Here is a 56045-nt window from a genome sequence, read left to right on the forward strand (position 1 = left end):
GCGAGCGAAACCGAAGCCCGCCTGTTCCGGCTGGGCCTGCGCATCGCCTCCACCGAAGATCACCAGATGCAGATGATGCGCGCCGCTGCCGCCCCGCCGGGTTCGGTCATCATCGCCTTTTCCCTGACCGGCAATAATTTGCCTTTGGCCAAGGCCATGCGGGTCGCGGGCGATTATGGCATCACCCGCATCGTCGTCACCCGGTCCGGCTCGCCCATAGCGCAGGAGGCCGACATCCTCTTGCCCGTCAATTGGCAGGAGAACACCGACATCCTCCGCCCCACACCGGCGCGCTATGCCTTTCTGGCCACCATCGACGTTCTCGCGCAGACCGTCGCCACGCGCCTGGGTGCCGCCTCCATCGCCAGCATGCGCCGCATCAAGCACCAGCTTGTCGTCAATCGCGACGGCGATGACGGGCAGCCTTTGGGAGATTGAAGACGAGACTGCCACGCCCTCGTGGTTCGAGGGTCGCTGCGCTCCCGCCTCACGATGAGGCTACTGGGAGCGCTGTATCCGGAGTAGCCCTCATGGTGAGGTGCGAGTTCTTCACGAGCCTCGAACCACGAGGGCGTGGCACAAATTCAGAACGAGTGTCCCCATGACCATCGCCTTCTCTCTCGTCACCACCTGGACCCCTGCCGCCGATGGCGAACCGCTCGGCTATGGCCTTGAACTCACCAACGAGGGCGACGAAGCGGTCAGCAATTTCCAACTGAGCTTTTCCGGCCCTGCCCGCATCGACCCCACGGCCACGCTGGAAAACGGCAATCTGCTCAAGCGCCTCTCCAACCACACCGTAATCGCCCCGCCGGATGGATTCGTGTTGGAACCGGGCTCCAAATGGACGGCGGTCGCGCGCGGTCTGTCTTATGGCTTGCGCCACTGGAGCGACGGCGCCAATGCCGCCTATGTCGTGCTGGCCGATGGCACGCTCGTTCACCTCGCTACCACGCCGACCCAGGCCAAAGGCCACAATTCGCCCCTCCTCAAGGGTGCTGCGAAATTCCCGGTGCCGGCCAAGGCGCCAGTGTCGCTTTCGATCATTCCCTGGCCGCGGTCGGTTGCCACCACAGGCGCCCGCACCGCCCCTCCGGGTCTCGACCTCAGGCCCCAAGGCACTGATGCCGGCAAGGCCGCAGCCGCCTTTGCGGGCCTTGTCGATGATTTGTTTCCCGTGGAAGGTCTGGTTCGTCCGGCCTCCGAAGCCGGCATGCCGGTCAGCATCGTATCCACAGAAGGCATGAGCCCTGAGGCATACGAGATCGCCTTCACGTCCGAGAATGCCACAGTGTCCGCCACCACGCGCCAGGGCATGTTCTATGGGCTGGTGACGCTTGGGCAGATCCTGCGCGGTGCAAAACAATATCCGCAGACGTTCCTGTTCCCGACCGGCGGCACGATCACCGACGCGCCCGGCTTCGGCTATCGCGGCTGCCATCTCGACGTCGCTCGCCAATTCTATTCCACAGCAGAAGTCTCGCGCCTCATCAAGCTGGTGGCCTGGAACAAGCTCAACAAATTCCACTGGCATTTGAGCGAGGATGAGGCCTGGCGCCTGGAGATCGACGCCTACCCCGAGCTGACCGAAATCGCTGCCTGGCGCGGGCACGGCAAGGCGCTGCCGCCACTGCTGGGTTCAGGGCCGCATCCAACCGGCGGCTATTACTCCAAGAACGCCGCCCGCCAGATCGTGGCGCTCGCCGATAGCCTTGCCATCACCGTCATCCCCGAAATCGACATGCCCGGCCATTTCTATGCCGCACTTCAGGCTTTGCCGCACCTGCGTGACCCGGCGGAAACCGGGGAATACCAATCGGTGCAGGGCTTCCCCAATAACAGCCTCAACCCGGCCTACGAACCCGTCTACGAGTTCGTGCAGAACATTGTCGACGAAGTGCTCGAGCTCTTTCCCGCCGGCATCTTCCACCTTGGCGCCGATGAGGTGCCGCTTGCCGCATGGTCCGGCTCGCCGCTGGCGCTTGACATGATCGAAAAGCTGGGCGGCCCCGAAATGCGCCGCAAGCACGAGGCGCAGTTCAACCAATTGGGCAACCACCATGGCGCCGACGAAATCGAGGGCTCTCCCACGGCACTGATCCAGGCGGCGTTCATCCGCCGGGTGCACGATTACATCGCGTCCAAGGGCGCCATCACCGGTGGCTGGGAAGAAGCTGCCCATGGCGACGCGGTCGACAAGGACAAGAGCTTCGTCATCGGCTGGCGCAATGTCGAGATCAACGCTGCCCTCGCCGAACGCGGCTTCAACATCGTGGTATCGCCCGGCCAACGCTATTATCTTGACATGGCCAACGGCGTGGCTTGGGCCGAACCTGGCGCCGGCTGGGCTGGGTGGTCCGGCCCGCAGGAGACCTATGAGTTTGAATCGCGCGAAGGCATGTCCGAAAAGGGACTGACCCATCTCCTCGGCATCCAGGCTTGTATCTGGAGCGAATCCATGACCAACCGCGCCATCTTCGACCGCCTGGTTTTCCCCCGCCTGTCAGCCATCGCCGAATCCGGCTGGACCACCCCGGAGCGCAAAAGCTGGGACCGGTTCAAGGCCCTGGTCGGCACCATGCCGATCATGTACGGCCATTGGGCGGAGGATTAGGGGCTAAATCTGCGGCCCCACCTTGGACGGATCAAGCGAACCCGGCCGCCCCGGCAGGCCCAACTGCGCGGTCCGTGGCGCCGTCTCCGAAATAATTTTGCCGCCCTTGATCACCTTGAGCCGCGTTGCCTTCAGCCGGATCGCCTCGATCGCATCGCTGGCCTGCAGCAAAACCATGTCCGCCTTGCAGCCCAGATCGAGCCCATAGCCCTCAAGCTGCAGGATCTTGGCCGGGCCGGTCGTGACCGCAGCAAAGGCCTGCCGCATGGCGTCGCGGCTGGTCATCTGCGCGACATGCAGGCCCATATTGGCCACCTCGAGCATGTCGGCCTGACCCAGCGAATACCAGGGGTCCATCATGCAATCCTGCCCGAAAGCACAGGTGATGCCGTATTGCAGCATTTCAGGGAAGCGGTTCATGCCCCGGCGCTTGGGGTAGGTATCGTGACGGCCCTGGATGACGATGTTGATGTTGGGATTGGCAATTGCCGCAACGCCCGCCTCGGCCATTAGCGGCAGCAGCTTGGACACGTAGTAATTATCCATGGAGTGCATGGAGGTGAGGTGCGAGCCGGTCACGCGGCCACCCAGGCCCAGGCGCTGGGTTTCGTAGGTCAGCGTTTCGATGTGGCGGCTGAGGGGATCATCCGTCTCGTCGCAGTGCACATCGATCAGTAGACCGCGCTCGGCGCCGATCTTGCACAGCGCCGTAACGCTGGCCGCGCCATCCGCCATGCTCCGCTCGAAATGCGGAATGCCGCCGACCACATCGGCACCCATGTCGAGCGCGCGGTTCAGCAGTTCGACCGCACCGGGATAGCGGTAATAGCCATCCTGTGGGAAAGCGACCAGTTGCAGGTCGATATAGGGCGCCACGCGGCGCTTGACCTCAAGCAGCGCTTCCATGCCCAGCAGTCGCTCGTCGCAGATGTCGACATGGGTGCGGATGGCGAGCAGCCCCTGGCTCGCCGCCAGATCGCAATAGGCCATGGCGCGTTCGATCACCGCTTCCTGGGTCAAAAGCGGCTTGAGCTCGCCCCAGATCTTGATGCCATCGAGCAGGAGGCCCGATTCATTGAGCCGCGGCAGGCCGAGCGAAAGCGTTGCGTCCATGTGGAAATGGCAATCGACGAACGGCGGCGACACCAATTGCCCCGCTGCATCGATGGTCCGCCCCGTCTCGCCACCAAGGTTCGCCTCAACCGCCGCAATGCGCCCGTCGAGGACGCCGATGCCCATATTGGTGCGGCCGTCTGGCAGGGTGGCATTGGTGATTTTCAGGTCGAACATATTGGCCTCTATTGTTCAGCAGACCTCATCCTGAGCCTGTCGAAGGACGAGGTGTGGCGGGATTTGTGTGCCAGGACTCCGTGGTTTGACAAGCTCACCACGAGGTCACATGGGATTAATGCCGCTGCCCCTTGAACCAGGGCTGCAGCAGCGCGCGGGGATAGTCGGCACGACGTGCCACAACTACCAGCGCCAGAATGGATAGCAGGTACGGCAGCATCAGGAACACCTGGCCGGGCACGATCTGGCCGATCTCCGCCTGCAGCCGAATCTGGAAGGCGTCGAACGCGCCAAAGAGCAGCGCCCCAAGGAGCGCCTTGCCCGGCTGCCAGGACGCGAACACCACAAGCGCGATGCAGATCCAGCCGCGGCCATTGACCATGCCGAAAAAGAACGCGTCAAACGCCGAAAGCGTCAGGAACGCGCCGCCCACGGCCATCAGGGCGGAGCCGGCGACAACGGCGCCAACGCGCAGGCCCTGCACCGACAGGCCCTGTGCCTCAACTGAGGCCGGGTTGTCCCCCACCGCGCGGATCGCCAACCCCAGCGGCGTGCGATAAAGCACAAACGCCAGCACGGCGACGAGCACCAGCGCCAGCCAGGTCATCGGCGTCTGCGCAAACAGCGCCGGCCCGATGAAAGGCAGATCGCTCAGGCCGGGAATAGAGATGGGCTGGAATGGGGTAATGCGCGGCGGGGAAGTGACGCTGGGCAGCGCCGTGCGATAGGTAAAGTAGCTCAAACTCGTTGCCAGCAGGGTTATGCCGATACCCGACACGTGCTGCGACAGACCCAGGATGACAGTCAGGACCGCGTGGAGCAGGCCGAACATGGCTCCCGCAAGCGCCGCGATCAACACGCCGCCCCAAAGCCCGGCACCCAGATAAACCGCGATCCACCCAGCCATGGCCCCGGCCACGAATATACCCTCAATGCCAAGATTGAGCACCCCTGCCCGCTCGCAGATCAGCGCGCCGAGCACGCCGAAGATCAGCGGCGTGGCAATGCGGACGGCGGCGGCCCAGAAGTTGGCGGAGCCGAAAATATCAATGAGAACGTCCATGTCTCAGCGTCCCTCCGCCAGAGCGGGCCTGCGCTCATAGCGCACCCGGAACCGCAGGAAGAAGCCGCCGACCAGTACGCAGAGCAGCGATAGCGCCACCACCAGATCGGCCAGATAATTGGAAATGCCTGTCGCGCGGCTCATGGAATCGGCGCCCACGAACATGGCTGCGACGAACAGCGCGGCAAAGACCGTGCCGATGGGCGAAAGCCCCGCCAGCATGGCCACGACGATGCCGGAATAGCCAAAGCCCGGCGACAGATCGGCAGATAGATAGCCCTTGACCCCAGCGACTTCGCCGACGCCAGCAAGTCCCGCGAGTCCGCCCGAAATCAATGCCACCTTGAGCATGGTGGCATTGACCGGAATACCGGCAAAGCGCGCGGCAGCGCGGTTCTCGCCGACAGCTTTGATCTCGAAACCCAGCACAGTCTTGCGCACCATCAGCCATAGCAGCAGCGCCGCGGCAAGCCCCACGATCAATCCCCAGTGCATACGCAGGCGCGGCACCAGTTTGTCGAACTTCGCCTCAGCCAGCAACGGCACCGATTGCGGCCAGCCCATGGATAGCGGGTCCTTCAGCGGCCCCTCGATCAGCATCTGGACGAACAGGATCACCACAAAATTGAGCAGCAGCGTGATCACCACCTCGTCGGCGCCAAAGCGCTGCTTGAGCATGGTGGGGATCACCATCATCAGCCCGCCGGCCAGAAATCCGGCGATCATCACCGTGGGAATAAGCAGCATCGGCGGCATGGCGAACAGCCCGCTGCCCACCAGCACGGCCGCCAAGGCACCAATATAGAGCTGACCCTCGGCACCGATGTTCCAGAGCCGGGCCCGGAAGGCGACGGCGGCGGCAAGGCCGGTCAGGATCAGCGGCGTAGCGCGGTTCAGCGTTTCGGAAAACGCGAACATCGAGCCAAACGCGCCCTGGATGATCAAGCCATAGGCGCTGAACGGATTGCCGCCGGCAAACAGCACGGGAATGGCGACCAGCAACAGCGCCACCAGCCCTGCGACAAGCGAAACGGCGAGCTTGAGAGCCAAGGAGGGGTTGGCGCGGGGTTCTAGGCGAAAACTCATGCGGAAGCGGCCGAGGGTGAGGTGATGGACTGGCCGGCCATAAGCAGGCCCACGCTGCCGCGGTCAAGCACGGCGGATGGCCCCGCATCGGTGACCTCGCCGGCATGAACCACCAGGAACCGATCTGCTAAGGCAAAGAGTTCGTCCAGATCTTCGGATATGACCATGACGGCCGCGCCCCGGTCGCGCGCGGCGATGATGCGGCGATGCACTTCGGACTGCGCGCCGACATCGAGGCCACGGGTGGGCTGGTTGGCGAGAATGACGCGCGGCTCCCGCTCCAGCACTCGCGCCAGAATGAGCTTTTGCACATTGCCGCCCGACAGCAGTCGCGCTTCGGCGTCCGGCCCGGGACAACGAATATCGTAAGCCGCAATGGCGGCCGTCGCGCGCTCGCGCATCGCCTTGCGGTCGAGCATGCCCATGCGAGCGAATGGCTTGCCGCGCACTTCCTCGATGGCGATGTTGTCGGCCACGCTCATGGTGCCCACCACGCCATCATGCTGGCGATCCTCGGGCATGCGCGCGACACCCGCGGCCACCAGCGCACGCGGATCGGCGGAGGTAATCGTCACCCCGTTCAGCAGCACCTCGCCAGAGCTTGGCACCGCCAGCCCCGAGAGCAGCGCCGCGATGGCCGCCTGTCCGTTGCCTGACACGCCGGCGACGCCCACGATCTCGCCAGCCCTCAACTCGAAACTGGCATTGCTGAGCGGCGCCCGTGCCACGCCGCGGGCCAGCGATACATTGCGGAATTCCACCAGCGTTTCGCGCGGGGTGGGCGCCGTGCGCTTCACCTCCGCCACCGCCTTGCCAACCATCAGATCGGCGATCGCGCGACGATCAGCTTCAGCCGTCACCAGTTCCCCGGCCTTGCGCCCACCACGCAGCACCGCAATACGATGCGACACCGAGAGGACTTCGCCCAGCTTGTGGGAAATAAAGATGACGCCCAGCCCATTATCCGCCAGCCGCCGCAAAACGGTAAACAGCCCCTCGGATTCCTGCGGCGTCAGCACGGCCGTGGGCTCGTCCAGAATCAGCACCCGAACGTCGCGATAGAGCGCCTTGAGGATTTCCACGCGCTGCTTCTCGCCCACCGTCAGCGCTGCAACCCGACGGTCGAGATCCACCTCGAGCCCGCTCTCCGCGATGATCTGCTCGACCTTGCGGCGCGCCACAGAGCGGCCATTGCCCAGGCGCAGCAGCGGCTCGGTGCCAAGCCGAATATTGTCCAATCCGGATAAGTTTTCAGCCAGGGCAAAATGCTGGTGCACCATGCCCACACCGGCCGCCAGCGCCGCGCCGGGCGATCCGGGCGGCAGCACCTGCCCGCCGACGCGCACAATGCCCTCGTCCTGCACATAGTGGCCGAACAGGATATTCATCAGCGTGGTCTTACCCGCGCCGTTCTCGCCCAGAAGAGCCAGGATTTCGCCGCGATGCAGCGTGAGGTCCAGCCGATCATTGGCCACAAGCGCGCCAAAACGCTTGGTGATGCCTTCGAGCGAAAGGACGATTGGGTTCTCTTGCATGCGGCCCCGGATAGAAAAGGCCGGGCGCTGTTGCGGCGCCCGGCTAACGATTACTGCGTCGAGGTCGGCTCGACGTCGTTGATTTCGACAGTGAAGGCGCCCGACTTGATTTCTTCTTCCTTGGCCTTGGCGGCGGCAACAGCCTCTGCCCCAGCCAGGGCTTCGTCCACCACCAGGCTCGAGCCGCCATGCTGCATGAAGGCATAGATGCCGTAATCCGAAGCGGTGAAGCTACCGGCCTTTACGTCGGCGATGGCTTTGTCGATCATCGGCTCGCCATGCCAGAGCGCGCTGGCGAGGATGGTGCCGGGGTAGTCAGCCGCCGTGTCGATAACATTGCCGATGGCAAGAATGCCCCGTTCCTTGGCGGCGTCGGAAACCCCGAAGCGCTCGGCATAAAGGATGTCGGCGCCGGCATCGACCATGGCGAAGGCGGCTTCCTTGGCCTTGGGCGGATCATACCAGCTATTGATGAAGCTGACCGAGAACTTGACGTCCGGATTGACCGCTAGCGCGCCCGCCATGAAGGCGTTCATCAGGCGATTGACCTCAGGGATGGCGTAGCCGCCGACCATGCCGATCTGGTTGGTCTCGGTCTTTTCGCCCGCAATCATGCCCGAGAGATAGCTCGGCTCATGGATGAAATTGTCGAAAGTGGCAAAGTTCGGCTCCACCGGCGGCAAGGACGAACCCATGAGGAACGCGATCTCCGGATAGTCCGCCGCAACCGCGCGCGCTGGCTGCTCGACACCAAAAGCTTCGCCAACCATGAGCTTGACGCCTTGCTCGGCATATTCGCGCATCACGCGCTCATAATCGGTGTTGGAGATGTTCTCGGAAAACACGTATTCGATCTCGCCGCGCTCCTGGGCTGCGGTGAGTGCGTTGTGCAGGCGCGAGGCCCACTGCTGCTCGACCGGCACGGTCCACACGGCTGCAACCTTGAGCACATCCTGCGCCCAGGCTGCGCCACTCAGCGCCAGCGCGGTGCCCATTGCCAGGCCCGCGACCAATGTGCGTCGGCCAATTGTTGCTCTTTGTGTCATTTACCAACCCCGTTCTGTTCAATAAACGCCCAAGCTTTCCTGCTGCTTATCTAGCGTGCATCGAGGTGGGCTTGGCAAGCTGGAAATGGCTTCGTCAACAGATGGTCCATTTGCCTCGGCAGCGACATCTGAGCCTTTTTTGCCGAGGGACCATTTTTCGCTTCATAAGCGGCGCGAAGCGTAAGATGTATGCGACATGCGGATGCACCGCACGAGATTGGCCGTGGGGTACGGCCGGGAGCACGGAATGAGTATCGTCAAACTTACCATCGCCGCCACCATGGTCGTTGGCGCCTGCGGCTCCACGGCGCTGGCCCAGGACAAGGTAATTTTCGGCACTAACTGGCTGGCCCAGGCCGAGCATGGCGGTTTCTACCAGGCGGTTGCCGATGGCACCTATGCCCGATACGGCCTCGACGTGACGATCCGCCAAGGCGGCCCACAGGCTCCCAACCGGCAATTGCTGATCGCCGGCCAGATCGATTTCTACATCGGTGGCATGACGACCATCGACGCCGCTGCCGAAGGCATTCCGATCGTCTCGGTGGCTGCCATCTTCCAGAAGGACCCCCAAGTTCTGCTGGCGCATCCCGACGCACCCTTCACCGATGTCGCGAGCCTTAACGGCGCCAGCAAGATCATCATGGGCAAGGACACGTTCTTTGCCGGTTATTGGCCCTGGATCAAATCGACTTTCGAAGGGTTCAGCGACGATCTTTATGAGCCCTATACCTTCAATCCCGCGCCGTTCCTTGCAGATCCGATGGCCGTGCAGCAGGGCTATGTAACCTCCGAGCCCTACGAGATCGAAAAGCAGGCAGGCTGGGAACCGAAGGTATTTCTTCTGGCCGATTATGGCTACCAGCCCTATTCCACCACCATCCAGACGAGCCAAAAGCTTGTCGAAGAAAACCCCGACCTAGTACAGCGCTTCGTCGATGCCACGGCGATCGGCTGGTACAATTACCTTTATGGCGACAATGCCGATGCCAATGCGCTGATCAGACAAGACAATCCCGACATGACCGATGGGCAGATCGCGTTCGGGGTCGAAAAGCTCAAGGAATATGGCATCGTGGTTTCCGGCGAAGCCGAAACCCAGGGGATTGGCTGCATGACCGATGCCCGCTGGTCGGAGTTTTATACCGAGATGACCGAGGCCGGCGTCTACCAGCCGGGGATCGAACTGACCAAAGCCTATACGACGCAGTTCACCTGCAAGGGCGTCGGCGTCGAGCTGGCGGCGCAGTAAGCCAGCCATGTCCACACTCCTTGCCATGCGCGATGTCAGCAAGATCTTCGCCAATGGCACGCTGGCGCTCAACGGCATGTCGCTCGAAATTGGGGAGGGCGAGTTCCTGTCGCTGCTCGGGCCCTCTGGTTGCGGCAAATCCACGGCACTACGCATCATGGCGGGGCTGGCCGCACCCAGCTCCGGCACCGTGGAATGGCCCTCTTCCCGAACCAATGAGCGCGGCCTGCCGCAGGGCGATATCGGCTTCGTCTTCCAGGAGCCGACCCTGATGCCTTGGCAGAATGTGTTCGGCAATGTCTACCTGCCGCTCAAGCTGCATGGCCTGAGCAAGGCCCAGGCACGCGAGCGGGTGATGGACAATCTCCAAAACGTCGGCCTTGCCGATTTCGCCAATGCCTACCCGCGCCAACTTTCAGGCGGCATGAAGATGCGCGTTTCCATTGCGCGGGCACTGGTAACCCGGCCCAGGCTCCTGCTGATGGACGAACCCTTTGCCGCACTCGACGAGATTACACGCCACAAGCTCAATGACGATTTGCTGGCGCTCTGGCGCCGGACGGGCATCACGGTGATCTTCGTAACCCATTCGGTGTTTGAATCGGCATACCTCTCCAGCCGGATCGTGGTGATGCGGCCGCGCCCCGGCCAGGTGTTCAGCGATCTTCCCATCGCCCAGCCCGAGATGCGCGGCGAAACCTATCGGGTGTCGGAATTCTACCGGGCCAATTGCCAGAGCGTATCGGAAGCCCTGCAAGGCGCTATTCGCGCAGCGGAGAGCTGAGTTCCATGGCATCCACACCGAGAGTTCCCAGCATTTCCACCCGCCAGAGAGTGTTGCAGGTCCTCGTGCTCCTGCTGGCACTGGCAGGGGGAATCCTGGTCTGGCAGTGGATCGTCACTGCCAATCAGATTCCCAAATATATTCTGCCCAGCCCGGTCGATACGGCCGTGGCGCTGTTTACCGATAGCGACACGTTGTGGCCCGCGCTGCTGGTGACGATGCGTATCACCTTCATGGCGCTGGCTGTGGCCATCATCGGCGGCGTGACCATTGCCATCATAATCGTCCAGAGCAAATGGCTGGAACTGGCGCTGTTTCCGTTCACGGTGATCCTGCAGGTCACGCCCATCATCGCAATCGCGCCGCTAATCCTGATCTATGCGCCCGACACGCAGACTGCCTTGATGATCTGCGCGTTCGCCGTCGCCTTCTTCCCCATTCTTTCCAACATGGTGCAGGGCCTAAAAAGCGTCGATCACCGGCTGCTTGACCTGTTCGAGCTGTATGGCGCCAACAGGTGGCAGACCCTGCTTTTCCTCAGGATTCCTGCCTCCATGCCCTATTTCATGGCGGGGCTACGGATCGCGGGCGGACTGTCGCTGATCGCCGCCGTTGTCGCCGAGTTTGCCGCAGGCTCGGCCGGACAAGGCGCCGGTCTGGCATTCCGGCTGCTGGAAAGCCAGTATCGGCTCAATCTACCGCGCATGTTCGCCGCGCTCATCATGCTGTGCGGCACGGGCATCGCGATCTATGCACTGACCTCGCTGATCGCTTGGCTGACGCTGCATCGCTGGCATGAAAGCGCCATCGAGCGCGAGGACTAAGGCGCATCGTGCCGCTTGCGCGGTGAGGCGGTGGCCGCACCTGCTCCTCCATCCCTCACCAATGCGGGGCCCGTTGGCCGGTTCCTGTGGGCGCGAGGTGGAACGAAATCGCCCCGGATTTATTTGCCTCATCGAGACCAGCGCGCGTCAACCGGACGTGGCGGCACAGGGAATGGGTTGGTTTTTCCGGTTTCCCCTCCCAGCCAACGAATAGGCAGCCGAGCCCTTATCCCGCCCGCGCTGGTTTCATTCTTCAATACCGCCTAGGGACGAGCGACGATCTTGATTTCGCCTTGTGCCGGAGGATTGGCAATGATCGATGGCACCTCCGCGAGCGACACAATGCGGCTCACCAGCGGGTCAAGCGCCAGTGTGCCTGCAGCGATCATCGCCGCTGCGCGGGCATGGGTCAGCGGGTTGAGGTAAGCACCTTCCAGCCGCACTTCGTTGACCAAGAGATCGAACGGGGTCACCTCCACTGCCTGCCCCTGCGGCATGACGCCGAAAATGACCACAGCGCCCCCACGTCGAACCGCCGCGATCGATTGCGCAAAGGTCTGCGGCACCCCGGCGCATTCCAGCGCCACATCGACGCCACCGGCGACAATGTCGCGGATCTGCGCGACGGCATCGCCGGCATTGGGATCGACAGCATGGGTGGCGCCCAGACGCAGCGCCAGATCGCGCCGCGGTTGCTGGCGGGTGGAAAGAATTACCGTGGTGGCGCCCGCGAGGCGGCAGAGTTGCGCCATCAGCAGCCCGATCACCCCGCCGCCGAAAATCGCCACGCTACCGCCCGGGCGGATACGTGCCACATCCAGACCATGCAGGCAGCAGGCGAGCGGCTCGCTAAAGGCGCCGTGCGCGGGATCAAGATCATCGGGTAGCACATGCGCCTGTCCCTCGGGCATCACCAGATATTCGGCAAAGCCCCCGTCCCGCCGCACGCCGATTGCGGTGAGCATGACGCAAAGATTGACACGGCCCTCCCGGCACTGCGCACAGGTACCACAAGCGATATTGGGATCGCCCGTGACGCGCTGACCGACGCGGATGCGCTCGACGCCGGAACCCAGTTCGATCACCGTGCCGGCGAACTCATGCCCCAGCGTCACCGGCGTGCTGGTCGGATACTCCCCCGCATACATATGTCGATCCGACCCGCAAATGCCGCAGGCTTCAACCTTGATGAGCACCTCGCGAGCGCCCGGCGCAGGTGTCGGAACATACTGCAGTTCGAGCCTATTAGCGCCCAGAAGGCGAACGGCCTGCATCGCCCCTACCGGTTACGCCGGCGAAGCTGATCGAAGAAGACGATGATGATAATCAACGCGCCGGTGATGATGCGTTGCCAGAAGGAATTGACGTTGAGCAGGTTCGCGCCGTTGCTGATGGTGGCCAGGATAAAGGCGCCGATCAGCGGTCCGTGTACCGAACCAACGGCGCCAAACAGGGAGGTGCCACCGATCACCGAGGAGGCGATGGCCTGCAGTTCCCACCCCTCGCCCTGCGTCGCGTTGCCAACGCCCAGGCGCGCTGCCAGCATGACCCCGACGATGGCCGCGCACATGGCGGAGAGCCCATAGGCGATATAGATCATCTTGGGAACACTGACGCCCGAAAGGCGCGCTGCTTCGGGGTTTGAGCCCACGGCATAGAGATAGCGGCCCCATTTGCTCAGGTGCAGAAAAACGAATGCCGGCACCGCGACGATGATCACCATCCAGAACAGGTTCGGCACGCCCAGGAAGCTCTCGCGCGAGAACTGGTTGAAGCTCGCATCAGTGATGTTGATGGTCGACCCATTGGTCATCAACAGGCCGATGCCGCGCAGTGAAGTCAGCGTTGCCAGCGTGATGATGAAAGGCGGCAGGCCCATCTTGACGATGCCGAAGGCGTGGAAAAATCCGATCAGCAGGCCCATGATCAGTGTGATGATGATGGCCAGATAGACCGGCATGCCCGACTGGATCAACCCCGCCACTACCACCGTGGAAAAGCCCACGATGGCGCCCACGGAAAGATCGATCCCGGCGGTAATGATGACAAAAGTCTGCCCGATGGCGAGGATCGCAATCATCGAACCCTGCCGCAGCAGGTTGGAAATATTGTTGCCGGTGGCGAAATTAGGGGTGGCGATGCTGAGCGCCACGCAGATCAGGACAAGCAGGCCAACCAGCGTCAGCGCGAACAGAAAACTGAAATTGCGACGGGTCTTGGTGGTGGTCGGGGTAATCTCTGTGGTCATCGTAGTCTCCAGAACGGCAGGCTAAACGCCGATGGCCTCTGCCAGAATGTCTTCGTGCGAACGCTCGCGATCGGTTTGGCTGCCCACCAGATGCCCCTCGCGGAACACGTGCAGCGTGTCGGCCAGCTCGTAGACCTCAGGCAGATAGGACGAGATCAGGATGATCCCGGCGCCATTCTTGAGCAGCTTGGCGAACAGCCGGTAGATTTCCGCCTTGGTGCCGACGTCGACGCCAACGGTGGGTTCGTCGAAGATGAACACCTCGGCCCCATGGTTGAGCCATTTGCCGATGACGATCTTCTGCTGGTTGCCGCCCGACATGGAGGAGGCCAGCGAGCGGCGCGACGGGGTCTTGATGCCCAGATCCTTGATCTGCTGGTCGGCCCGGCGTCTTTCCTCGCCATGGTCGATGATGGGGCCAGCCATCAATTGGTCATAGACCGGCAGATTGATGTTGAAGCCGATTGGCAGGTTGAGATTGAGGCCCTGGTCGCGCCGGCTCTCGGGCGCCAGCGCAATGCCCAGATCGATTGCCTTGCGCTCGTTGCTGATATCGACGGGCTGCTCCTTCCACAGGATATCTCCCGAGGTTTTCGGGTTGCGCCCAAAAACGGACAGCGCGAACTCGCTGCGGCCAGCGCCGATCAGGCCATAGAGGCCGACGATCTCGCCGGCCCGCAGGGTGATGGAAATGTCGGTGAAGCCCTTGCCGCTCAAATTGCAGGTTTCCAGCAGGGTCTTGCCGAACGGGATCTGCTCCTTGTGGTAGATCTGGTCCAGCGTGCGATTGATCATCAGCGACACCAGTTCGGCGTCGTCGGTCTCATCGATATTGCGGGTGCCCACATGGGTGCCGTCCCGCAAGACAGAGACGCGGTCGGCCAGTTCGAACACCTCCTCCATGCGGTGGCTGATATAAACAACGGTGACACCCTCTGCCTTGAGACGGCGGATCAAAGCAAAGAGCTGGGTGGCCTCCTGACGAGTGAGGTAGGCGGTAGGTTCGTCGAAGATGATGAACTTGGTTCCGCGCAACGAAGCGCGGGCGGTCGCCACCAATTGCTGCTGGCCAATGGTCAGGGTGTCCAGAATGACGTCGGCCGGCAGGCTGAAGCCCATGTCATCGAGAATTTTTTGCGCCGCGCGGGTCATGTCGCGCCGCTGCAACAGGCCAAATTTGGTGCTTTCGTCCCCCAGGAAGATGTTGGCGGCGACGGAAAGGTGGCGGCAGAGTACCACTTCCTGGTGCACTGCGTTGATACCCAGAGCGATCGCTTCGTTAGGGGTGGAGAGGTCGACCTCCTGCCCGTTCCAGACGATTGTGCCGCCCGAACGCCGAATGACCCCGGTCAAAAGCTTGATCAGCGTGGATTTTCCCGCGCCGTTTTCGCCCACGATGGCGTGTATTTCACCGCGCCGAAAAGCCAGCGTGCTGCGCTTGAGCGCCTGGATATGGCCATAGCGCTTCTCGAGGTCGCGCAGTTCAAGGATGATATCGTCGCCGCCCACAGTGGCAGCGTTGCCCTGGCTCGCCGGTTGGGCCGAGCCACTGGATAGATCAGTCAAATGCGACACCCCCCGCACGTGGCAGGACCTAGCCCTGTTGCCGGGCCGTGGCACTGCAGTGGAAGGACGCGCGGTGCAGATCCGCTCCGCGCGTCCGGTCTGGTCAGTTCACCTTGGGATTGAGCAGTTCCTGGCTGCGCGGCTCTTCCATGTTGGCCGTGGTGATGAGGTTGGCGCCGGTATCGACGAACTTCTCCACGGTTTCACCCTTGGATACGGCAAGCGCCGTTTTGATGCCGTCAAAACCCATGCGGTAGGGGTCCTGCACCACGAGGGCGTCGATGGTGCCATCCTTGAGGAAGCCGACGAGCTTGTCGTCGCTATCGAAACCGATCAGCGCAACACGTTCAGCCGCGCCGTTTTCCGCAATCGCCTGGCCTGCGCCCTGCGCCTGGATGAGGTTGGACGCGAAGATGCCCACCAGGTTTGGATTGGCGGTGAGCAGGTCGGTGGTGATGTTGAGGCCCGTGGCAGCTTGGCCGTCAGCATATTTGTCAGCCACTAGCGTCAGGCCCGGATATTCGGAGGCCAGTTGTTCCATGAAGCCCTGGCGGCGTTCTTCGAGCGAGCCGGCATTGGGGCTATTGGTGATGATGGCGACTTCACCCTCGATCTTGCCGGTGGCAGCCTCGATGGCGGCGGCGAGGCCGTCGGCAGCGATGCGTCCGCCCTGCACGTTGTCCGTCGTCAAGAACGAGGAGAAGGCTTCCGATTCAGCCGAAGAGTCGATGCCGATAATCGGCACGGATGCCGCAGCTTCGGTGATCGGTGCACCCAGCGCGGAGCGTTCGGTTGGCGCGATCACGATGGCGGCGGGACTGCCGGAGACGGCGTTTTCCAGAATGGAAATCTGGCCGTTGATGTCGGTTTCGGCCTGGGCGCCCAGTTCGGGAACATTGACGCCGAGCTCCTCCCCTGCGGCTCGCGCGCCGGCCAGGACGATCTGCCAATAGAAGGACGTGGTGTCCTTGACGATGATTGGAATGGTCACGTCCTGCGCCATCGACACGGACGAACCGAGCATGCCAGCGGCCAATGCGATGGTCGACAGGCCAAGGACCGCACGGCGGCCCAGCTTCTTGATGATCATTCTTCACTCCCTTTACGTGCCCACTCCGGCTTCTGTTAGTCCGGTAGCGCGCCAACCCATCAAAGCATGGCCCGGGGGAATGTCCAAGCGGGGAATGGTGAAAATTTATCAGGAGCCCGCCCGAGCGAACGACGCTTATGCTCGCGGTTGGTCCACGAACCCTCAGTGCCGCAGGAGACGGTCGCGCGCCTCGTTGATCTTGGAGGCAAGATAGCTGGAGCCACCGTGGTCCGGGTGCACCGCCTTCATCAGTTCGCGATGGGCCGCCCTGATCTCGTCGTCCGTGGCGCCGGGTTTTAGGCCGAGAACCTCATAGGCTTCCGCGCGCGCATCGCGCGGCTCATCCTGCTGCTGGCCTGCGTTCCCCGCGGCATCGGTTTGCGCGAAATATTCGCGCCATCCGGCCCGGTTGGCGTCGAGCCAGCTTTCCAGAAGGCTGATGCTGTCGGGATCGGTTTCTATCTCCATGATCAATTGGCGTGTGTCATGCTCGCCCAAATCCATGAGATCGCGTCCGGCGAACTGCCCGGTCAGCACCCGCCCGGATACGGCGCCAGTGTCATGGTCGAGTTCCATGGCGAAATACTGGCTGCGCACTTTCGAGATATTGCCTGCCTCGGCGGCGCCCCCATCAAGGGAGATTGGCCCCAACCGGCCTGTGCGCCACACCGAGAAAACGGCGGCCCCTACAAAGAGTGCCAGATCGATCCGGCGGGCAATCAGCAGCAGCATGGCAATCAGCGCACCGCCGCCCACCACCAGCCAGCGCAGCCCTCGGAACAGCGTGCCCCTGTCGAGTTTCTTGAGATAGCCGTGTGCGGCCAAGGTCGCGAGCAGGGCGATACCGCCGAGAAAGACGTAGCTCATCGGTTTTCGATCTGCGCCAGCAGTGCCCGCGCCTGACCGCTGTTCTGCAGCTTGAGGTAATCGCGGCCACCGCTGGCATAGGCAGCCACAGCCTTGAGCAGGGCGGCCAATTCCTGAGGGGCCGACGCATCGAAACGTGCATAGGCGCCCTTGGTCAGCCGCGCGAATTCGCGAAATGCCGCTTCGACACGAGCGTCGCGGCCTTCCTGGAAAAAGAACACCGGGCAATTCAGCAGGCCAAGCTGGCCGGCCTTCTCGGCCAGCCCATCGACGCTTTCCTCGATGGCGTCCCCAACGAAAACCACGGCATTGACCTTGCGCTTGGCATGCTCGGCACGCGCGTGAGCGAAAACCTTGCCAATCTGGGTATTGCCACCACGGCAATCGATGCCGCTCATCAGCCGTGCGAGCGCCTGCGCGTCGATCACCCATTTGGAGGCGCGACATTCTCCGAAACCGCGGAAATAGAGCAGTTGCACCTGTAGCGCACTATCCTTGGGCAGCGCCTTGAACATTTCTGCCTGCAATGACTGCGCCAGATCCCAGGTCGGCTGCCGGCTCATCGTGGCGTCGAGCGCAAACAGCAGCCGTCCATCCTGCGCGGCATCGGGCCGAGCGAGAGTGCCCACCTTCTGGACGAAGGCTGCAACATCGTCACTGACCTTGCCTTGCCGTGCAGGCGGAGCGCTGGCGGGTCGCGTCGGCGTTTTGTCTACCATAGAGTGAATATGTGCGCGGCACTGGCGCGAGACAAGTGCCGGGCCTATTGCCGGTCAGGATGACGCGGCTTTGTTTGCCCCACCAGCTTTGCGAGCTCGGAAAATGACAGGTCCTGTCCTTGGGCCGCGTTGTTGTTCGCCAAGTGCAGAAGACGCGGAGCAAAGGCCACGGCGTCGCGCTCGGCGCCGCTTAAATCCTCGGACCGGTAATCGCCCAAGGCGATCTGCTCGGCGCGCCGCAGCGCCATGGCGATTTCCTCGCGGCTCAGCAGGCCCTTTTCCGCCAGAGCATTGTTGATCGCCGCAATGGCAAGATACAGCCCCTCAAGCTGTAGATTGGCAGTGTTCACCGGTATCTCCTTCCCTCCGTCCTTGTGGATGAACATTGCCGGAGCCCGTCTAGTTCCAAGCCTTCAGGCAACCCGGCGAACCGCCAAACCGTTGCCCGCCATGACCTGCAACAAACGAGGACGGACATGAACGATCCTGCCAGCCCGGAACGGCCCCGTCCGGAGACCGACGAAACCCTGGTGGAGCGTGGCCGTGGCTCGGCGGAGCGGGCGGTGCTCGGGCGCAATCCTTATGGGAGCATGGTCCGCGTCATCCTGGCCGTGGTGCTTTTCGTGGTCGTGTTCGGAACGATCTTCTTCCTGGTGCAGGATTAGGAGCCCGCTTTGCCGCAGAATTCCGTTCATCTCTGCGTTGATATGCAACGCATGTTCCTTGAGGGCACCGACTGGCAATTACCCAGTATGCCCGACACATTGCCCGCCATAGAGGCGCTGGTGGACGCCGATCCGGCAAGAACCGTGTTCACCCGCTTCATTCCCCCGCCGGCCGAAGCCACGCACGGCGCCTGGGTGGATTATTATGCCGCTTGGCCGCGCATGGCGCGGGAAGCCATCGCCCCTGAGCTGCTAGGCCTGGCCCCCAGTCTTGCGCACTACACGCCCCCGGCACGAGTGTTCGACAAGCCGGTGTTCTCGCCATGGTGGTCGGGGGAACTGCACCGTCTGCTGCAGCAGGCCGGGATCGACACCGTGATCGTTTCGGGCGGCGAGACAGATGTATGCGTGCTCGCCACGATCATGGGCGCAATCGATCTGGGCTATCGGGTGTGGCTGCCCACCGATGCGGTGTGCAGTTCGGCAGAAAGCTGCCACGAGGCCATGCTGTCGGTGTTCGAGAGCCGCTTCGGAGTCCAGGTCACCACCTGCACAACCGATGACATTCTGGCAAAGAAACTTGGCGCATGAAGATCGGCTTCCACGCATCGCACGAGCAGTTCCGGAGAACGCGACGCGCTCTAGCCGGTTTTCTTGAAATCCTGCAATGCTGCCCGCCGCAGAACATCGGCATGCTGGCGCAATTCCTCGGCCTTGCGGATCGCTGCTGAGGCAAGGGCGTCCCAATGCGATATCGATCTCGAGCAGCACACTGTCGGGGACAGGCGGGGAGGGCTCTGGCGACTGGGCCAGCAATTGCATCAACAGTGAGCCGAGCTGGCTCACCGGCGCCCGATGGTCGACGTCAGCCGCGGCCAGGGCGCCCAGCGGCATGTCGGGGGCCGGTGCATCGGTAGGATTCTGGATCACGGCTATACCGCCGCAGCGCTTGAGATCCGCCATGCCCGCCGCCCCGTCGTTGAGTTTGCCGCTCAGCACGACAGAGATGGCGCCGCTCCCATAACAAGCGCCGACGGAGCGGAACAGGGGATCGATCGCGGGGCGCGCAAGGTTTTCCCGCGGCCCGCGGCCGAGCTTGATGGTGCCGTCGATCACCAGAAGATGGAAATCTTTGGGCGCAACATAGACGACGTCATTGCTGACCGGCTCGTCATGTTCAGCGGTTCTGACGGGCATGTGCCCGGGGGTCGCAAGCGTCTGGGCAAGCAGGTTTTGGCCATCCGAGCCGACATGAAGCGTGATGAAAACCGGTGCGCCCAGATGAGAAGGCAGATCCTGCAACAGAATGCGAGCGGCTCCAAGAGCGCCCGTGGAGCCGCCGATTGCGATGGCTCGCTGGGTGTGGAGCGCCATTTTGGAGGTCCCTTCTACGTAGCAGCGAGTGCCACGATCACCACGAGCGCGATGGCAAGGCACGCCACCAGCGCCAGGTAGACCATGTTGCCCGATGAGGCGCGACCCTGCCTGCTAACGCCATCGGGCGCGGCTGCAGCGTCCAGCTTCCGCTCCTGGGCAGTAGGGGGGATCCCGCCGGCCTCGGCATCCGTTCCCAAGGGCACGGCCGCAGGATCGGGCATGGACACTTTCTCGTCCGTGCGGCCTTTGTCGATATTGTCGCGGAGCTGGTCAGAAGTTGGGACTGGCATGCCTGAATAAGTGCGAAAGTAACCACATTGTTCCCTGTCCGCGCCTGTCAGCCCATCATCTAACGTGCGTTAAATGCGGTGAACGATGCACGTGCCAACGTGTTGATCCAAGCTAAGCAACAGGATGAGGCCATGGCTGACGCAGACGACCCCTGGATCGACAAGGACTTCGAGTCGGCGGTTCGAGATACCGCCTATTTCCTGTGGGAAAATGATGGTCGGCCCCTCGGGCGAGAAAAGGAATACTGGTTTGCGGCGCTGGACAGGTGCTTGCGCCAGCGCGAGGCAGACGCACTGTTGCAACAGGAGCCACGCGGTGACCGCGACCCTGATGATCGCGAAGTCTGACCGGGCGGGGAACGGGATGGTAGGGCGGATGTTATAGGGAAGTAAGCGCCAACGCGCCTGGCTGCATATTGGTGGGGCATTATGGCAATGGAAGAAACCGCGGACCTGAACGGCAAACGCATTGTCGTGGTCGAAGACGACTTCGTGCTCGCGACCGACATCTGCCGTACCCTGCGCGAGCTTGGAGCTACGGTGCTGGGTCCCGCGCCAACGCCATTTTACGCAATGCATTTGATCGGGGGCAAGAAGATCGACGCCGCCGTGCTGGACGTGCGGCTCCACGGTACAACCGTTTTCGAAGTTGCCGATCTATTGCTCGATCGGGGCGTTCCGATCATCTTCGCAACAGCGTCCGACCGCAATTCGATCCCCAGCCGTTTTCATGATGCGCCGCTTCTTGAGAAACCATTCGACCGCAAGAAACTGGTCGCCGAAATCCACGCCATGACCCGACGCCCGTTAGCGAGACCTGCCAAGGTCATGCCGCCGATCTTGCCGAACGGCCCTGTCGAAGCACCCGCCCAGACGTTTGCCCGGGCTCTCGCCCGCAGCATGCGCACCGATTAGTTCGGCCGCAAATACCGCCCATCGAAGGAAGCCACGGCTTCAAGGCCTGCGGCGTCCAGAATGGTCGCGATCCCCTGCCCCATGGCAATCAGCTTGCGCTTCCGCAATTGCTGGATGGTTCTGTTGATGTGAACGGTCGATAGACCCAGAGCCTCACCCATTTCGGCCTGCGTCATTGACAGGTCGAACTCCGCATTAGCGTTTACAAGGCCGACAATGCGAGAGCGATGGTGGAGCTCGCACAAAAAATGGGCGAGCCGTTGCAGTGCGTCGCGCGCACCAAGGCTTATCACCAGCTCACGGGCGCAAGCCTGGTCCACGGAGGCGGCGCGCATCGCGGCCACAAGGATATTGGGCATCTTGTCGGCCACTGCCGAGAGTTGGCGCAAATCGATTCGCCCAACGACGACCTTGCCAAGCGACATGACGCTTTGCCTGGTGACGCTGGAGGACAGGAAGCCGAAATCGCAAAAATCGCCGGGCAACACAAAGCCCGTCATTTGGCGACGCGCGGAATCGAGCACCTTGTAGTGGCAGGCAAGCCCCTCGAGCAGCACCAGCGCTTCCTTGGCTGGCTGTTGTTCATGGAGGATGTCGCGGTGTGCCGCTACGGTGTAGGCCGTTTCCACCAGAGCCTCGAGCGTTTTGCTCTCGTGAGGCTGCAAGGGGTAAAGAGCGCTCAGGCGGCGCACAAATACGCCGTGTTCGATGTGGGGATGGACAGTGTTCGGGGCATAGGCGCTGCCCACGGGATCGACGGAGGTGAAACTGCTCATGCCGACCTTCCTTTGTTGTCCAGCATCCGAGCTACTGCAGCGTAAACCGCGCAGGTGTTGGTTATCATATCATCGCGCATCAGTCTCGATAACGCACAAGCGATCCCAACGATCCAGTTGAGAGCAGAACTGCTAAAATTACTGCCCAGCCAGATCGCCATGATGACCCACCTCTTCGAGATGAGTCATAACAAGGCGCCAGCGCGGCGCGTCTAACATATGTTAGTGGCCTGCTGGAGTGCCTACCTCAGGGCCTGAGGAACAATCGTTGGCAGCAGGAACTAGGCCGGCTCGGGCAAGGTAATCAGCACGGTAAGCCCGGCTGGATCAAACTGGGTCAGCACCGTTCCTCCATGCCGATAACCGATCTCCCCCTGCAGCAGCGACAAACCAAAGCCATGCGACACCGGCTCCGGCGCTGGAGGGCCGCCACGCTCCTGCCACTGCATGTGCAGACTGCAATCGCGCTTCTCCCAACTGATCGTCACCGACCCTTGTGGATTGGCCAGAGCGCCGTATTTGACGGCATTGGTCGCCAGTTCGTGGATCACCACGCCCATGGACAGTGCCTGCTGGGGCTCTAGCAACACTTCGGGGCCATTCAGGTGAAAGCGCTTCTGATCCAGATGCTCGGTTTGATCGCGCAACATCTTTGATAGCGATACCTGCGTCCAGTTCACCTGTGACAGTGCGTTGTAAGCCCGTGCCATGGCGCGTAGCCTTCCGAGGAGCGCGGCATGGGCGGGGTGACTGGGCGCACCGTCAAGGGTGCTGGTCGCGATGCTGATCACCACTGCCAGCATGTTCTTGACGCGGTGGTTCAGCTCGGAGATCAGCAATTGCTGGTGCTCTTCGGCGTCCGCCAGCGTCGTCACGTCGGTAAGCGAGACCACGACGCCCTGGATCGCCTGGGCATCTTCCCGATAAGGCATCAGGCGCACAAGATAGTGCCGCCGGTCCTTGTCGCGTGGTAACTTGTGTTCCATCAGTTCTCCCGATGCAAACACCTGCTCGATATGTGTCTTGAGATCGGGATAATCGAGCCGGTTCGAGAGATCGGTGAGTGGACGGCCGATATCGGTTGGGCGCAGATTGAAGAAGGCTGAAGCCGCGGGCGTGAAGTTGCGGATCACCAGATTGCGGTCGAGAAAGACCGTGGCGATCTGAGCGCTTTCAAACAGGTTCTTGAGGTCATTGTTGGCGCGGTCGAGTTCCTCGACCTTGCCGATCAGTTCGGCATTGATCGTGTTGAGCTCTTCGTTGAGCGACTGCATCTCCTCCTTGGAGGCTTCGAGTTCCTCGTTGGTGGATTGCGCCTCCTCGTTCACCGAGACCAGCTCTTCGTTGGAGGACTTCAGCTCCTCCACCGCGGTCTCGTATTCTTCGATCGTCGCCTGCAAGCGCTCCTTGGTGTCACGCAATTCGCGGTCGAGATCGAGCAGACCTTCAACGCCGGCTCCGGTATATTCGCCTTCGGAGCGAGTACTAACTGGGCTGCCAACAGTGAACAGCACAAGGTAGAGCGGCTCGCCCGTGCCGCGCTCGGCCATGGCTTCGACGATGATGGTAACCAGTTGCAAGCGGCCTTCATCGTCATCGAGCGGCAGATCGGGCTTGATCACCGGGCGGTCGGTGCTCAACGCCTCGCGCAACGCTGCGCGCAGTTCAAGCCGCAGGCCGCGCCGTGCCATGGTCAGCAATTGCCGGCTGGGGGCACCTTGCGATGGCTCGAGGAAACGGCCGGTGCGGGCGGAATAGTAAACCACATCGCCTTCGCTATTGACCACGACATGGGCGGGCGCGAAGCGATCCAGGACCTGGGCTTCGACGGCCTGGCGCAGCGGATAGTTCGATTGTTGCAGCCGGTCCTGCCGTCCCTGGGAGAAAACCGGCGCCCGGCTCTCCCCCACCAGATTGGTCAGGCGCGGGCTCGAGGCGATGTGCTCACGGGCCTGGAAGATGCGCTGCTTCTTGTCGACCATGGAAAACAGGTCGCCATGCTGGCCGATGCCTTCCGACGTCCCCAGAAACAGGAAGCCGCCAGGCCGCAGCGAATAGTGGAACGTAGGGATCACCCGGTTCTGGATATCGGGACCGAAATAAATCAACAGGTTGCGGCAGGACACCAGGTCCATCCGGGAAAACGGCGGATCGCGGATGACGCTGTGGGGCGAAAAGATGCACAATTCGCGCACCTCGTTGCTGAGGACATAGCTCGCCCCATCCCGTTGAAAGTAGCGCTGCCGCCGCTCGGGCGACATCCCTTCGAGCAGACTCTCCGGATAGCGCGCGAGACGGGCGACCGAGAGAGCGCCTTCGTCGATATCGGTGGCGAAGATCTGGACGCGCGGCGGGGCCTGCAGCGTTGCCATGAATTCCCGCATCAGAATACCGATGGAAAACACTTCCTCGCCGGTGGCGCAGCCCGGCACCCACACGCGCACGGTGTCGCTGGCGCCCTTGCCCTCGAACAACCGCGGAATCACCAATTCCTCGAGGAGGTCGAAAGCGTCGGCATCGCGGAAGAAATTGGTGACGCTGATCAGCAGGTCGCGAAACAGATTCATCACCTCGCCTGCGTCGCGCCGCAGCAGTTCGACATAGGCATCGATGCCGCGCAATTGCATGACCTGCATCCGTCGGCGCACCCGGCGCAGGAACGTCTTGGACTTGTAGCCAGAGAAGTCATGGCCCGAGTGGCTGCGCAAAACGGCATAGATCTCCGTCTTGGCCCGCTCGATCGTGTCTTCCTCCCGCTCGCCCTCATGCTGGCTGATGCTGGCCAGAACATCGAAGCTGGCGGCATAATCGACCAGCTTGGCGCCCATCTCCTCAGCCTTGGCTTCGATATCGATAAGCCCGCTCTTGATGGCACTGCGCGGCATGTCGGGCGTGTTAGGGCCAAATTGATCGAGTGCCTGCGCCAGGGTCAGCCCGCCGCGCTCCTTGATGACCTTGACCCCCAGCGTGCCATCGCCATCGCCGCCCGACAGCACGACACCCACTGCGTATTCGCCAAAAGCCTCGGCCAGGGACGCAAAGAATATGTCGATCGGCTTGCGCTCGCGATGCGCCGGATCGAGCGAACTCAACTTCAGCAATCGGTTCTCGATCGTCAGAATCTGGCCTGGCGGCATGACATAGACATTGCCCGGCAGGATCTCCGAGGCGTCCTGCACCGTTTGCACCGGCATGGAAGTCAAATGGGCGACCACCTCAGGCAGCGAGCTATCCCGGTCGGGGCTGAGGTGCGTCACGATCACGAAGGCCATGCCGTTATCGTCCGGCAGGCCCTTGAACAATCCTTCCATGGCCGGAATGCCACCTGCGGACGCGCCGACCCCCACGACCGGAAATTGCTTGGCATCACTCATGGGGTTATTCCTGGCTCAGTGCGACAGCGCGCCACCGGCGCGGATGTTTGTAGCCACATTACACGGACCACCGCGCCGCCGCAAAGGCACTGCTGCGAAGTCGCGGGCGTTTAACCGGCGTTACACGAGCGAACTTTCTTCTACCCGCCCCCATTCGAAAAGGGGCGGAGTTCGAGACATGACCAATCCCACCAATTTCACCGACGAAGACTGGGCCTCCTGGTACGAGCGCGCGCGGACCCATACCCGCGTCGCTCCGGGATTGACCGATGATCTGCGCTCCAGCACAGGCCCGGCCACGGCCGCCCTGGTCGCCACCGCATCGGCAACACTGGCCGAACTGGACGAGGATATCATCGCCGGGGAATTCCTGGCCCATTACATGCAATCGTCGGGCGCCAGCCTGGCCGTCACCGCCATTGCCCAGGAGTTATCCTCGATTGCCCAGAAACTGCTACAGGCCATCGTGGAAGCCAAGAATGGCGATGGCCCGTGGAATAGGCCCGACTACCATTGAAAATGGCCGCCGCTACAGGGAGCGACGGCCAAATCACGTTGCTTCAAGACTTAATGGCGGCGCTCTGCAGCAACTTCGCCGGTCGACATGGCACGGAAGAATGGCACCAGCTGGTAGATGGCTGACAACCCGACCAGGACGTAGACGATGCGGGCGAGCGCGGCATCCTGACCGCCGAAAATGGCCGCCACAAGATCAAACTGGAATGCACCGACCAGGAGCCAGTTGATGCCACCGATGATAATCAATAAAAGTGTAACGAGATTGAGCGCCTTCATGGAAAACTCCTTGCGTGTGGCAGGGAAAGTAAGTCTGGCGGCCGCTGGTTCATGATCTATCATAAGTTAATCCAAGACTTCTTAGCGCGCGGTGCTGTCCATAGCGCGCCAGTAGCTTATCGATGCGGTCGCCCTCGGCCTGATTGTTGCGCCCCAGGGCCATGGTCCACAGGCCGATCTGAAAGCCCAGATAGCAAAGCACCATTGCGGCAACGAAATCGCTCTCGATCTGCCGCCCGAGCCGTTTGCCCAGGGCCTCGGTAAGCGCGTTTCGCTGGGTTTCGCTCATGTTCATTTCCACCGATGCGCCGGCCAGATCCCAGGTGATGTCTTGGCAACCCACCAGATCATGGGCGGTTTGGTGGTCGGTGGCGTCGAGCTTGAGCCAGGTTTGGTCGGTCTTTAGCCATTCCCAGCTGTGCATGCGGTTGTCGGTGCAGCAGGGGATGGGGTGGAGGCGCTGGGGGTCGCCGAGGGCGGTTTGGACAGCGTTAGATGCGTCGCCGAGGCGCTGGCCGATGTTGAAAATTGCCATTTCGAACAGCTGCTTAGGGCTGGCTCCCGGGCCGGTTGGGGGCAGGCTGGCGCGGAAGGCGAGATAGTCTAGCAGGCGTTCAGGGGGCACGGTTTCCCCCGGCTTTTGCTCGGCTTCGACCCATGGATAGAGGAGGAATCCGTGACATAATCCGACGGGGCGGGGGGCGAAGCATGCTTCGCCGATGACGCGTGCAAGCTCGAGTTTTTCTTCGCCTTTGCCGCCGATTCCGGCGAATTTGCCCAGCCATTTCTCGCTCTTTGTGGTGACCAGGAACTTGCGCCGCTCCATCGCCGGGTCCGCCGGAAGGTCAGCGCCCAGCTCTTGCCGCCATGCCCCGCCCGAAATGTCCCGCAGGGGTCCCTTGAGAGGACCCACGATATCGCTGATCCAGCGCTCCAAGCCATGAGCAGGTTCGTCCGGGTGCAGCAGGAGTTGTTCGAAGCTGATGAAGTGCCTGCGGGCCGCTTGCCAGCGCTGCCGGTGATCGGCTCGCGCGGCATTGCCCAGATCGCCGGCATGGCTGGGAAAGAAGTGGATCCGCTGTTCGGATATGCCCTGGGCCACGAGCCAGTCGGCCACGCAGTTGAACGAGCTGCCGGAAAGGCCCGGCCCTTCATCGACGATGGCAAAATCGGCCTGATGGCTTGCGAGGTGTTGCGCCAGACTTGTCCCCAGTGCGAGTTGCCGGTTGAACGGGTGTCCGACGGGCCGGACAGTCATGGCCGCTTGTGCCCCAAGCCCCGCCGCGACGAGGGCGCCAAGTCCCGCGCCGATGCTGCGGATGCCGATCACGAGCGTATCGGGACCAAGGCCCGATCGTCGCGCGGCGGCGATATAGCTTTCCGGGTAGAGCGCGTAAAAGGCGTAGCCCTCCGCTTGCCGCGAATTGATGGTCCCGGCTTCGCTCAAGAGCGCGAGATGGGAGCTGAATTGTTCTGGCGAATAGGACAGCGCCGCAAAGCCGCTGTCCCACGACGCTGCAACGGACCTTGCCAGCGCCAGCAGCAGTGCGTTGCCGGCGTCGACGCGCCCGCTCGCATCATCGAAGCCGACTTGATGGAATTGGGCGTCGGCGGCGCCCTGCACCAGTTCGGAAGCGCGGATGAACGCTGCAATCAGCGCCTGATGCCGCTGTAGACCGGCGGGAATTTGCCGGCATCTGGCGAGCCGGTCTTCCACTTCGCGGGCAATTTCCCCCGCGTTCTCCGCCCGTTCCATATCACCATAAACCAGCATCCCTGCCTGCGCTCCACTATCTGCCAACAGGAACAAAGCTTGGCGGGTGTCGTTGGCCTCACAGAATACATCTGTTGGAGCACGGCAATGACGGAACGCAAGGTTCGGGTAGGCATCGTAGGGGTCGGAAACTGTGCGTCTTCACTGGTGCAGGGCCTGACTTACTACAAGGATGCCGACGGAAACGAACCTGTGCCCGGATTGATGCATGTTAATCTTGGCGGCTACCATGTCTCCGACATCGAAATTGCTGCAGCGTTCGACGTTTCGACTGCCAAGGTGGGGCGCGACATTGCCGAGGCGATCTATGCGGCGCCCAACAATACGCATCGTTTCGCCGATGTGGAGCCGCTCGGCGTCACCGTCATGCGTGGCAATACGCTCGATGGCATCGGCAAATATCTGGAAGATGAAATCGAGGAGGCCGATGTTCCGGTCGCCGATGTTGCCGAGGAATTGCGCCGCAGCGGCGTAGATGTGCTGGTGTCCTATCTGCCTGTCGGCTCGGAATTGGCGACGCAATGGTATGCCGAACAGGCGCTGAAGGCCGGCTGCGGGTTCGTCAATTGCATCCCCGCATTCATCGCGTCCAAGCCGGAATGGGAGCAGCGCTTCGCCGCCGCCGGTCTGCCCATCGTAGGCGATGACATCAAGAGCCAGGTCGGCGCCACCATCATCCACCGCATGCTGGCAAACCTGTTCCGCGAACGCGGCGTGAAGCTCGACCGCACCTATCAGCTCAATTTCGGCGGCAATACCGATTTCCTCAACATGCTGGAGCGCGAGCGGCTGCAATCCAAGAAAATCAGCAAGACGCAGGCGGTCACCAGCCAGATCGATATCCCCCTGCCGGCGGGCGACATCCATGTGGGGCCCAGCGATCATGTGCCGTGGCTGACTGATCGCAAGATGGCTTATATCCGGCTGGAAGGGACCACCTTTGGGGGCGTTCCGCTCAATGCCGAACTCAAGCTAGAAGTCTGGGATTCGCCAAATTCGGCCGGCGTGGTGATCGATGCGGTGCGCTGTGCCAAGCTGGCGCTGGATCGCGGCATCGGCGGTGCCCTGGTCGGGCCATCCAGCTATTTCATGAAGTCGCCACCGCGCCAATTCACCGATGCCGAGGCGCGCCAGCGCACCGAGGAATTCATTGCCGGGGCCGACGAGCCCATGCTCGGGGCGGCCGAGTGACGGCTGTCTTCTACCTGGTGCGCCACGCCGCGCACGACAATGTCGGCGGGTTCCTCGCCGGACGGTCGCCCTCCATCCATCTGGGTCCCGATGGCCTTGCGCAGGCGAGGCGCCTCGGCCAGCGGATGACGCAGGAGCGATTCCAGAGCATTTTCGCCAGCCCGCGCGAGCGCACGCAGGAGACCGCCGAAGCCATCGCGGCGGCATGTGGCGACTTGCCGGTCACCATCGCGGACGAGTTGGACGAAGTCGATTTCGGCTCATGGTCGGGATCGAGCTTTGACGAGCTTAACAAGCTTGGGGAATGGCAACGCTGGAACAGCATGCGCAGCATGGCCGAAACGCCGAGCGGGGAAACCATGCTCGACGTGCAGCAGCGCTCCGTGGGGCTGATCCGGCGACTGGCTGCGCAGAATGCCGATGCGCGGATCGTGCTCGTCAGTCATGCGGACATCATAAAATCGGTGGTCAGCCATGTGCTTGGCCTGCCGATCGATGCCTGGCCGCGTTTTGAAATTTCACCTGCCTCGATCACGACCATCGTTGTCGGCGAGTGGGGCGGCAAGCTCCACACGCTCAACGAAACCACAGGCTGACACCTCACAAGGAGATACGCGCATGACCCTGCCCATTGCTGAAATCCGCGAGAAAGTTCAGGCGCTCGGCCCCTGGTTTCACAATCTGGATCTGGGTGGGGTGCGCACCGCGCCTGAGCATTTCCTGGGCGATTACCCCAACATCAAATGGCAGAAGATCGCCGGTGCCATTCCGGCCGATCTTACGGGCAAGACCGTGCTCGATATCGGCTGCAATGCAGGGTTCTACTCCATCGAGATGAAAAAGCGTGGCGCCAGCCGAGTGCTGGGCATCGACTTCGACGATGTCTACCTCAACCAGGCCCGCTTCGCGGCCGAAGTCGCCGAAGCGGATATCGAGTTCCAGAAAATGTCGGTCTACGACGTGGGGGCCCTTGGGGAAAAGTTCGACGTCGTGATCTTCATGGGCGTGCTTTATCACCTGCGCCATCCCTTGCTGGCGCTGGATTTGATCCGCGAGCATGTCAGCAAGGATGTGATGATCTTCCAATCGATGCAGCGCGGCAGCCGCGATGTGCCCGAGATCGCCGAGAACTATCCCTTCTCCGATTATGCGCTGTTCGATGACCCCGCTTTTCCCAAGCTGCATTTCATCGAACATCGCTATGCCGATGACCCGACCAATTGGTGGGTGCCGAACTCGGCCTGCGCCGAGGCGATGCTGCGCAGTTCAGGCTTCGAGATCACGGCGCACCCGGAAGCCGAAGTTTATATCTGTCGCGTGGCAAGCCAGTCTCCGCACGCGTTTCCGATTTATCCGAACAAGGGAGCACAAGCATGATCGAAGCGGCCATGATCTGGAACGAGCCGAACAACAAATCGCACTGGGACCCCGAGATCGATCCGGAATGGGTACAGTTCGGCACCATGGCCAATCTGGCTGCCGATGCGATTGCGGCCGCCAACCCGCAGGTGACCCGCGTGCTCGGCGGCATTTCGCCGATCGATCCGGGCTTCATGACGCGCATGAAGAACTACGGCGTGCTCGACAGGATGAATGCGGTTGCGGTGCATGGCTTTCCGCTGGACTGGAACTTGTGGCAGATTCACGAGTGGCCCAGCAAACTCGATGAAATTCGCGCGGTCACGGATTTGCCGATCTGGGTCAGCGAAGTCGGGATATCCACCTTTGGCGCCGAGGAAGTCCAGGTCTGGGGCCTTGAGCGCACCGCCGAACTGCTCAAGGGCAATGCGGCGCGCATCCAGTGGTATAGCCTTTATGACCTGCCGCGCGAGTGGGAAGCGACGACCCGCCATCGCGAAGCCGAGGGCTCGTCCTATTACCGGCACTTCTATATGGGCCTTTTGCGCGAAGACGGCTCGCCCAAGCCGGCGCTGGAAGAGTTCGCCAAGCACACGCCCGAAATGGGCCTTGTGCAATGGTTTCACTACCAAGACCACCGGCTCGACGATGCCGTCGCGTGGATGAAGCGGCTGGGCGTGACGCATATGCGCACCGGGCTCTCCTGGGCGGACAGCTTCCGCCCCGATGCGCTGGACTGGTTCGACCGTCAGATGCAGGCACTGGAGGATTTCGACGTGACGGTGACTTTTTGCTTTACGCCCGAACATCGCGGCATTGCTCCGCACCATACCAGCGCGCCGCAAGTGCCGGAGGAGTTTGCGGAGTTTTGCGCGCAGATGATCGAGCGGTATGCGCCGGGTTCGTCGGTGCGGGCGGAGGGGCGTGTGGGGGCGTCGGCGTTGTTGGTTTAGGGGGGTGGCGTTGGGAGTGTTCACATCGAACGTTTGCCGGTGGCGCGGTGTAAAGAAAAACGCTGTGTTGCCCTCGGGCTTGACCCGAGGGCCGTTTCGGGAGCCCTTGCCGGAGCGGTGTGTTTGCGGAAGGTGGCCCTCGGGTCGAGCCCGAGGGCAACGTGGTGGGTGGGGTAGAGCAGGGCGGTGAGCTTCCAGCATATGGGTTTACCAGCACCCCCACCCTTGATCCCTCCCCGCAAGGGGGAGGGTGTCGACTGCGATTTTGGTGCGAGGTTAGCGCGGGCTATTGCCATCTACGGTGTCATCCCGGCCTTGAGCCGGGGGCCATTGAGGTGTCACAGCGGCAAGGTGCGGAAGTGGCCAACGCAATCGCTCACCCCTCGCCACGCGTGAGCTTCAATCGCCTGGCGATTTCCCCTACCCTGCCCCGGCCATAGGCCAGGCCGTGGTACAGGCGCAGCGCGCCATGGGCCCAGGCGATATAAATGCCCGGCCGGTGCAGCCACCGCGCCAGCCAGAACATGCGGTGGCTCCAGGCGCTGATGCCGTAGCGCAGGCGGTAGATAATCTTGCGCTGGAACCGCAGATCGTTGCTCGGCGCGACCCGCTTGCGCGGCTTGAGGCCACCCCGTTTCCAGGTCAGGCGATAGGCGAGCCCCTCGCGCCGCTGGCGCAGGCCGGCCGCCTGGGTATTGGCAATATAATCGGCATCTACCGGCGTGAATTCGAGCCTTTGGCCGGCAATTCCCTCCTCGACGATCTCCCGCAGCTCCGGCGTGCGCACGACAACCACATTGGTCCCCCGCCAATCGGATGAGTAGGGTTCGACCCAGGCGTCGCCGAACGAGATATCGGCGGTTTCCGCCAGCACGTCGTCGCAGAAATTGCAGGCCGAGTTCTGGAAAAACCCGGCGCCCCAATCGCCGTCGCCCAGATACCACCAGTCCTTTTGCCGGACGCTGCCGTCGCGCAGCGTCAGTTGCGCGGTGTACCAGTTGGACGGGCGCTCCGGGCCCTTGAGGCGGTATTCCGGCCGGACGACCGCTTCGATGGTGGTATCCATCTGCCAAGCGAAACTCTCGACCAGGCGCGCGCTTTTCATGTGTCCGCAGAACAGGCCAAGCGTATAGGCGATCCGTTCGGCGAGGACCGGGTCCTGCGCCCGCGCCAGATGCACGGCCTTGATGAAGCATGGGATGCCCACAATGGCATAGCGCCCCGGCACGCGGCGGATTTCATCGAAAACGCCGGATAGCTGCACCGGATAGTACCGCGACCTGGCGCCTGCGAGCAGCTCATCCAGATCCCGCGAAATGCCATAGGCGAAGAAATTTTCGCCCGTCGTCGGCCGCACATGGGCCACGCCATCGACCAGCCCGCGCCGGAGCAGTTCTGCCGCCACCCAGCTGACCATGCCGCCCGAACTGCCCTGTTGCCGGAAGGGGTTTTCCGTCACGGCGCCTACATAGGCGGCCTCGTAACGGCCTAGCCTGGGGTCTGTGTGCGGCGCCTGCGGGAACCTTGGGGCGGCCAGTTCATCCTCATTGGCGGCAGCGGGGGAGAATGGGCAGATCTGCGCCAGTTGTTCGCTCTTTGCGCGCTCGGAGGACCCGGTCGGCTTGAACTGCCCGTAGGCGTCCAGCGCCATTTGTAGATCGGGCTGCACGTGCATCCCCGCGCAGGTGCCGCAGCCAATGCAGAGGCCGGACCTCTTTAGTTGCCGCAGGCTGATCGCGGGGTCAGCCGAGAGCGTGGTCAAGATAGCTGTCCGACTGAACCCTCATGGTCGCGATGGCGTGAGCGATCCGGGGGTCCAGAATGTCGTTCATAATGGCTTCGATTTCCGTCGCTTCGGAGACCATGTGGCGCTCGGCGCCCAAGGCGGCAACAAGGTCGCGAACCTTGTTGAAGCGGTAGGCCGACGGCGCCGTGACGAAGGGTTTTCCGTTCACCAGCGCAAAGACGCAGCCGTGGAAGAAGTTGGTGACGACGCCCCGGGAGCCGGCCATCATCGCCGCGAACTCCATTGGCCCGGCATCGATGCGCTGCTCATCGGCCCAGGGATTGTCATAGCCGATGCTGACCAGCCGGACGCCCTCGCCCCTCGCCCAATGGACGATGTGGCTCGTGAGCCAGTCGGGAAACCCATGACCATAAACAACAGCATAAGGCTTTCCGTCCGTCCATAACGGCGTCTTGGGAATGAGGTGTCCGAACTGCAGGCAGGGGTCGAGAACCATGGCGGGCAAGCGCCCGGTGGCCTCTGCGACGAGCGATTGCGAATTGCTGTCGCGCACCGAAATTGCATCAAAGCGCTCGAGGCGTTCGGACCAATAGCTATCCAGCCCCTCCGAGGCCGATTGATTGCCAAAGCTCGCCGCATAGGAGGCCAGGCGCCCGGCATTGAGGCCGTCGCCATAGAAAACGCCCTTGCCGCCATACCAGGGATGGCGCAGGTTCCAGACCTCGTCGCTGCCTACCAGAACTACGTCGAACGGCTCGCTCTCCTCAGGCGCCAGCAGGGGAAACGGGCGCGATAGCGGCAGGCCTTCGAAGGCTGCAAAGAACTGCCGGGCCTTTTCGCCATAGGCGGAGCGGTGTGCTTTGGGCGGCGCTTCGGGGATGGGCCGCAGGGCGCAACGCCATTCGGCGATATTGATGCGGCTCGAATGGTGATCGAGCAGCACCGCATCGTGCCCACGGGCGCGCAGACCTTCAGCGAGGCACCGGGCCTGCCAGTAAGAGCCGTAATTTATGCAGCGGTGAAAGGTCAGGATGCCGATGCGTTTGGAAGCGGTCATTGGTTTTCTTAACGGGCGTAGATGCGGTCGAGGACGTCGGCAACCACGTCAAATTCGTGCGCACTCTCATCGAACCGGCCGCCCTGGGCGAGGCTCGCCGCCCAGTTGACGATGGCCCGGCCCGACCAGGCATCGGGTGGCTCTGCCAGGGAAACGCTCTGGGTTCGGGTATGGTGCCGGGCGGCGAAGTCGAAGAAGGAGCCGCCCACATTGGAGAAGCTGGCGCCGCCTTGGGTGCCGTAAAAATCGGCGCCGATAACGGCGTCGCGGCCCGCGTGCAGGTGCCACGAGCAGGTGATGCGGATTACGGCGCCGGTGGCGAGGGTGATCGTTGCGGTAGCGAAATCCTCCACCGTGTCGCTGTCCCGGGCGATCGGCGCGCCGCCGCTGAACAGATGGCCGGTGACGGTTTCGACCTCAGGGAAATCCAGCGTCCAGAGTGCGAGGTCGACAAGGTGCACGCCCAGATCCATGACGCATCCGCCACCGGACAGGGCCTTGTCGAAGAACCAGGGTTTGTCGGGACCATAGGCGTTGTGGAATGCCAGGTCGGCGGCGAAAACCTGCCCCAGGGCGCCGGATTGAACCAGCGAGCGGATCTGCTGCATCCCCGCTGTGTAGCGATAGGAGAGATCGAGGCCCAATAAACGATCTGCGGCTCGCGCAGCATCGATCACGGCGGTGACTTCTGCCTTGGTGCGGCCCAGCGGCTTCTGGCAGAATACGGCAAGGCCGCGCTCCAATGCGCGAATGGATTGCTCCGCATGGAGGGCACTGGGCGTGGCGATGACAATGCCATCCAGGTCAAGCTCGAGCATCTCGTCAAGCGAGGCAGCCAGGGCCGCTTGCGGGGCAAGCTGGTGCGCGGCCTCGGCCATCTCGGGGGATGGGTCGGAGATGACGACAGGCTGGACCAGAGCTTCATCGAGCAGGCTGTGCATCCGGATCTGGCCGATCCGGCCGGTGCCGAGAAAGCCGATACGGGGGAGAGCGCTCTGGGCCTTGGAGGTAACAGAACTCATGGATAGATCACCAGGGCCTTCATGAACCCGTCCGGCCGGTCGCGCGTGGCGTTGAGGGCGGTATCCAGCTCAGAGAGGGGATAGGTGTGGGTATAGAGCGGGGTTGGATCGAGCCGCCCTTCCGCCACTGCCCTGATGGCGTCGCGGATGCCTTCCACATACATGTTGGGGTCGCGCTCGTGGGCGTTGATGACGTCAAAACCGCGCCAGTTCCACATCTGCATATTGACCTGCCGCGGCCCGTCCTGGTGATAACCGGCAACGATCAGGCGCCCGCGCTCGCGGGTGAGTTCGGCGGCGAGGTCGAGCGGCCATTGCTTTCCGACGGCTTCGATGACCCGGTCGCAGAATTGACCATCGGTCAACTCCTTGACGCGCTCGATGATCTGCCAGTGATCGTGCATGGGAATGGTTTCGGCGGCACCCAGCTTTGCTGCCAGATCGAGAGCGAATTGCCGGCGGCCGATGGCGATGACACGGGCACCGGCGCCCACCGCCAACTGCGTCAGCAAGGCGCCGAGAAAGCCAATTCCGACAATGGCAACGGTATGTCCGGCCGAGATTTCCGAGCGCTTGAAGATGTTCATGGCGCAACCAAGCGGTTCGCCGGGAAACGGAACACCGTCCAGCTCGGGTGGAAGCTTGACCACGGAACCCACCTCGGCCACGTCATGAGTTGCGTAGCTGTGGTAGGACAGCGCCGCCACCCGATCACCGATCGCGAACTCCGTTACGCCCTCGCCCAAGGCATCGATGACACCCCAGCCTTCATGGCCCAACCCACCCGGCTCAGTTGGAAATTTCATCCATTCCGGCCCGGACCAGGGACCAAGGTTCGAGGCGCACACTCCGCAGCCCTCGAGCCGCACACGAAGCTGACCCGGCCCGGGGTTCGGCACCGCAAGGCGCTCGATTTCCACCATTCCGGGTCCGGTCACGACGGCCGCCTGCATCTGATCGAGGGAGGATAGCGCAAGGTTCATAGGTTCGGCCTCAATCGCGATTGACGAATTTGTTGAAGCGGCTCTTCCCGCCATCGGCGGTCTCGTCCTGGTAGAGAAAGGCCAGCTTGTTCTCGTCAAAGATCTTGAAGAACTCGTCCCAGGAGATCTCCTTGAGATTGTCTTCGGGTTCACCGAAATCGATGCGCAGGATACCGCCCTTGCCCTTGGTATCGACCATGGCCGGGTGACCGTCCCGCGCTTCGGCCCATTTGCGGATTTCATCGTGCTTGGTCGTGGTGTTGGAACTGCTCATGATTGTCTCCTTGCGCTGGGTGCAATGAAATCAGGCGGGCGAGGCCGCTACGCGCGGCATGGCAGCAATGCCCTGCCCCCGCCTCGTCGCCTCGAAGGCCAGCGGTGCGCGGCCAAGGCCCTGGTAGTTAAGCCCCATAGCGGCCGCGCGTTCCGCATCGATGATGTTGCGATAATCGAGCAGGTCGCGGCCGCGCATCACCTGCGCGAGATCGGCAAGGTCCAGGGTGCGATATTCATCCCATTCGGTCAGAATGACCACGACATCAGCATCGCTTGCGGCTGAGAGAGCTGTGTCGTGCCAGACTGCGTCCTGGAGCAGACGCTTGGCACCATCGGGCTGCGGATCGTGCAGATGGACGCTGAGCCCTGCCTGCTGGAGCAGGGGAACGATGGTCAGCGCCGCCGCTTCGCGCACATCATCGGTGTTGGCCTTGAAGCTGGTGCCCAGAATAGCCACCCGGCCTTTGCGTGGCGCGGTATCGATGATGCGGGTTGCCAGGCCGAGTTTACGGGCTTCGTTCTGTTCGATCAGCGTCTCGATAAGGGGCTGAGGCGCGCCATGGCGGCGGCCGGTGCTGGCAAAGGCTCGGGTATCCTTGGGGAAGCAGGAGCCGCCAAAGCCAGGGCCGGCGGCAAGAAACGACAGTCCGATCCGCTTGTCGCGCCCGATGCCATCGGCAACGGCAGTCACGTCTCCGCCCACGCGTTCGCAAAGGTCGGCCACATCGTTGATGAAGCCGATCTTGAGGGCCAACAGAGCGTTGGCGGCGTATTTTATGAGCTCTGCATTGACGGTTTGCGTCGCCACGACCGGGATGCCGCGAGCCTCCAGCGGCGCATAGATTTCGCGCAGCACTGCTTCGGACCGCGCATCGTCGGCGCCGATGACAATGCGGTCTGCCTGCATGAAATCGCTGATGGCAGAGCCTTCGCGCAGGAATTCCGGGTTAGAAGCCACTGCGACGTCCCTGCGGCCGCGGCTGGTATCAACGATCCCCTTCACCCGCCGCGCCGTTCCCGTGACCACGGTGGATTTGAGGACGATAACGGCGTCGCGCTTGAGATGAGGCGCGATAGCCCTGGCTGCGGCATCGACAAAGGAGAGGTCGATATCGCCCTCTTCGTCTGATGGAGTGCCGACGGCCAGGAAAACCGCGTCGGCTGTGCTTGCCGCCTTCGTCGTATGCGTGGTGAATTGCAGTCGGCCCACTTCGATCTGGGCGGCGACGAGTTCGGGAAGACCCGGCTCATAGATCGGAACGACGCCGCCTTGGAGCGCCGCGATGCGTTGTCCGTCAATATCGCAGCACGTGACTTCATGGCCGAGTTCGGCAAGGCACGCGCTGGTCGTCAAACCCACATAGCCAGCGCCCACGACAACGATCTTCATTACTCTCGCCCTTTCGATCAGCCCTGCGGGGCTACGCTTGGGTCTGCAACCGGCGAATTCGCAGCTTTGTTCCTCAGACCAGTTGGGGTGGTGAGCCGCCTGAATGCTGGGGAAGTCATCAGCGCACCCTCTCCTGCGGCTCCACAGCGGAGTCTCGCGATCAAATCATCGATTCCTCTGCAACTTGGCAGATGCGACCTGGTTAACTCAGGATAACAGCCGCGTTCCTGGGCCGCGCGGGATACAACCCCGGCAAATTGGTTCCTCATGTGCGAGAGCAGCCGGAATCATTAAGCTTTGTTCCTTGTCTCGACCTTCGAGGGCCACGGCGAACAAGGCGCGCAATTCCGAACGCCGGACGCCCTATCGGAACCTGTCCGCCCAGCGATGCTTCCTAAAGCAGGTACTTACCCCCTGCAGATGGGCGCACATGAAACAGATACTCGTCACCGGCGGATGCGGCTTTATCGGACGTTATGTAACCGAGGAGCTGCTCCAAGAAGGCTACAGCGTACGCATCCTCGACAGCTTCATCGACCAGGTTCACGGCGATAGCGCAGCCGCCGTTCCGGCGGGTGTCGACCTGATCCGCGCTGATGTTCGCGACAAGGGCGCAGTGAAGGAAGCCCTCAATGACATCGACGGCGTCATCCACCTTGCAGCCGAGGTTGGCGTTGGCCAATCCATGTACGAGATCGCCCGCTATGTCGGGGGCAATGATCTCGGCACGGCCGTGCTGCTCGAAGCCATGATCGACACGCCGATCAAGCGCATCGTGGTCGCATCCTCGATGAGCGTCTATGGCGAGGGCCTGTATCAGTCCCAGGACGGCACCAATTCCGCTTCGAGCCGCCGGCGCAGTGCCGATATCAAGGCGGGACGCTGGGATCTCACCGCGCCGGACGGCACGCGGCTCACCCCGGTAGAAACCGACGAGCAGAAACCGGTCGACCTGGCTTCCATCTACGCGCTGACCAAATACGCGCAGGAGCGTGCGGTACTCATATTCGGGGAGGCCTATGGCGTAGATGCCGTGGCGCTTCGCCTGTTCAACGTTTTTGGCCCGGGCCAGGCGCTGTCCAATCCCTATACGGGTGTTCTGGCCAATTTTGCCTCGCGCTTGATCAACGGGCAGCCCCCGATGATCTTCGAGGATGGGCAGCAGAAGCGCGATTTCGTGCATGTTCGCGACGTTGCGCGGGCCTTCCGACTGGCGCTGGAACAGCGGTCGGCGGCGGGCCATGTCATCAACGTTGGCAGCGGCAATGCCTATGCCATCGCGGATGTCGCGACCATGCTGGCCAACGCAATGGGCGTGCCGCACCTTTCCCCCGACATCATGAACAAGGCGCGCTCGGGCGACATCCGCAACTGCTTTGCCGATATTTCCAAGGCACGCGAACTGCTGGGCTTCGAACCAAGATTCCGGCTGGAAGATTCCCTCGACGAACTCGCCGACTGGGTTCGCCAGGCACAGGCGGTCGATCGGGGTGCGGAGATGAAGCGGCAGCTCGAAGAGCGAGGTCTGGTTTCATGAAGAAAGCACCGCCAATAAGTTCAACGGAGAACCCCATCGTCATCACGGGCGGCGCCGGCTTCATTGGCTCCAACCTCGCCGATGCGCTGCTGAGCGATGGCGAGACGGTGGCGGTGCTCGATAATCTGAGCCGGGGCGGGGTGAAGCAGAACCTGCTATGGCTGCAGGAGCGTCATGGCGAGCGGTTGCAAGTCGTCACTGCGGACGTGCGGGACAGCGAAGCGGTCGACACCGCTCTCCCCAATGCCGCCGCTGTGTTCCACTTCGCGGCGCAGACTGCGGTGACGACGAGCCTTGCCGACCCGATCGAGGATTTCGAGGTCAATGCGCGCGGCACCGTCAATGTGCTTGAGGCCGTGCGCAGGGCGGGCCACCGTGCGCCTGTTATTTTTTCGAGCACCAACAAGGTTTATGGCGGCCTAGGCGACCTCCGCCTGGTCGAACTGGATGAACGGCACGTTCCGGCCGACGAATTGATCCGCACGCGCGGCATCAACGAAGATCGCAAGCTCGATTTCTGCACACCCTATGGCTGCTCCAAGGGCGTGGCCGACCAGTATGTGCTCGATTATGGCCGCTCCTATGATCTGCCGACGGCCGTTCTGCGCATGAGTTGCATCTATGGACCGCGCCAGTTCGGCACCGAGGATCAGGGATGGGTTGCCCACTTCCTTATCCGCGCGCTCAAGGGCGAGCCGATTACCATCTATGGCGACGGCAAGCAGGTGCGCGATGTGCTGCATGTAAGCGATGCCGTGGCAGCGTATCGCGCCGTGCTCGCCGACATCGACAAGGTTCGGGGCCGCGCCTTCAACTTGGGTGGCGGGCCGCGCAATGCCGTCAGCCTCAACATGGTGCTGCGCGAAATCGAGAAGATCGTCGGCACGACGCTCAGCGTGAGCCGGGACGATTGGCGAGAAGGCGACCAGCTTTATTTCGTGGCGGAAACCAGCCGCCTCGAGGCAGAGCTTGCCTGGCATGCCAAAACCGGGTGGCGCGACGGCCTGCGCGACCTGGCTGACTGGCTGGCCGGGCAGGACAATGATGCGCGAACATTGCGGCGGGTGAGCGCATGACGGCGTTTGCTGAATTCAACGTGGCTAAAAGCAAGGGACCTCGGTCGCCGCGCATCCTCGTCACCATTGATGCCGTGGGCGGGGTCTGGCGCTATGCCATGGATCTGGCTGCGGGGTTGGCTCAATATGGCTATGCTTTCACCTTTGCGGGGTTTGGACCTGCACCGAGCGAGGCGCAACGCGCCGAGGCCGAACGGCTGGGCGAGTTGGTGTGGTTCGATGCGCCGCTGGATTGGACGGCCGGCCACGAGGCGGAGCTCGACTGTATTCCGGAATTGCTTGAGGCCCTGATCGCCGAGCGGCAGGTCGATCTGGTCCACCTCAACCTGCCGTCGCAAGCCTGCGGTCTGAGCGTCGATGTTCCGCTGCTGGTGGTGTCGCATTCCTGCGTCGTCACCTGGTTCGCCGCCGTGCGGCAGACTGGCGTGCCGCCGGATTGGCAATGGCAGTACCGCCGCAACCGGGCCGGGTTTGACGTGGCCGACGCCGTGGTGGCGCCGAGCCATGCCCATGCCAGCATGTTGCGCACCAGCTATGGCCAGATCAACGGCCTGGGTGTGGTCTATAATGGCACCCGGCCTGCGGGGGAGATCGCTGAGAAGGAAGCCCAAATATTTGCTGCCGGCCGCTGGTGGGACGACGGCAAGAATGGCGGCCTGCTTGATGAGGCTGCGGGTCGGTCAGCCTGGCCGGTTACCATGGCGGGATCGGTATCTGGTCCCAACGGGCAATATCGCGCCTTGCGCCACGCGCGCCACATCGGCGAGTTGCCACACGCCGAGATTTTGCAGCACATGGCGAGGTCGGCCATTGTCGCCTCGCCATCCTGCTACGAGCCATTTGGTCTGGCGCCGCTGGAGGCTGCCCAGGCGGGCGCGGCGCTGGTGCTGGCGGATATCCCGACTTATCGCGAGCTTTGGGACGAAGCCGCTCTGTTCGCCCCGACCGATGACGCTGAAGCTTTTGCCGATGCGTTGAACCGGCTCGCCAGCGATGATGCGCTACGCCACGAATATGGTGTTCGGGCCAGGGAGCGTTCGGCGCGCTACACGCTTGAGGCGCAGGCGGCAGCGATGCAGTCGATCTATGATCATCTGCTGCATCCGGCGGCGGCGAGGGAGGCGTAGCGGATGGAATTTGTGTTCTACACGCATTCCCTGGTGTCGGACTGGAACCACGGCAATGCTCACTTCCTGCGCGGTGTGATGCGGGATCTGGTGAGCCGCGGGCATAGGGCGCGCGCGCTGGAGCCTAGTGGGGCCTGGAGCCGGCACAATCTGGTGCAAAGCCAGGGTGAAGCGGCGGCAGAACGTTTTCATGCTGACTTTCCGGAGTTGCAGTCTCAGGTCTACGGCGCCGAGTTTGACCATGCGGCTGCATTGGAAAGCGCAGATGTCGTCATCGTTCATGAGTGGACTGATCCGGCCTTGGTCGAGCGCCTGGGCAAGCTTCGGCGAGAGGGCGCGCCGTTTACGCTGCTGTTCCACGATACACACCATCGCGCCGTGTCGGCGCGCGAGGACATCGCGGGGCTGCGCTTGCAGGACTATGACGGTATCCTGGCATTTGGTGAAACGCTGCGGCAGCGTTATCTGCGGGCGGGGTGGGGCCGGGAGGTGTTCACCTGGCATGAGGCGGCGGATGATCGGCTGTTCCATCCCATGCCCGAGATTGCGCGGGAAAGCGATCTGATCTGGATCGGCAATTGGGGCGATAACGAGCGCACTGCCGAGATCAATGAGTTTCTCATTGAGCCGGCGGCCGCGCTTGGGCTCAGTGGCACGGTTCGGGGCGTACGGTACCCCGAAGAGGCGATTGCCGCCGTCAACAAGGCGGGGCTTCGATATGGTGGGTGGATTGCCAATGCCGACGCGCCGGCGGCGTTTGCGCGTCATCGCGTGACCATGCACATCCCGCGCCGCCCATACGTGCAGTCGCTGCCGGGCATTCCAACCATCCGGGTATTCGAGGCGCTGGCGGCGGGGATTCCGCTATTGTCGGCGCCATGGGACGATGCCGAGGGGCTGTTCCGGCCGGGCGAGGACTTCCTGTTTGTCCGGGATGGAGAGGAGATGCAGCAGCGGCTGAGGGACGTCACCTCGGACACGAGCCTGGCGCAAAGCCTTGTGAACAGGGGGCTTGAGACCATTCGCGCCCGGCACACCTGCCGACATCGCGTCGATGAATTGCTGGCCATCCTGACCCAGGTGGGTAGCTCCCGCGTCACCGATCAACTCGATAATCTTGAGGCGGCACAATGAGAATTGCGTTTTATGGCTCCAGCCTGTTGTCGGCCTACTGGAACGGCGCCGCGACCTATTACCGGGGCATTTTGAGGGCGCTAAGCGAGAAGGGATATGAGATCACCTTCTATGAGCCGGACGTTTATGACCGGCAGAAGAACCGCGACATCGAGCCGCCGGAGTGGTGCCAAGTCGTTGTTTATGAAGGCACAATAGAAGCGCTCAAGAAGGTGGCAGGCGAGGCGCGGCGCGCCGATATCGTCGTCAAGGCCAGCGGCGTCGGGTTTGAGGATGATTTGTTGCTCGATGAGGTGTTGAGGGCGGCGCGGCCGGGGGCGCTCAAGATATTCTGGGATGTGGATGCGCCGGCAACGCTTGCGGAACTGCGGGCGGCGCCGGACCATCCATTGCGGCGGGCGCTGCAAGCCATTGATATTGTTCTGACTTATGGTGGCGGTGAGCCGGTGGTGAATGCCTATCGGGAGATGGGTGCGCATGATTGCGTGCCGATCTACAACGCGCTTGATCCGCACACCCATCATCCTGTTTCGGCGCAAGCACGCTTCGAGGGTGACCTGGGATTTCTCGGTAATCGCTTGCCGGATCGCGAAGCACGCGTCGAAGCTTTCTTCCTGGAACCTGCAGCACGCACCCCATCTCAGCGGTTCCTGCTCGGTGGTTCGGGTTGGGGCGACAAGCCCATGTCATACAACATCACCTATCTCGGTCATGTCGGCACGGCCGATCACAACGCCTTCAATGTTTCGCCCAAGGCGGTGCTGAACATTTCCCGATCGAGCATGGCGGAGATTGGCTTTTCGCCCGCGACACGGGTTTTCGAAGCGGCCGGTGCCGGGGCGTGCCTCATCACCGATTATTGGGAGGGCATTTCGCTGTTCCTCCAGCCCGACGCGGAAATCCTGGTGGCCCGCGACGGGCAGGACGTTGCGGCGATCATGGCTGATCTCACGCCGGAGCGGGCGAGCCGGATCGGCAAGGCGGCGCTGGAGCGGGTGCTGCGTGAGCATACCTATGCTCATCGCGCCATCGACGCTGATCGCGTGTTCAGATCTTCGGCGCGGCGCCAGATCGAGGCGGCGGAATGAGTGCGCCCTACGACATCGTCGTGCTGGGACTGTCGCTTTCCTCATCCTGGGGCAATGGACATGCGACGACCTACCGGGCGCTGGTCCGCGGTCTGCAAAGCCATGGGCGGCGGGTGCTGTTCCTGGAGCGCGACGTGCCCTGGTACGCCAGCAATCGCGATCTGCCTGATCCCGATTTCTGCGATCTGCAATACTACCACAGTGTCGAGGATCTGCTGGAGCGTTTCACGACCGAACTCAAGGCTGCCGGGTCGGTGATTGTTGGGTCGTACGTGCCCGATGGGGTGGCGGTGATCGATGCGCTGGATCGGCTGGATCTGCAACAGCTGTGCTTTTACGACATCGACACGCCAGTGACGCTAGCCAAGCTGCATCGGGACGATGAGGAATATCTGGCGCGCCGCCAGATACCGCTGTTCGATATCTATTTCTCGTTCTCCGGTGGCCCTGTGCTGGACCGATTGGAAGAGGAGTTCGGTGCGCCATCGGCCATGCCGCTTTATTGCTCGGTCGATGCGGAGCGCTACGGCCCGACGGATGGCACGCCCCAATGGGATCTGGGGTATCTGGGCACCTATAGTCCCGACCGCCAGCCGACGCTCGAGAAGCTGTTGATCGAACCGGCGCGCCGGCTGCCGCATATGCGGTTTGTTGTTGCTGGGCCCCAATTCCCCGACAGCATCGACTGGCCCGCCAATGTCGAGCGGATCGAGCACTTGCCGCCGGCTGAACATCGCGCCTTCTATAACCGGCAGCGGTTCACCCTGAACGTAACCCGTGCCGACATGATCGCCGCGGGATGGTCACCAAGCGTGCGGCTGTTCGAGGCGTCGGCTTGCGGAACGCCCGTGATCAGTGACATGTGGGACGGACTGGAGCAACTCCTGCCGCCTGGAGAAGCCATCTTGCTGGCGCGGGAAACGGACGACGTCATCAAATATCTGGAGAACACCAGCGATGCGGAGCGGGCGGCTTTGTCGGCCTCGGCGCGCCGCTACGTGCTGGCCGAACATACCGGGACGGCGCGCTCGGGAGAGCTGATCGCGATGCTCGATACGAACCGGAACGCCGCCCGCCGAATTGCTCAACAAGGATAAGGCAATGACCGCTTCAACCAAGAAAAAGACGATCCTTGTGGCGGGTGGCGCCGGATTTGTCGGCTCGCATCTTTGCGATGTGCTGCTGGCCGATGGCCACCGGGTAATCTGCGTCGACAATTTCCAGACCGGTTCGATGGACAATGTGCGGGCACTCAGGAACCATCCGGATTTCAAGCTGATCCACGGCGATATCTGCGAGCCGATCATTGTCAGGGAGCAGTTGGACCAGATCTATAATTTGGCCTGCCCGGCATCGCCGCCGCAGTACCAGGCCGACCCGATCCACACCATGTTGACCAGCGTGGTCGGCACGGCCAATCTGCTCAAGCTCGCAGAGAAAAACGGCGCGTCGTTCCTCCAGGCATCGACCAGCGAAGTTTATGGCGACCCCGAACAGCACCCGCAGCACGAGGATTATTGGGGCCATGTGAACTGTACGGGCCCCCGCGCCTGCTACGACGAGGGCAAGCGCGCGGCGGAAACACTTTGCTTTGACATGCTGCGTACCGGTCGGGTGGATGCCCGGGTGGTCCGCATCTTCAATACCTATGGGCCGCGCATGAGCCCCAATGACGGGCGGATCGTTTCCAACCTGATCGTGCAGGCGCTGCGTGGTGAGCCCCTGACCATTTATGGCTCGGGGGAGCAGACGCGTTCGTTCTGCTTTGTCAGCGATCTGGTTGCGGGCATCGTAGGCCTGATGAATGTCAGCGCAAATCCCGGCGTGCCGGTCAATATCGGTAATCCCGGCGAGTTCACCATCAGCGAGTTGGCAGACCTGGTCCTGGAAATGACGGGCAGCGCCTCGCCAATCAAGCATTTGCCGCTGCCGGTCGACGACCCACAGCGCCGGCGCCCTGATATCGGGCGCGCCAAGAAATTGCTGGACTGGGAACCCAGGCTGCCCCTGTCCGAAGGCCTGGCGCTGACGATCCCCTGGTTTGCCGAGACGCTGGACCTGAAGCTTCCCAAACAACGGTCAACCACCATCAGGCCACGCAGCGAGCGGGCACTGGCTGCGGCGGTACACTCCTAGGATATTGCAATGAGCGAGCCTGGAGAACGGCAAGCGGGTGAGGATATTCCGCAGTCGGTCGCTCGCAACATTGCCGCGATACGGGAGTGGAAAGCTTCGCGGCGAGCAAAAGCGCGTCCGGGGGACAAGATTGCGGCAGCTATCAGCAGTTTCGCTGGGAGCATGCCGTTCGTCTATATTCACCTGGTGCTTTTCGGCGGCTGGATCGGCATCAATCTGGGTTGGGTGCCGGGCTTGCCGCGCTGGGACCCATCGCTGGTGATCCTGGCTATGGCAGCCTCGGTGGAAGCGATCTTCCTGTCGACCTTCGTCTTGATCAACCAAAACCAGATGGCCGTCGAAGTCGACGAGAAGGCGGAGCTCGACCTTCAGGTCAACCTGCTCAACGAACGGGAAACCACCAGGCTCATCACGATGATACAGGCAGTAGCTGACCATCTTGGCGTTCAGACGGGAATAGAGGGTGATCTGGGCGAATTGCGCCGGGACACCGAGCCGGACGTCATCCTGGATGCCGTGCGCACCGGGCGTGAAAAGGCCGACGATTAGCTGGAATTTCGGCTGGCCCGTCAGCCAGCTCCGCGAAGGTCGTTGTGGCGTGTCACGGGCTTGAGTTGATCCTCGTCGGCGTCAGCCACGAACTCGTGTTCGGATGGTTTTGGCGTGGGCACATCGGCCAGGGGATCGACATCGTGCTGGCGCTGGAACTCGCAATCAACGAGGTCCTCGGCCAACTCGCTTTTGCCGGCAACGAGGCGCGCCGCCTTAAACGGCGGTATGCCGAACTCTTCGGTCAGGAACTGCACGTCGCGGCTGCCGGGTGGGGTGGATGATCTGGTCATGATGTCTGTCTCCGTCAGACAGGCAAACGCCTAGCGGAAGCACAGAGCGCGGCAGTTATCACGGGTTAAGGCAACCGGCCGCCGTTGGATCAGCCTCTCCAAATGCAAAATGCAACATGGGTTAGTTGCGCAGCGTGGTGAGGGCCCGTGCCGTTGAACCCGCTCTGGGGTCGAAGCCTCAACCACCCCCTCCATGCTTCATCAAAGGAAAGACTGATGACCGACACAGACGACATCTTCGTCACCGGCCTGCGCAATGCTCATGCCATGGAGAACCAAGCCCTCTCGATCATGAAGCCTCAGGTCTCGCGGATCGAGAACTATCCGGAAGTCGCCCACCGCCTGCAGCAGCACATCACCGAGACCGAAGGGCAAATCCAGCGGCTGGAGCAGATCCTGGAAGGGCTGGGCGAGAGCCGCTCCATGCTCAAGGATGCGGTTCTTTCCGTGGGCGGCGCCATGGCGACCATCGGGCATACCGTGGCTCCCGATGAAATCATCAAAAACAGCATCGCCAATTTCGCCTTCGAGAACTACGAAATCGCCGCCTACAAGAGCCTGCTGGCGCTTGCCAACCAGGCGAGCAACAGTTCCGCTACGTCCCTGTTGCAGCAGAACCTGCAGGAAGAGCTCTCGATGGCCGAGTGGCTGGACCAGAATATCGAAACAGTGACCCTGAAATACGCGGCCCTGCGCGAAAGCGGCCAGAGCGCCAAGAAATAACGAGGAGGCACACATGAAAGCGCTTTGCTGGCACGGCAAGCATGACGTGCGCTACGACACGGTACCGGACCCGACGATCAAGGACGGGCAGGACGTCATCATCAAAGTGACCTCCTGCGCCATCTGCGGCTCGGATCTGCACCTTTACGACGGCTTCATGCCCACAATGGAATCCGGCGACGTGCTGGGGCACGAAAACATGGGCGAGGTGGTGGAGGTTGGACCCGAGCACACCAAGTTCAAGGTCGGCGACCGGGTCGTGGTGCCGTTCAATATCGCCTGCGGGCAATGCTTCTTCTGCCAGAAGGGGCTTTGGTCGCTATGCGACCGGACCAACCCCAACCACAAGATGGCGGAGGCGGCCATGGGCCACTCGCCCTCGGGCCTGTTCGGGTATTCGCACATGCTGGGCGGCTATGCTGGTGGGCAGGCAGAATATCTGCGCGTGCCGCATGCGGATGTGGGTCCGATCAAGGTGCCGGACGAATTGAGCGACGAGCAGGTGCTGTTCCTCTCCGACATTTTTCCGACCGGCTACATGGCCGCGGAAAACGCGGAGATCGAACCGGGCGACACCGTCGCAATCTGGGGCTGCGGCCCCGTCGGCCAGTTCGCGATCCAGAGCGCCTGGATGCTCGGTGCCGGGCGGGTCATCGCCATCGACAATGTACCGGAGCGGCTTGCCATGGCTCAGACGCACGGCAAGGCCGAGACCATCAATTTCGACGAGCAATCGGTGTTCGAGACGCTCAACGAAATGACGAACGGCCGTGGACCCGATCGCTGTATCGATGCTGTCGGCACCGAAGCTCATGGCGGCGGTTCGGTCGATGCCGTGGTCGACAATGTCAAGAAATCGCTACGGATCGGGACCGACCGGCCGCATGTGTTGCGCGAGGCAATCATGTCGTGCCGCAAGGGCGGCACGATCTCGATGCCCGGGGTCTATGTCGGGTTCCTCGACAAGGTGCCGATGGGTGCGTTCATGAACAAGGGCCTGACGCTCAAGACCGGGCAGACCCACACGCATCGCTATCTGGCGCCGTTGCTGGAAAAGGTGGTGGACGGCACGATCGACCCCAGCTTCGTGATTACCCATCGCGCGGGGCTCGATGCAGGGCCGGAACTCTACAGCACGTTCCGTGACAAGAAGGACAGCTGTATTAAGGTGGTGCTGAAACCGTGATGAGAGCAGCTCCCCGGGGTAGGCGGGGAGCTGCTTTGGTTATGCGGTTGGCCGAAGTGGGATTCCCGCTTTCGCGGGAATGACGCCGTGGGGACTTGGCAAGACGGGTTTGGGCCGCCGCTTCGAGAAAGCTGCGTCTCAGCTGTCGTCGCGATGTTCCTCCCGGTATTCCTGCTTTGTTGCGACTTCGGTTTGCAGGCGCTCCTGCGCCGTACGCTTCTTGTTGCGGCTTGACGCATAAGCCATCACCAGGCCGAGCGCCGCCACGCCAACCGTCAAGAGAATAAGCCAGAAAGCTGGGCCCGATTCCATTTTTAGTACTCCTTTTCCCGTTTCCGAAGGGCGGACCGCTAGCGCGGCTCCTTGATGAGATGCAGATAGCGTTCATCGAACTCGCCCATTTCCCTGGCCGCCTGGAGATTGGGCAAAACAAGTTGACCCGCCTGCCAGATCAGGAGGCCCTGCTTTCGCAGGCTCTGCACGACCCGGTTCGCATGCACGGATGACAGGCCCAGTGCGTCGGCCAGATCCTGCTGCGTCAGCGGCAGGTGATAATTGTCGGGCTGGCCCAAGCCGACGGCCGCGAGCCTTGCGCCCAACTCGCAGAACAAATGCAGCGCCCGCGCTTCAGCGGACAGCCGGCCCATGCAGACGATCCACTCCCGTTGCAGGGCGCTATCGAGCAGGGTCAGCAGCCACAGCAGCCGGGTGAGGTGGGGAAGCCGCTCCGTCATGCCCTTGATGGCCTCGTGCGGATACATCGCCAGGGTGCAGGGGGTCAGTGCCAGAACGGAGTGGTCCATCTCCTTGAGGGGGAAACTGTGCAGGTCGACGAAATCGCCGGCCACGTGGATGGTCGCGAACTGGCGCTCGCCATTGGCCACGGTGCGATAGCGCGCGGCAAATCCGCTGACGAGCAGGGTGGAACGCGCCGGCCGGTCGCCTTCGCGCACAAGGTCGGCGCCGGCAGTGGCTTCCTCGATGGCGCTGACACCATCGACAAGCGCCTGGCGCTCGGCGGGGCCCAGTGTGTCGCGCCGCTCGATACGCCCGAAGAATGGATCTAGCCGCTCTGTCGTCCGGTTGTGCATCCAATTTGCCTCCCGTTACCACGACCGCATCCTTTTTGAAGGGCTTTGTGTGCTGATCGGTTCCCCAGTTTGTTGCCGGGGCGCATAACGTGGATCAATTGACGGCGCCGAATTCAATTTCCATGTTTGCAAGTGGAGAGGGAGGCGGTGACATGGAACGCCAGTCGCAGATTTTGGAAGTCGAAGTTCAGCATGATGGAGATCTCCATCGCGCGAGCTATTTCGTCGAAAATTCAACCATCTATACCAATATCGACGGGCATATGCTGATTGCTCCGCTCGGGCAAAGCGAGGCAGCCACGACCGTCAGGATGCTGCTGTCCGGCCATCTGCGGCACAATGCACGCCGGCTCAAGCAGGCGAGAAGATGGATCAAGGCACCGAGCGCCTGAGGCGGGTTCAGTACTCCCGGAAAGCACGTGCCATGCTGTCGGTGACGGGCTTGGTGAGGTATTCGAAGAAGGTGCGTTCGTGCGTCTGGATCAGGATTTCGGCGGGCATGCCCGGGGTTGGGGCGAAGCTGCGCACGCGGGCCAACTGATCAGGCGCGACGCTGATCCGGGCGATATAGACCTCGGCGGCACCGGGACCCGTACCTTCCAGCACGGAGTCGGCGGAGACATAATAGACCTTGCCCTCGAGCATGGGCGTGGTGCGCTGGTTGAGGGCGCTCAGGCGCACGCTGGCGACCTGGCCCTGGCGCACTTCGTCGATCTGCATGCGTGGAATTTGTGCTTCGATCACCAGGGGTACTTCTGACGGCAAGATTTCCAGGATGGCCTTGCCGCTTTCGATGACGCCGCCGGCCGTGTGGTAATACAAGCGGATGATGGTGCCGGACACCGGGGCGCGCACAGTGGTGCGGCCGAGTACGCTGTTTGCCTGGCGGATCTGCTCGCGGACAGCGTCGAATTCGGCCTCGATGCTTTGCATCTCATCCATCGCGGCCTGCTTGGCGGTGTCTCGCGCCTGGTCCATTTCCCGTTTGAACCGCGTGATCTGCGCATCGGCGGACAAGACATCCGATTTGAGGCGGGCAAGGTCACCCTCGACGTCTGCCATGGCTCGCTGCAGTGAATTGACGGCGGAGCGCGTCACCAGTCCGCTTTCGAGCAGAGACGACTGGCGGACAAAATCTGCCGCGAGCAAATCATACTGGTTTTGCATCGAGGCAATCTGGGCGTTGCTGCCGTCGCGCTGGAATTGCAGTGCCGCGATATTCTGTTCCAGCACGCTGATCTGGGTTTCGAGCTTGGCGCGCGAGGATTCGAAATTGGCGCTCTGGCTGTCGTTGATGGCCTTGATTTCCGGATCGGCCAGGCCGGCGAGAATGGCGGCGGGGGGAATATAGCTGTCCAACCCATGCGACTCTGCCTGCAGCCGCGCCATGATGCCTTCGAGCCGGAGGCTGCGCAGCTCCATCTGGCGGGCGTTGGCACGAGCCGCGGTTGCATCGAGCTGGACCAGATCCTGCCCCGCAACGACATGGTCGCCCTCGCGAACCAGCAAGGCCTTGATGATACCGCCTTCCAGATGCTGCACGATCTTGTTCTCGCCCGTCGCAACGAAACTGCCGGGCGCTATGACGGCTGCAGCCAGCGGCGCGAAGCCGGCCCAGAGGCTGAAGCCGCCGAACAACACGACGACAAGCACAAGCCCGAACATGGACTGCTTTTTGATCGAGCGGGGGACTTCGGAGTACCATTCCAGGTTCTGTCCAGCGACCATCATCGACATGGCTAAACGCCCTCCGGCAGTTTCGGGGCCCCTTGCGTGGGGTTCTGCCCCGCTTGGGTGAGCGCCTTCATCACGTCGGTGCGGGTGCCAAAGAGCGAGACCGTGCCATTGCTGAGCACCAATATCTTGTCCACGCAGTTGAGCAGCGCCGGCCGCTGGGTGATCGTCACCACGGTGATTTCCTGCTTCTTGGCGTGGACGATCGCGCGGGCCAGTGCCTGCTCGCCCTGGCTGTCCAGATTGGAATTGGGCTCGTCCAGAACCACCAGCTTGGGATTGCCGAAAAAGGCCCTGGCCAAGGCAATGCGCTGCTTCTGGCCGCCCGAAAGCGGTGCGCCGTCAGCGGCCACGACGGTTTCGTACCCTTGAGGGAATGAAGCGATCAGTTCATGCACGTCGGCCAGCACTGCTGCATCGAAGATGTCCTTGTCGGTGGCATCCTCGCGCATACGGCCGATATTGGCCTTGATGGTTCCGGGGAACAACTGCACGTCCTGCGGCAGATAGCCGATGCTTTCGCCGAACTGGCGCTGGTCCCAATTGCGCAAATCCATCAGGTCGAGCCGCACGCTGCCAGAAGTGGGCAGGATGGAGCCAACGAGCATCTTGCCCAGCGTCGTCTTGCCCGCGCCCGAATTGCCGATGATGGCGAGGGATTCACCGGGCAGGAGCGAGAACGAGATGCCGTTGAGGATGACCTTCTTGGCCGGTGGCGGCACGAACAGCAGGCGCTCGACATCGAGCCGTCCCTTGGGGCTGGGCAGCAGCAGGCGCTCGAAGTTGAGCGGCGATGTTTGCAGCAGGGCGCGGATGCGCTGGAACGAGGCCCGGAACTGGATGAAGCTGTGCCAGCCTTCGATGGCGCCTTCGATCGGGGTCAGGGCACGGGCCGCGATGATCGAGGCGGCGATGACCATGCCGCCGGTCATTTCACCTTCGATGGCAAGATAGGCGCCCCATCCCAGCATGGTGACCTGCGTGAGCAGGCGCACGAGCTTGGAACAGGTGGCGAAAACGATGTTGCGATCCTGCGCTTTCACCTGCGAGCGTAGGGACAAGGCCGTGTCCCTGCCCCAGATGCGGACCGCTTCGGGGATCATGGCCAAGGCGTTGATGATCTGGGAATTGCGGGACATCGAATCCAGATGCAGGGTCGCCCGGCTCAAGAACGCGTTCGACTCGGCAAAGGGCTTGGCGGTTACGCGCTGGTTGATGGTGGCGATGATCAGCAGCAGCACGGAGGCGATGACGACAATGTAGCCCAGATGAGGGTGGATCAGGTACACGGCCAAAAGGAAAATCGGTGCCAAGGGCGCATCGAGGAAGGCCAGGAGCGTGCCGGAGGTAATAAAGGAGCGCAGTTGTTGCAGGTCACCCAGCGTCTGGTATTCGCGGCCATTGCCGTTGAGCGAGGCACGGGCGGCGGCGCTCAGTATCGGGGCACCCAGTTGCACCTCCACTTCGACCGCCGTGCGCATCAGGATAAAGCGGCGTACCGCATCCAGCGTCGTCTGCAGCAGGACAGCACCAACGATCACGATGGTCAGCATGACCAGTGTATCGAGTGAACGGCTGGTCAGCACCCGATCCGAGATCTGGAACAGGTAAATCGGAATTCCGAGCACCAGTATGTTGATGATGAGCGTGAAGGCCATCACGACCGAGAGATTGTGCCGCACAGCCTTGACGCCGCGCATGTAGCTTTCGGCGAAGTTCGGTGCCTCGGTGCGCTTGTGGAAGTTTCCTCCGCCTCCACCGCCGTTGCCGCTGCCTTTCCCCGGTGGCTTTGCGGGAGCCTTGATCTCGCCTTCACGCACCAGACGGGGCGTTTTGAGTGGGCCCAAATCCCCTTCGATGATGGGCGCAATCTTGGCCTCGGCGGGCCGTGGGGCATCCGTGTGCCGGGCGCTTGGTTCGGATTGCGGCTCGGGCCGTGGCATTGGCTCTGCTGGATTGCCGGGTCCAGCGGCTGGTGCCGGATCTGCCGTCACCGGGGCAACCGGGCGTTCTGCGGCGGGTGCAGGCGAAGGGTCGGCCGAAACGATCTTCAAAGACGGCGCGGGCTGGGCCGGGGTGGCACTGGGGCGAACTTCCGGGTGAGGCACCGGCGCGACGTTGGGTGCGCCATGGGATGGGGTGCCTGGATTTGTCGCAACTGGCCTTGGGGCTTCGTGCGGCGTGGGGACCAGATGCGGAGTACGCTCCTGTACTGGCGTTTCGCCCTGGGAGGCAGACCGGCGCTGGCGCACGGCTTCTTCGGCAGCCAGGAGCTGCAGTTCGGCCACGGCCGCATCGATATCGCCCAGCGCCTGGACGACCTTGCTGGACGGCGGGGAAACAACGGAGAATGCCTGTTTGGTGCGCTGCGCATCTTCGGAAAGATTGAGCTTGAATTCGAGGCTCACGGGAATCACTCGCTGCTTATTGCAGGGGGAACGGATCGGGCTCTAGGCTAGAACCGATTGCATGGCGTCCACGCTGCCGCCATCGCCCATAGGGACCATGACGTTGTCGATTTCACCGGGAATGCTGGTGTCCATGTCGATATCGAGGAAGGCGATAACTTCACTGACCAGCGCATCGTTGGTGACAGGCGCGGTATTGCTGTCGGCCACCAGATCCGCCTGGATCAGGATGGCGTCGGAGTAGATCTGCCCACCCACATGCACGTCGCTGCCGACCGAGTCATAATCGACGATGGACGCGACATTGATCAGGGCATTGGAGCCGGTGCTGATGCTCCATTCGTCAGCAGATGTGCCCTCGGTCACGTTGTCTTCGTAGAGCGCCACGAGATCCGCATCGCCCATGACGTTGACCTGCTGCACGGCGCGAAGGTCGTACAGATCTCCGGCGATGAACAGCACTCGCAGATTGCCGAAGCCCTCGAAAGCGCCGTCGCTGGAGAAGCTGCCGGGCATGGAATAGTCGGCGGCGCCTAGGGACGCTATCGCGTCGCCGTAATAATCCGGCAATCCCGAGACAATATTGCCGCCCCCGACATTGAGGATGCTGGCGCTGTTCCACAGCAGGTTGCCACTGCTCGAGACCTCGCCGTTCCCCAGCGCGCCGGACAGCATCGCCACCGTGTCATTGTCGTACAAGACGTTGGTCTGGATGACGAAATTGCCATCATAGAGGCTGCCGCCGACGATAACGAGGTCATAGTAACGGCCCAGATCGAGCATCGAAACGCCGTTCAGTCCCAGGTTTTCGCCGCTGGTTATGGTGGTGGTCGTGCCCACCGCCGTCAGCACATGCGTATCGGTGTCGGTGGTGAAGCTGAATTGGCTGATCCAATCGAGGAACACCATGTCGCCTTGCACGACGGTAATCTGCCAATTGGAGGGAAAGACACCGGGGTTGCCGGCAGCGACATCGGCCGCATTGTCCCGTAGTTCGGCGACGAAGGAGGCAACGTTATAGGCAGCGGTTTCCGCGCCGTTGTTCGTCAGCCGGCTATCGAGCGTGTCCAGATCGCTGTGCACATTGGTCTGGATGATCGCATTGATCGAGTGGTAGTCGCCCGCCACCGCCAGGAACGTCGAGGTGAGGCCGGCATTGGCAATAAAGGCCTCGTTGACCATCATGTTGGCGCCGCTCTCCAGGGTCACGGAGACGCCACTGGGATCGATGGTGAGCGAGGCGGTGGATACATCCTCGGGCTCGGGGTCGGCGACGAGTTCCTGCAACTGCGCCGGCAGGGCATCATTGAGGCTTGGCAGGGTTTCGGCCGGCGTCCCGTTCACATAGAGCCCGTCAAGCGCGGAACCCGTAACAGTGGTTATGTCCTGGGTGAAACCGGCGGAACTCTGATGGCTGGAGGAGGTGGCAATCTGGCCGTCGCTATTCTGTCCGCCTGCAATGGCGGCGATTGCCGCCTCCGCGCTGGCGAAATAGGCGGGGATCTTCTCGACCTCGCTGGGCGCTTCGAGGGACGCGAACGGTTCCGATACTGCAAGGCCCAGCGCCAGCATCTGCTGCACCGGGCCGGCATCGGGCAGGTACCGCATCGCGCCTACATCAGCGCTGCCGAGAACGATGAAGTCATTGTCGTCCAGCAGCATGACCTGGTTTGCCGACAGCATCACGGAGGCTGGAACGGGGCCGAAGGAAGGGCCGGGTTCGGCGGTGAACTCTACGCCTCCCGCCAGGACAGGCCACAGCAGGTGATTGGTGGGGTGCCATTGCAGCCCGGGCACGAAACTCTCGACGATATCGATACGCACGGGTGGCACGCCAAAATCGATATGCGCGTCGGGATAGGGTTGGCGGTAGGACACGCCGGGAATGTAGACCTCAAGCTCAAGGCGCTGGAAAAATCCGGGGGATACATGCTGGATCGGGGCGGCGGCCGCGAGGTGCTGCTCGTGGTAAAATTCTTCGTAGGACTGACGCATCCGCATCTCGTCCACGCGGATGTCGAAACATCCGATGAAG

At 62.3% G+C, this 56045-nt stretch carries 54 protein-coding genes and 2 pseudogenes (2 of these 56 cut by a window edge); 26 read left to right on the forward strand and 30 right to left on the reverse strand.

Going from position 1 to position 56045, the window contains the following annotated elements; translation table 11 throughout:
- On the forward strand, positions 1-438 hold the 3' portion of the coding sequence (locus tag C8264_RS08165) for a MurR/RpiR family transcriptional regulator (protein ID WP_108460481.1). 429 nt of this gene lie to the left of the window's left edge; only the last 438 of its 867 coding nucleotides appear in the window; its start codon lies off the left edge, out of view; its stop codon occupies positions 436-438.
- Between the two features lie 163 nt (positions 439-601).
- On the forward strand, positions 602-2614 hold the full coding sequence (locus tag C8264_RS08170) for a beta-N-acetylhexosaminidase (RefSeq protein WP_108460482.1): 2013 nt from the start codon (positions 602-604) through the stop codon (positions 2612-2614).
- A gap of 3 nt (positions 2615-2617) precedes the next feature.
- Here C8264_RS08170 and C8264_RS08175 read toward each other — a convergent pair whose 3' ends face one another.
- The 5 genes from C8264_RS08175 to C8264_RS08195 form a co-directional block, all read right to left on the reverse strand.
- Entirely contained in the window at positions 2618-3904 is a 1287-nt protein-coding gene (locus tag C8264_RS08175; RefSeq protein ID WP_108460483.1) for an amidohydrolase family protein, read from the reverse strand.
- A gap of 115 nt (positions 3905-4019) precedes the next feature.
- Positions 4020-4967 carry an ABC transporter permease gene (locus C8264_RS08180; protein ID WP_108460484.1) on the reverse strand — a complete coding sequence of 316 codons (948 nt, stop codon included), beginning with the start codon at positions 4965-4967 and terminating at the stop codon, positions 4020-4022.
- Between the two features lie 3 nt (positions 4968-4970).
- A complete protein-coding gene (locus C8264_RS08185) occupies positions 4971-6053 on the reverse strand; it encodes an ABC transporter permease (protein ID WP_108460485.1) in 1083 nt (360 codons plus the stop codon).
- A complete protein-coding gene (locus C8264_RS08190; RefSeq protein ID WP_108460486.1) occupies positions 6050-7588 on the reverse strand; it encodes an ABC transporter ATP-binding protein in 1539 nt (512 codons plus the stop codon). The genes C8264_RS08185 and C8264_RS08190 overlap by 4 nt, the downstream gene beginning before the upstream one ends.
- A gap of 50 nt (positions 7589-7638) precedes the next feature.
- Positions 7639-8634 (reverse strand): BMP family protein, encoded by a 996-nt coding sequence (locus C8264_RS08195; RefSeq protein ID WP_108460487.1) that lies wholly within the window; start codon positions 8632-8634, stop codon positions 7639-7641.
- Positions 8635-8881: 247 nt separating this feature from the next.
- Between C8264_RS08195 and C8264_RS08200 the strand changes: the two genes are divergently transcribed.
- From C8264_RS08200 to C8264_RS08210, 3 genes are read left to right on the forward strand one after another with little or no spacing between them, the layout of a single operon-like run.
- Positions 8882-9886, forward strand: a complete 1005-nt coding sequence (locus C8264_RS08200) for an ABC transporter substrate-binding protein (RefSeq protein WP_108460488.1) — start codon at positions 8882-8884, stop codon at positions 9884-9886.
- 7 nt (positions 9887-9893) lie between these two features.
- Entirely contained in the window at positions 9894-10670 is a 777-nt protein-coding gene (locus C8264_RS08205; RefSeq protein ID WP_108460489.1) for an ABC transporter ATP-binding protein, read from the forward strand.
- A 5-nt stretch (positions 10671-10675) separates the two neighbouring features.
- Positions 10676-11494 carry an ABC transporter permease gene (locus tag C8264_RS08210; protein ID WP_108460490.1) on the forward strand — a complete coding sequence of 273 codons (819 nt, stop codon included), beginning with the start codon at positions 10676-10678 and terminating at the stop codon, positions 11492-11494.
- Between the two features lie 263 nt (positions 11495-11757).
- Here C8264_RS08210 and C8264_RS08215 read toward each other — a convergent pair whose 3' ends face one another.
- The 7 genes from C8264_RS08215 to C8264_RS08245 form a co-directional block, all read right to left on the reverse strand.
- Positions 11758-12768, reverse strand: a complete 1011-nt coding sequence (locus tag C8264_RS08215; RefSeq protein ID WP_108460491.1) for a zinc-dependent alcohol dehydrogenase family protein — start codon at positions 12766-12768, stop codon at positions 11758-11760.
- Positions 12769-12773: 5 nt separating this feature from the next.
- Positions 12774-13742, reverse strand: coding sequence for an ABC transporter permease (locus C8264_RS08220; protein WP_108460492.1), 969 nt, complete (start codon positions 13740-13742; stop codon positions 12774-12776).
- Positions 13743-13763: 21 nt separating this feature from the next.
- The gene (locus tag C8264_RS08225) at positions 13764-15251 is read right to left on the reverse strand and encodes a sugar ABC transporter ATP-binding protein (protein ID WP_342748687.1); all 1488 of its coding nucleotides are present in this window, start codon (positions 15249-15251) and stop codon (positions 13764-13766) included.
- 160 nt (positions 15252-15411) lie between these two features.
- The gene (locus C8264_RS08230) at positions 15412-16398 is read right to left on the reverse strand and encodes an ABC transporter substrate-binding protein (protein WP_108460493.1); all 987 of its coding nucleotides are present in this window, start codon (positions 16396-16398) and stop codon (positions 15412-15414) included.
- 162 nt (positions 16399-16560) lie between these two features.
- Entirely contained in the window at positions 16561-17265 is a 705-nt protein-coding gene (locus tag C8264_RS08235) for a DnaJ domain-containing protein (protein WP_108460494.1), read from the reverse strand.
- Entirely contained in the window at positions 17262-17984 is a 723-nt protein-coding gene (locus C8264_RS08240; RefSeq protein WP_108460495.1) for a hypothetical protein, read from the reverse strand. Before C8264_RS08240 ends, C8264_RS08235 begins: the two co-directional genes overlap by 4 nt.
- 44 nt (positions 17985-18028) lie before the next feature.
- Positions 18029-18334, reverse strand: a complete 306-nt coding sequence (locus C8264_RS08245) for a hypothetical protein (RefSeq protein WP_108460621.1) — start codon at positions 18332-18334, stop codon at positions 18029-18031.
- Positions 18335-18460: 126 nt separating this feature from the next.
- Between C8264_RS08245 and C8264_RS08250 the strand changes: the two genes are divergently transcribed.
- The 3 genes from C8264_RS08250 to C8264_RS22090 are packed head-to-tail and all read left to right on the forward strand — an operon-like array spanning position 18461 to position 19380.
- Positions 18461-18649, forward strand: coding sequence for a hypothetical protein (locus C8264_RS08250; protein WP_108460496.1), 189 nt, complete (start codon positions 18461-18463; stop codon positions 18647-18649).
- Positions 18650-18658: 9 nt separating this feature from the next.
- On the forward strand, positions 18659-19240 hold the full coding sequence (locus C8264_RS08255; protein ID WP_281261440.1) for a cysteine hydrolase family protein: 582 nt from the start codon (positions 18659-18661) through the stop codon (positions 19238-19240).
- Positions 19237-19380, forward strand: coding sequence for a hypothetical protein (locus C8264_RS22090; RefSeq protein WP_162783516.1), 144 nt, complete (start codon positions 19237-19239; stop codon positions 19378-19380). Before C8264_RS08255 ends, C8264_RS22090 begins: the two co-directional genes overlap by 4 nt.
- A gap of 157 nt (positions 19381-19537) precedes the next feature.
- On the opposite strand, the pseudogene C8264_RS08260 reads toward C8264_RS22090, so the two are convergent.
- Together C8264_RS08260 and C8264_RS22095 are read right to left on the reverse strand one after the other, a co-directional pair.
- Positions 19538-20023 (reverse strand): annotated as a pseudogene (locus C8264_RS08260) (chemotaxis protein CheB); the annotation flags it as partial.
- A 14-nt stretch (positions 20024-20037) separates the two neighbouring features.
- Complete coding sequence (locus C8264_RS22095) at positions 20038-20316, reverse strand: hypothetical protein (RefSeq protein WP_162783517.1); 279 nt, start codon at positions 20314-20316, stop codon at positions 20038-20040.
- Positions 20317-20448: 132 nt separating this feature from the next.
- Between C8264_RS22095 and C8264_RS08265 the strand changes: the two genes are divergently transcribed.
- Together C8264_RS08265 and C8264_RS08270 are read left to right on the forward strand one after the other, a co-directional pair.
- The gene (locus tag C8264_RS08265; RefSeq protein ID WP_108460623.1) at positions 20449-20664 is read left to right on the forward strand and encodes a DUF2934 domain-containing protein; all 216 of its coding nucleotides are present in this window, start codon (positions 20449-20451) and stop codon (positions 20662-20664) included.
- 81 nt (positions 20665-20745) lie between these two features.
- Entirely contained in the window at positions 20746-21231 is a 486-nt protein-coding gene (locus tag C8264_RS08270; RefSeq protein ID WP_108460497.1) for a response regulator, read from the forward strand.
- On the opposite strand, the gene C8264_RS08275 is transcribed toward C8264_RS08270, so the two are convergent.
- Both C8264_RS08275 and C8264_RS08280 read right to left on the reverse strand, forming a co-directional pair.
- The gene (locus C8264_RS08275) at positions 21228-22007 is read right to left on the reverse strand and encodes a Crp/Fnr family transcriptional regulator (RefSeq protein ID WP_108460498.1); all 780 of its coding nucleotides are present in this window, start codon (positions 22005-22007) and stop codon (positions 21228-21230) included. The two genes, C8264_RS08270 and C8264_RS08275, sit on opposite strands and share 4 nt — an antisense overlap.
- Before the next feature lie 281 nt (positions 22008-22288).
- Positions 22289-25381 (reverse strand): CheR family methyltransferase, encoded by a 3093-nt coding sequence (locus C8264_RS08280; RefSeq protein WP_108460499.1) that lies wholly within the window; start codon positions 25379-25381, stop codon positions 22289-22291.
- Positions 25382-25559: 178 nt separating this feature from the next.
- On the opposite strand from C8264_RS08280, the gene C8264_RS08285 reads away from it, so the two are divergent.
- Positions 25560-25898, forward strand: a complete 339-nt coding sequence (locus tag C8264_RS08285; RefSeq protein WP_108460500.1) for a hypothetical protein — start codon at positions 25560-25562, stop codon at positions 25896-25898.
- 50 nt (positions 25899-25948) lie between these two features.
- On the opposite strand, the gene C8264_RS08290 is transcribed toward C8264_RS08285, so the two are convergent.
- Both C8264_RS08290 and C8264_RS08295 read right to left on the reverse strand, forming a co-directional pair.
- Positions 25949-26176, reverse strand: coding sequence for a DUF378 domain-containing protein (locus tag C8264_RS08290; protein ID WP_108460501.1), 228 nt, complete (start codon positions 26174-26176; stop codon positions 25949-25951).
- A 49-nt stretch (positions 26177-26225) separates the two neighbouring features.
- The gene (locus C8264_RS08295) at positions 26226-27950 is read right to left on the reverse strand and encodes a hypothetical protein (protein ID WP_108460502.1); all 1725 of its coding nucleotides are present in this window, start codon (positions 27948-27950) and stop codon (positions 26226-26228) included.
- 87 nt (positions 27951-28037) lie between these two features.
- Here C8264_RS08295 and C8264_RS08300 point away from each other — a divergent pair, with 87 nt between their 5' ends.
- The 4 genes from C8264_RS08300 to C8264_RS08315 are packed head-to-tail and all read left to right on the forward strand — an operon-like array spanning position 28038 to position 31453.
- Positions 28038-29141 carry an inositol-3-phosphate synthase gene (locus tag C8264_RS08300; protein ID WP_108460503.1) on the forward strand — a complete coding sequence of 368 codons (1104 nt, stop codon included), beginning with the start codon at positions 28038-28040 and terminating at the stop codon, positions 29139-29141.
- Positions 29138-29737, forward strand: coding sequence for a histidine phosphatase family protein (locus C8264_RS08305; protein WP_108460504.1), 600 nt, complete (start codon positions 29138-29140; stop codon positions 29735-29737). Before C8264_RS08300 ends, C8264_RS08305 begins: the two co-directional genes overlap by 4 nt.
- Positions 29738-29759: 22 nt before the next feature.
- The gene (locus C8264_RS08310; RefSeq protein WP_108460505.1) at positions 29760-30518 is read left to right on the forward strand and encodes a TIGR04290 family methyltransferase; all 759 of its coding nucleotides are present in this window, start codon (positions 29760-29762) and stop codon (positions 30516-30518) included.
- Positions 30515-31453 carry an MBL fold metallo-hydrolase gene (locus C8264_RS08315; protein WP_108460506.1) on the forward strand — a complete coding sequence of 313 codons (939 nt, stop codon included), beginning with the start codon at positions 30515-30517 and terminating at the stop codon, positions 31451-31453. Before C8264_RS08310 ends, C8264_RS08315 begins: the two co-directional genes overlap by 4 nt.
- A 376-nt stretch (positions 31454-31829) precedes the next feature.
- Here C8264_RS08315 and C8264_RS08320 read toward each other — a convergent pair whose 3' ends face one another.
- The 6 genes from C8264_RS08320 to C8264_RS08345 form a co-directional block, all read right to left on the reverse strand.
- Positions 31830-33104, reverse strand: a complete 1275-nt coding sequence (locus C8264_RS08320; protein ID WP_162783528.1) for a Coenzyme F420 hydrogenase/dehydrogenase, beta subunit C-terminal domain — start codon at positions 33102-33104, stop codon at positions 31830-31832.
- 91 nt (positions 33105-33195) lie between these two features.
- Positions 33196-34257: a polysaccharide pyruvyl transferase family protein gene (locus C8264_RS08325; RefSeq protein WP_108460508.1), complete on the reverse strand. Its 1062-nt coding sequence runs from the start codon at positions 34255-34257 to the stop codon at positions 33196-33198.
- A gap of 8 nt (positions 34258-34265) precedes the next feature.
- Positions 34266-35279, reverse strand: a complete 1014-nt coding sequence (locus C8264_RS08330; protein ID WP_108460509.1) for a Gfo/Idh/MocA family protein — start codon at positions 35277-35279, stop codon at positions 34266-34268.
- Positions 35276-36262, reverse strand: coding sequence for an MDR/zinc-dependent alcohol dehydrogenase-like family protein (locus C8264_RS08335; protein ID WP_108460510.1), 987 nt, complete (start codon positions 36260-36262; stop codon positions 35276-35278). The genes C8264_RS08330 and C8264_RS08335 overlap by 4 nt, the downstream gene beginning before the upstream one ends.
- Before the next feature lie 10 nt (positions 36263-36272).
- Complete coding sequence (locus C8264_RS08340) at positions 36273-36536, reverse strand: hypothetical protein (protein ID WP_108460511.1); 264 nt, start codon at positions 36534-36536, stop codon at positions 36273-36275.
- A gap of 30 nt (positions 36537-36566) precedes the next feature.
- Positions 36567-37928 carry a UDP-glucose dehydrogenase family protein gene (locus C8264_RS08345; RefSeq protein WP_108460512.1) on the reverse strand — a complete coding sequence of 454 codons (1362 nt, stop codon included), beginning with the start codon at positions 37926-37928 and terminating at the stop codon, positions 36567-36569.
- Between the two features lie 430 nt (positions 37929-38358).
- Between C8264_RS08345 and C8264_RS08350 the strand changes: the two genes are divergently transcribed.
- From C8264_RS08350 to C8264_RS08385, 8 genes and pseudogenes are all read left to right on the forward strand, one after another.
- Complete coding sequence (locus C8264_RS08350) at positions 38359-39465, forward strand: NAD-dependent epimerase/dehydratase family protein (protein WP_108460513.1); 1107 nt, start codon at positions 38359-38361, stop codon at positions 39463-39465.
- 8 nt (positions 39466-39473) lie between these two features.
- Positions 39474-40541: pseudogene (locus C8264_RS08355) on the forward strand (NAD-dependent epimerase/dehydratase family protein); the annotation flags it as partial.
- A complete protein-coding gene (locus C8264_RS08360) occupies positions 40538-41668 on the forward strand; it encodes a glycosyltransferase family 4 protein (RefSeq protein WP_108460515.1) in 1131 nt (376 codons plus the stop codon). The pseudogene C8264_RS08355 and the gene C8264_RS08360, both read left to right, overlap by 4 nt.
- 3 nt (positions 41669-41671) lie before the next feature.
- Positions 41672-42802, forward strand: a complete 1131-nt coding sequence (locus tag C8264_RS08365; protein WP_108460516.1) for a CgeB family protein — start codon at positions 41672-41674, stop codon at positions 42800-42802.
- Positions 42799-43890 carry a CgeB family protein gene (locus C8264_RS08370; RefSeq protein WP_108460517.1) on the forward strand — a complete coding sequence of 364 codons (1092 nt, stop codon included), beginning with the start codon at positions 42799-42801 and terminating at the stop codon, positions 43888-43890. The genes C8264_RS08365 and C8264_RS08370 overlap by 4 nt, the downstream gene beginning before the upstream one ends.
- A complete protein-coding gene (locus C8264_RS08375; RefSeq protein ID WP_108460518.1) occupies positions 43887-44987 on the forward strand; it encodes a CgeB family protein in 1101 nt (366 codons plus the stop codon). The genes C8264_RS08370 and C8264_RS08375 overlap by 4 nt, the downstream gene beginning before the upstream one ends.
- A gap of 4 nt (positions 44988-44991) precedes the next feature.
- Entirely contained in the window at positions 44992-46026 is a 1035-nt protein-coding gene (locus tag C8264_RS08380) for a UDP-glucuronic acid decarboxylase family protein (RefSeq protein ID WP_108460519.1), read from the forward strand.
- 9 nt (positions 46027-46035) lie between these two features.
- On the forward strand, positions 46036-46575 hold the full coding sequence (locus C8264_RS08385) for a DUF1003 domain-containing protein (RefSeq protein WP_108460520.1): 540 nt from the start codon (positions 46036-46038) through the stop codon (positions 46573-46575).
- Positions 46576-46595: 20 nt separating this feature from the next.
- On the opposite strand, the gene C8264_RS08390 is transcribed toward C8264_RS08385, so the two are convergent.
- Complete coding sequence (locus C8264_RS08390) at positions 46596-46868, reverse strand: hypothetical protein (RefSeq protein ID WP_108460521.1); 273 nt, start codon at positions 46866-46868, stop codon at positions 46596-46598.
- 216 nt (positions 46869-47084) lie between these two features.
- On the opposite strand from C8264_RS08390, the gene C8264_RS08395 reads away from it, so the two are divergent.
- Positions 47085-47591 carry a ferritin-like domain-containing protein gene (locus C8264_RS08395; RefSeq protein WP_108460522.1) on the forward strand — a complete coding sequence of 169 codons (507 nt, stop codon included), beginning with the start codon at positions 47085-47087 and terminating at the stop codon, positions 47589-47591.
- A 13-nt stretch (positions 47592-47604) separates the two neighbouring features.
- Positions 47605-48777 (forward strand): zinc-dependent alcohol dehydrogenase, encoded by a 1173-nt coding sequence (locus C8264_RS08400; protein WP_108460523.1) that lies wholly within the window; start codon positions 47605-47607, stop codon positions 48775-48777.
- A 138-nt stretch (positions 48778-48915) separates the two neighbouring features.
- Here the strand turns inward: C8264_RS08400 and C8264_RS22100 are convergent, their stop codons facing one another.
- Positions 48916-49089, reverse strand: a complete 174-nt coding sequence (locus C8264_RS22100; protein WP_162783518.1) for a hypothetical protein — start codon at positions 49087-49089, stop codon at positions 48916-48918.
- Between the two features lie 38 nt (positions 49090-49127).
- Positions 49128-49868: a Crp/Fnr family transcriptional regulator gene (locus C8264_RS08405; protein WP_108460524.1), complete on the reverse strand. Its 741-nt coding sequence runs from the start codon at positions 49866-49868 to the stop codon at positions 49128-49130.
- 152 nt (positions 49869-50020) lie between these two features.
- Here C8264_RS08405 and C8264_RS08410 point away from each other — a divergent pair, with 152 nt between their 5' ends.
- The gene (locus C8264_RS08410) at positions 50021-50260 is read left to right on the forward strand and encodes a hypothetical protein (protein ID WP_108460525.1); all 240 of its coding nucleotides are present in this window, start codon (positions 50021-50023) and stop codon (positions 50258-50260) included.
- A 7-nt stretch (positions 50261-50267) separates the two neighbouring features.
- Here the strand turns inward: C8264_RS08410 and C8264_RS08415 are convergent, their stop codons facing one another.
- From C8264_RS08415 to C8264_RS08425, 3 genes are all read right to left on the reverse strand, one after another.
- Complete coding sequence (locus C8264_RS08415; protein WP_108460526.1) at positions 50268-51605, reverse strand: HlyD family type I secretion periplasmic adaptor subunit; 1338 nt, start codon at positions 51603-51605, stop codon at positions 50268-50270.
- A 2-nt stretch (positions 51606-51607) separates the two neighbouring features.
- Complete coding sequence (locus C8264_RS08420; protein ID WP_245893002.1) at positions 51608-53710, reverse strand: type I secretion system permease/ATPase; 2103 nt, start codon at positions 53708-53710, stop codon at positions 51608-51610.
- Positions 53711-54052: 342 nt separating this feature from the next.
- On the reverse strand, positions 54053-56045 hold the 3' portion of the coding sequence (locus C8264_RS08425; RefSeq protein WP_108460527.1) for a hypothetical protein. It continues 41 nt past the right edge of the window; only the last 1993 of its 2034 coding nucleotides appear in the window; its start codon lies off the right edge, out of view — the gene reads right to left on this strand; the stop codon is at positions 54053-54055.

The organism is Devosia naphthalenivorans, assembly GCF_003056355.1.
Taxonomy (GTDB): domain Bacteria; phylum Pseudomonadota; class Alphaproteobacteria; order Rhizobiales; family Devosiaceae; genus Devosia; species Devosia naphthalenivorans.

Excerpts from the sequence above, each read along its gene's own strand:
- C8264_RS08190 (WP_108460486.1), bottom strand. The coding sequence starts at position 7,588 with ATGCAAGAGAACCCAATCGTCCTTTCGCTCGAAGGCATCACCAAGCGT.
- C8264_RS08170 (WP_108460482.1), top strand. The coding sequence starts at position 602 with ATGACCATCGCCTTCTCTCTCGTCACCACCTGGACCCCTGCCGCCGAT.
- C8264_RS08360 (WP_108460515.1), top strand. The coding sequence starts at position 40,538 with ATGACGGCGTTTGCTGAATTCAACGTGGCTAAAAGCAAGGGACCTCGG.
- C8264_RS08345 (WP_108460512.1), bottom strand. The coding sequence starts at position 37,928 with ATGAAGATCGTTGTCGTGGGCGCTGGCTATGTGGGTTTGACGACCAGC.
- C8264_RS08250 (WP_108460496.1), top strand. The coding sequence starts at position 18,461 with ATGAACGATCCTGCCAGCCCGGAACGGCCCCGTCCGGAGACCGACGAA.
- C8264_RS08180 (WP_108460484.1), bottom strand. The coding sequence starts at position 4,967 with ATGGACGTTCTCATTGATATTTTCGGCTCCGCCAACTTCTGGGCCGCC.
- C8264_RS08215 (WP_108460491.1), bottom strand. The coding sequence starts at position 12,768 with ATGCAGGCCGTTCGCCTTCTGGGCGCTAATAGGCTCGAACTGCAGTAT.
- C8264_RS08405 (WP_108460524.1), bottom strand. The coding sequence starts at position 49,868 with ATGCACAACCGGACGACAGAGCGGCTAGATCCATTCTTCGGGCGTATC.
- C8264_RS08385 (WP_108460520.1), top strand. The coding sequence starts at position 46,036 with ATGAGCGAGCCTGGAGAACGGCAAGCGGGTGAGGATATTCCGCAGTCG.
- C8264_RS08195 (WP_108460487.1), bottom strand. The coding sequence starts at position 8,634 with ATGACACAAAGAGCAACAATTGGCCGACGCACATTGGTCGCGGGCCTG.
- C8264_RS08380 (WP_108460519.1), top strand. The coding sequence starts at position 44,992 with ATGACCGCTTCAACCAAGAAAAAGACGATCCTTGTGGCGGGTGGCGCC.
- C8264_RS08240 (WP_108460495.1), bottom strand. The coding sequence starts at position 17,984 with ATGGTAGACAAAACGCCGACGCGACCCGCCAGCGCTCCGCCTGCACGG.
- C8264_RS08325 (WP_108460508.1), bottom strand. The coding sequence starts at position 34,257 with ATGACCGCTTCCAAACGCATCGGCATCCTGACCTTTCACCGCTGCATA.
- C8264_RS08230 (WP_108460493.1), bottom strand. The coding sequence starts at position 16,398 with ATGATCATCAAGAAGCTGGGCCGCCGTGCGGTCCTTGGCCTGTCGACC.
- C8264_RS08280 (WP_108460499.1), bottom strand. The coding sequence starts at position 25,381 with ATGAGTGATGCCAAGCAATTTCCGGTCGTGGGGGTCGGCGCGTCCGCA.
- C8264_RS08330 (WP_108460509.1), bottom strand. The coding sequence starts at position 35,279 with ATGAGTTCTGTTACCTCCAAGGCCCAGAGCGCTCTCCCCCGTATCGGC.
- C8264_RS08175 (WP_108460483.1), bottom strand. The coding sequence starts at position 3,904 with ATGTTCGACCTGAAAATCACCAATGCCACCCTGCCAGACGGCCGCACC.
- C8264_RS08335 (WP_108460510.1), bottom strand. The coding sequence starts at position 36,262 with ATGAACCTTGCGCTATCCTCCCTCGATCAGATGCAGGCGGCCGTCGTG.
- C8264_RS08205 (WP_108460489.1), top strand. The coding sequence starts at position 9,894 with ATGTCCACACTCCTTGCCATGCGCGATGTCAGCAAGATCTTCGCCAAT.
- C8264_RS22090 (WP_162783516.1), top strand. The coding sequence starts at position 19,237 with ATGAAGATCGGCTTCCACGCATCGCACGAGCAGTTCCGGAGAACGCGA.
- C8264_RS08370 (WP_108460517.1), top strand. The coding sequence starts at position 42,799 with ATGAGAATTGCGTTTTATGGCTCCAGCCTGTTGTCGGCCTACTGGAAC.
- C8264_RS08220 (WP_108460492.1), bottom strand. The coding sequence starts at position 13,742 with ATGACCACAGAGATTACCCCGACCACCACCAAGACCCGTCGCAATTTC.
- C8264_RS08395 (WP_108460522.1), top strand. The coding sequence starts at position 47,085 with ATGACCGACACAGACGACATCTTCGTCACCGGCCTGCGCAATGCTCAT.
- C8264_RS08375 (WP_108460518.1), top strand. The coding sequence starts at position 43,887 with ATGAGTGCGCCCTACGACATCGTCGTGCTGGGACTGTCGCTTTCCTCA.
- C8264_RS08350 (WP_108460513.1), top strand. The coding sequence starts at position 38,359 with ATGAAACAGATACTCGTCACCGGCGGATGCGGCTTTATCGGACGTTAT.
- C8264_RS08210 (WP_108460490.1), top strand. The coding sequence starts at position 10,676 with ATGGCATCCACACCGAGAGTTCCCAGCATTTCCACCCGCCAGAGAGTG.
- C8264_RS08290 (WP_108460501.1), bottom strand. The coding sequence starts at position 26,176 with ATGAAGGCGCTCAATCTCGTTACACTTTTATTGATTATCATCGGTGGC.
- C8264_RS08300 (WP_108460503.1), top strand. The coding sequence starts at position 28,038 with ATGACGGAACGCAAGGTTCGGGTAGGCATCGTAGGGGTCGGAAACTGT.
- C8264_RS22095 (WP_162783517.1), bottom strand. The coding sequence starts at position 20,316 with ATGCCAGTCCCAACTTCTGACCAGCTCCGCGACAATATCGACAAAGGC.
- C8264_RS08400 (WP_108460523.1), top strand. The coding sequence starts at position 47,605 with ATGAAAGCGCTTTGCTGGCACGGCAAGCATGACGTGCGCTACGACACG.
- C8264_RS22100 (WP_162783518.1), bottom strand. The coding sequence starts at position 49,089 with ATGGAATCGGGCCCAGCTTTCTGGCTTATTCTCTTGACGGTTGGCGTG.
- C8264_RS08310 (WP_108460505.1), top strand. The coding sequence starts at position 29,760 with ATGACCCTGCCCATTGCTGAAATCCGCGAGAAAGTTCAGGCGCTCGGC.
- C8264_RS08390 (WP_108460521.1), bottom strand. The coding sequence starts at position 46,868 with ATGACCAGATCATCCACCCCACCCGGCAGCCGCGACGTGCAGTTCCTG.
- C8264_RS08415 (WP_108460526.1), bottom strand. The coding sequence starts at position 51,605 with ATGTCGATGATGGTCGCTGGACAGAACCTGGAATGGTACTCCGAAGTC.
- C8264_RS08270 (WP_108460497.1), top strand. The coding sequence starts at position 20,746 with ATGGCAATGGAAGAAACCGCGGACCTGAACGGCAAACGCATTGTCGTG.
- C8264_RS08265 (WP_108460623.1), top strand. The coding sequence starts at position 20,449 with ATGGCTGACGCAGACGACCCCTGGATCGACAAGGACTTCGAGTCGGCG.
- C8264_RS08200 (WP_108460488.1), top strand. The coding sequence starts at position 8,882 with ATGAGTATCGTCAAACTTACCATCGCCGCCACCATGGTCGTTGGCGCC.
- C8264_RS08315 (WP_108460506.1), top strand. The coding sequence starts at position 30,515 with ATGATCGAAGCGGCCATGATCTGGAACGAGCCGAACAACAAATCGCAC.
- C8264_RS08295 (WP_108460502.1), bottom strand. The coding sequence starts at position 27,950 with ATGCTGGTTTATGGTGATATGGAACGGGCGGAGAACGCGGGGGAAATT.
- C8264_RS08235 (WP_108460494.1), bottom strand. The coding sequence starts at position 17,265 with ATGAGCTACGTCTTTCTCGGCGGTATCGCCCTGCTCGCGACCTTGGCC.
- C8264_RS08340 (WP_108460511.1), bottom strand. The coding sequence starts at position 36,536 with ATGAGCAGTTCCAACACCACGACCAAGCACGATGAAATCCGCAAATGG.
- C8264_RS08285 (WP_108460500.1), top strand. The coding sequence starts at position 25,560 with ATGACCAATCCCACCAATTTCACCGACGAAGACTGGGCCTCCTGGTAC.
- C8264_RS08365 (WP_108460516.1), top strand. The coding sequence starts at position 41,672 with ATGGAATTTGTGTTCTACACGCATTCCCTGGTGTCGGACTGGAACCAC.
- C8264_RS08410 (WP_108460525.1), top strand. The coding sequence starts at position 50,021 with ATGGAACGCCAGTCGCAGATTTTGGAAGTCGAAGTTCAGCATGATGGA.
- C8264_RS08275 (WP_108460498.1), bottom strand. The coding sequence starts at position 22,007 with ATGAGCAGTTTCACCTCCGTCGATCCCGTGGGCAGCGCCTATGCCCCG.
- C8264_RS08320 (WP_162783528.1), bottom strand. The coding sequence starts at position 33,104 with ATGGCGCTGGACGCCTACGGGCAGTTCAAGCCGACCGGGTCCTCCGAG.
- C8264_RS08185 (WP_108460485.1), bottom strand. The coding sequence starts at position 6,053 with ATGAGTTTTCGCCTAGAACCCCGCGCCAACCCCTCCTTGGCTCTCAAG.